This window comes from Pseudomonas sp. S60 (genome assembly GCF_016647865.1).
GTDB classification, from domain to species: Bacteria; Pseudomonadota; Gammaproteobacteria; order Pseudomonadales; family Pseudomonadaceae; genus Aquipseudomonas; species Aquipseudomonas parafulva.
In genome coordinates, this window is sequence record NZ_JACVVH010000012.1 from 57,672 (window position 1) to 115,342 (window position 57,671).

General features: G+C 61.9%; 39 protein-coding genes and 2 pseudogenes (1 of these 41 only partly in view). 19 read left to right on the forward strand and 22 right to left on the reverse strand.

From position 1 onward, the window contains the following. Nucleotides 1-321: 321 nt before the first annotated feature. Nucleotides 322-1,578: an integrase domain-containing protein gene (locus IAE33_RS08270; RefSeq protein ID WP_201163113.1), complete on the reverse strand. Its 1,257-nt coding sequence runs from the start codon at nucleotides 1,576-1,578 to the stop codon at nucleotides 322-324. A 318-nt stretch (nucleotides 1,579-1,896) separates the two neighbouring features. Here IAE33_RS08270 and IAE33_RS08275 point away from each other — a divergent pair, with 318 nt between their 5' ends. Both IAE33_RS08275 and IAE33_RS08280 read left to right on the forward strand, forming a co-directional pair. Beyond that, nucleotides 1,897-2,700, forward strand: coding sequence for an HNH endonuclease (locus IAE33_RS08275; protein WP_201163114.1), 804 nt, complete (start codon nucleotides 1,897-1,899; stop codon nucleotides 2,698-2,700). Nucleotides 2,701-2,753: 53 nt separating this feature from the next. Beyond that, nucleotides 2,754-3,311, forward strand: coding sequence for a GNAT family N-acetyltransferase (locus IAE33_RS08280; protein ID WP_328804831.1), 558 nt, complete (start codon nucleotides 2,754-2,756; stop codon nucleotides 3,309-3,311). 78 nt (nucleotides 3,312-3,389) lie between these two features. Here the strand turns inward: IAE33_RS08280 and IAE33_RS08285 are convergent, their stop codons facing one another. From IAE33_RS08285 to IAE33_RS24535, 5 genes are all read right to left on the reverse strand, one after another. Further along, a complete protein-coding gene (locus tag IAE33_RS08285) occupies nucleotides 3,390-3,653 on the reverse strand; it encodes a DUF3077 domain-containing protein (protein ID WP_060483090.1) in 264 nt (87 codons plus the stop codon). An 81-nt stretch (nucleotides 3,654-3,734) separates the two neighbouring features. Next, a complete protein-coding gene (locus tag IAE33_RS08290) occupies nucleotides 3,735-3,977 on the reverse strand; it encodes a hypothetical protein (protein ID WP_201163115.1) in 243 nt (80 codons plus the stop codon). 378 nt (nucleotides 3,978-4,355) lie between these two features. Continuing rightward, complete coding sequence (locus IAE33_RS08295; protein ID WP_201163116.1) at nucleotides 4,356-4,880, reverse strand: hypothetical protein; 525 nt, start codon at nucleotides 4,878-4,880, stop codon at nucleotides 4,356-4,358. Between the two features lie 279 nt (nucleotides 4,881-5,159). Next, entirely contained in the window at nucleotides 5,160-5,423 is a 264-nt protein-coding gene (locus IAE33_RS08300) for a DUF3077 domain-containing protein (protein WP_060483097.1), read from the reverse strand. A gap of 82 nt (nucleotides 5,424-5,505) precedes the next feature. Next, nucleotides 5,506-5,748, reverse strand: a complete 243-nt coding sequence (locus IAE33_RS24535) for a hypothetical protein (RefSeq protein ID WP_060483098.1) — start codon at nucleotides 5,746-5,748, stop codon at nucleotides 5,506-5,508. A 406-nt stretch (nucleotides 5,749-6,154) separates the two neighbouring features. Between IAE33_RS24535 and IAE33_RS08305 the strand changes: the two genes are divergently transcribed. After that, nucleotides 6,155-6,352, forward strand: coding sequence for a DUF1737 domain-containing protein (locus IAE33_RS08305; RefSeq protein WP_201163117.1), 198 nt, complete (start codon nucleotides 6,155-6,157; stop codon nucleotides 6,350-6,352). A gap of 179 nt (nucleotides 6,353-6,531) precedes the next feature. Here IAE33_RS08305 and IAE33_RS08310 read toward each other — a convergent pair whose 3' ends face one another. From IAE33_RS08310 to IAE33_RS08330, 5 genes are all read right to left on the reverse strand, one after another. Continuing rightward, a complete protein-coding gene (locus IAE33_RS08310; RefSeq protein ID WP_201163118.1) occupies nucleotides 6,532-7,866 on the reverse strand; it encodes a M20 metallopeptidase family protein in 1,335 nt (444 codons plus the stop codon). A 16-nt stretch (nucleotides 7,867-7,882) separates the two neighbouring features. Next, nucleotides 7,883-9,067 carry an acyl-CoA dehydrogenase family protein gene (locus IAE33_RS08315; protein ID WP_201163119.1) on the reverse strand — a complete coding sequence of 395 codons (1,185 nt, stop codon included), beginning with the start codon at nucleotides 9,065-9,067 and terminating at the stop codon, nucleotides 7,883-7,885. 21 nt (nucleotides 9,068-9,088) lie between these two features. Beyond that, the gene (locus IAE33_RS08320) at nucleotides 9,089-10,435 is read right to left on the reverse strand and encodes an MFS transporter (protein WP_236406257.1); all 1,347 of its coding nucleotides are present in this window, start codon (nucleotides 10,433-10,435) and stop codon (nucleotides 9,089-9,091) included. Nucleotides 10,436-10,441: 6 nt separating this feature from the next. Continuing rightward, nucleotides 10,442-12,949: a TonB-dependent receptor plug domain-containing protein gene (locus IAE33_RS08325; protein ID WP_201163120.1), complete on the reverse strand. Its 2,508-nt coding sequence runs from the start codon at nucleotides 12,947-12,949 to the stop codon at nucleotides 10,442-10,444. A gap of 91 nt (nucleotides 12,950-13,040) precedes the next feature. Continuing rightward, nucleotides 13,041-13,742, reverse strand: coding sequence for an enoyl-CoA hydratase/isomerase family protein (locus IAE33_RS08330; protein ID WP_201163121.1), 702 nt, complete (start codon nucleotides 13,740-13,742; stop codon nucleotides 13,041-13,043). A 147-nt stretch (nucleotides 13,743-13,889) separates the two neighbouring features. Between IAE33_RS08330 and IAE33_RS08335 the strand changes: the two genes are divergently transcribed. Continuing rightward, entirely contained in the window at nucleotides 13,890-14,912 is a 1,023-nt protein-coding gene (locus IAE33_RS08335) for an alcohol dehydrogenase catalytic domain-containing protein (RefSeq protein ID WP_201163122.1), read from the forward strand. A gap of 3 nt (nucleotides 14,913-14,915) precedes the next feature. Continuing rightward, nucleotides 14,916-16,406, forward strand: a complete 1,491-nt coding sequence (locus tag IAE33_RS08340) for a class I adenylate-forming enzyme family protein (protein WP_201163123.1) — start codon at nucleotides 14,916-14,918, stop codon at nucleotides 16,404-16,406. 87 nt (nucleotides 16,407-16,493) lie between these two features. Here the strand turns inward: IAE33_RS08340 and IAE33_RS08345 are convergent, their stop codons facing one another. Beyond that, complete coding sequence (locus tag IAE33_RS08345) at nucleotides 16,494-17,270, reverse strand: IclR family transcriptional regulator (protein ID WP_201163124.1); 777 nt, start codon at nucleotides 17,268-17,270, stop codon at nucleotides 16,494-16,496. Nucleotides 17,271-17,654: 384 nt separating this feature from the next. On the opposite strand from IAE33_RS08345, the gene IAE33_RS08350 reads away from it, so the two are divergent. Continuing rightward, a complete protein-coding gene (locus IAE33_RS08350) occupies nucleotides 17,655-18,158 on the forward strand; it encodes a hypothetical protein (protein WP_201163125.1) in 504 nt (167 codons plus the stop codon). 19 nt (nucleotides 18,159-18,177) lie between these two features. Here IAE33_RS08350 and IAE33_RS08355 read toward each other — a convergent pair whose 3' ends face one another. From IAE33_RS08355 to IAE33_RS24540, 7 genes are all read right to left on the reverse strand, one after another. Then, entirely contained in the window at nucleotides 18,178-18,819 is a 642-nt protein-coding gene (locus IAE33_RS08355) for a helix-turn-helix domain-containing protein (protein WP_201163126.1), read from the reverse strand. Nucleotides 18,820-18,822: 3 nt separating this feature from the next. Next, complete coding sequence (locus tag IAE33_RS08360; protein ID WP_201163127.1) at nucleotides 18,823-18,984, reverse strand: hypothetical protein; 162 nt, start codon at nucleotides 18,982-18,984, stop codon at nucleotides 18,823-18,825. 196 nt (nucleotides 18,985-19,180) lie between these two features. Next, the gene (locus IAE33_RS08365; protein WP_201163128.1) at nucleotides 19,181-19,945 is read right to left on the reverse strand and encodes a hypothetical protein; all 765 of its coding nucleotides are present in this window, start codon (nucleotides 19,943-19,945) and stop codon (nucleotides 19,181-19,183) included. 62 nt (nucleotides 19,946-20,007) lie between these two features. After that, complete coding sequence (locus tag IAE33_RS08370) at nucleotides 20,008-21,507, reverse strand: Fic family protein (protein WP_201163129.1); 1,500 nt, start codon at nucleotides 21,505-21,507, stop codon at nucleotides 20,008-20,010. 171 nt (nucleotides 21,508-21,678) lie between these two features. Beyond that, on the reverse strand, nucleotides 21,679-25,773 hold the full coding sequence (locus tag IAE33_RS08375) for a DEAD/DEAH box helicase (protein ID WP_201163130.1): 4,095 nt from the start codon (nucleotides 25,771-25,773) through the stop codon (nucleotides 21,679-21,681). 389 nt (nucleotides 25,774-26,162) lie between these two features. Beyond that, the gene (locus IAE33_RS08380; protein ID WP_201163131.1) at nucleotides 26,163-26,426 is read right to left on the reverse strand and encodes a DUF3077 domain-containing protein; all 264 of its coding nucleotides are present in this window, start codon (nucleotides 26,424-26,426) and stop codon (nucleotides 26,163-26,165) included. An 82-nt stretch (nucleotides 26,427-26,508) separates the two neighbouring features. Beyond that, nucleotides 26,509-26,751 carry a hypothetical protein gene (locus IAE33_RS24540; protein ID WP_201218824.1) on the reverse strand — a complete coding sequence of 81 codons (243 nt, stop codon included), beginning with the start codon at nucleotides 26,749-26,751 and terminating at the stop codon, nucleotides 26,509-26,511. 620 nt (nucleotides 26,752-27,371) lie between these two features. On the opposite strand from IAE33_RS24540, the gene IAE33_RS08385 reads away from it, so the two are divergent. Then, nucleotides 27,372-32,495: a RecQ family ATP-dependent DNA helicase gene (locus IAE33_RS08385; RefSeq protein ID WP_201163132.1), complete on the forward strand. Its 5,124-nt coding sequence runs from the start codon at nucleotides 27,372-27,374 to the stop codon at nucleotides 32,493-32,495. A gap of 26 nt (nucleotides 32,496-32,521) precedes the next feature. On the opposite strand, the gene IAE33_RS08390 is transcribed toward IAE33_RS08385, so the two are convergent. Next, nucleotides 32,522-33,124 (reverse strand): cupin domain-containing protein, encoded by a 603-nt coding sequence (locus IAE33_RS08390; protein ID WP_201163133.1) that lies wholly within the window; start codon nucleotides 33,122-33,124, stop codon nucleotides 32,522-32,524. A 45-nt stretch (nucleotides 33,125-33,169) separates the two neighbouring features. Next, nucleotides 33,170-35,119 (reverse strand): oxidoreductase, encoded by a 1,950-nt coding sequence (locus tag IAE33_RS08395; RefSeq protein WP_201163134.1) that lies wholly within the window; start codon nucleotides 35,117-35,119, stop codon nucleotides 33,170-33,172. Nucleotides 35,120-35,246: 127 nt separating this feature from the next. Here IAE33_RS08395 and IAE33_RS08400 point away from each other — a divergent pair, with 127 nt between their 5' ends. Both IAE33_RS08400 and IAE33_RS08405 read left to right on the forward strand, forming a co-directional pair. Next, nucleotides 35,247-36,290 (forward strand): ABC transporter substrate-binding protein, encoded by a 1,044-nt coding sequence (locus tag IAE33_RS08400; RefSeq protein WP_201163135.1) that lies wholly within the window; start codon nucleotides 35,247-35,249, stop codon nucleotides 36,288-36,290. A 40-nt stretch (nucleotides 36,291-36,330) separates the two neighbouring features. Beyond that, nucleotides 36,331-37,083 (forward strand): class II aldolase/adducin family protein, encoded by a 753-nt coding sequence (locus IAE33_RS08405; protein WP_236406259.1) that lies wholly within the window; start codon nucleotides 36,331-36,333, stop codon nucleotides 37,081-37,083. Between the two features lie 58 nt (nucleotides 37,084-37,141). On the opposite strand, the gene IAE33_RS08410 is transcribed toward IAE33_RS08405, so the two are convergent. Beyond that, the gene (locus IAE33_RS08410) at nucleotides 37,142-40,255 is read right to left on the reverse strand and encodes an autotransporter domain-containing protein (RefSeq protein ID WP_201163137.1); all 3,114 of its coding nucleotides are present in this window, start codon (nucleotides 40,253-40,255) and stop codon (nucleotides 37,142-37,144) included. Between the two features lie 494 nt (nucleotides 40,256-40,749). On the opposite strand from IAE33_RS08410, the gene IAE33_RS08415 reads away from it, so the two are divergent. The 10 genes and pseudogenes from IAE33_RS08415 to IAE33_RS08455 all read left to right on the forward strand — a co-directional run. After that, complete coding sequence (locus IAE33_RS08415; protein WP_201163138.1) at nucleotides 40,750-41,514, forward strand: efflux RND transporter periplasmic adaptor subunit; 765 nt, start codon at nucleotides 40,750-40,752, stop codon at nucleotides 41,512-41,514. Next, nucleotides 41,511-41,742, forward strand: a pseudogene (locus tag IAE33_RS24915) (HlyD family secretion protein); the annotation flags it as partial. The gene IAE33_RS08415 and the pseudogene IAE33_RS24915, both read left to right, overlap by 4 nt. Before the next feature lie 80 nt (nucleotides 41,743-41,822). Then, nucleotides 41,823-42,830, forward strand: a pseudogene (locus IAE33_RS08420) (efflux RND transporter periplasmic adaptor subunit); the annotation flags it as partial. Beyond that, nucleotides 42,827-44,926: an HlyD family efflux transporter periplasmic adaptor subunit gene (locus tag IAE33_RS08425; RefSeq protein ID WP_201163140.1), complete on the forward strand. Its 2,100-nt coding sequence runs from the start codon at nucleotides 42,827-42,829 to the stop codon at nucleotides 44,924-44,926. The pseudogene IAE33_RS08420 and the gene IAE33_RS08425, both read left to right, overlap by 4 nt. A 33-nt stretch (nucleotides 44,927-44,959) precedes the next feature. Continuing rightward, nucleotides 44,960-45,547 (forward strand): GNAT family N-acetyltransferase, encoded by a 588-nt coding sequence (locus tag IAE33_RS08430; RefSeq protein WP_236406261.1) that lies wholly within the window; start codon nucleotides 44,960-44,962, stop codon nucleotides 45,545-45,547. Next, a complete protein-coding gene (locus IAE33_RS08435) occupies nucleotides 45,544-45,876 on the forward strand; it encodes a DUF6916 family protein (protein WP_201163141.1) in 333 nt (110 codons plus the stop codon). The genes IAE33_RS08430 and IAE33_RS08435 overlap by 4 nt, the downstream gene beginning before the upstream one ends. Nucleotides 45,877-45,950: 74 nt before the next feature. Then, nucleotides 45,951-46,505: a phage tail protein gene (locus tag IAE33_RS08440; RefSeq protein WP_201163142.1), complete on the forward strand. Its 555-nt coding sequence runs from the start codon at nucleotides 45,951-45,953 to the stop codon at nucleotides 46,503-46,505. A gap of 72 nt (nucleotides 46,506-46,577) precedes the next feature. After that, nucleotides 46,578-47,129, forward strand: coding sequence for a phage tail protein (locus tag IAE33_RS08445; RefSeq protein WP_201163143.1), 552 nt, complete (start codon nucleotides 46,578-46,580; stop codon nucleotides 47,127-47,129). Nucleotides 47,130-47,186: 57 nt separating this feature from the next. Beyond that, a complete protein-coding gene (locus tag IAE33_RS08450) occupies nucleotides 47,187-47,741 on the forward strand; it encodes a phage tail protein (protein ID WP_201163144.1) in 555 nt (184 codons plus the stop codon). A gap of 138 nt (nucleotides 47,742-47,879) precedes the next feature. After that, the coding region annotated (locus tag IAE33_RS08455) for a DUF4347 domain-containing protein (protein WP_201163145.1) crosses the window boundary (this coding region is incomplete at its 3' end): on the forward strand, nucleotides 47,880-57,671 show 9,792 of its 9,846 nt. 54 nt of the annotated region lie beyond the right edge of the window.

Sequence of the window (57,671 nt, forward strand, 5' to 3'; positions counted from 1 at the left end):
ACCTTAAAGGTTCGGGCCACCTGGGGTGCTGTCAACGACAGCGCTTGCACGGCCAGTTCTACGCCTGTGGATAAACCCGGTCAAGGGTTGGAACTCACTGCTACTTTGGACTTGGAAGGCGGTTTTCCACCGATGGAATTCCATGGTGGAACTCGGACAACGTGGTGGCTTTTTAGCTTTTCAAAGTGAGGTCCTTCCAAACAGGGCGGCTTTGCAGCCCTGTTTGGAAGGACCCGCGCTTACAAGCGGATAAACGAGACTGCTTGCCCTGAATCTTGAGCGCTCAGTTCTTGTCGCTTCCGTTATTGCGCCTGTACAGCGCTAGCGGATCGGTACCACATTCTTGTCCCTGACTTGGCCGTATGCTGAGGCGAGCAGGCTGCCGGTGGCGGCTTTCTGGATGTACTCACTCCACCAGGCCATCATCGGGCGCCGGCGCTCAATGTAGTCGGCTCGGTTGTAGGCGCTGCGCACCTCATCTTTGTCTACGTGAGCTAGTGCGACTTCGATTAGCTCCGGGTCCCACCCATGCTCATTCAAAATGGTGCTCGCCATCGAGCGCATGCCGTGGCTGACCAACCGATCCTGGAATCCCATGCGTTTCAACGCCATGTTGGCGGTCTGGCTATTGGCATGAGTACGAGGGTTTCGGTCTGCCGGGAAGACGTATTCCCAGTGACCACTGTGGGACTTCAGTATTTCCAGCAATGCCATGGCTTGATCGCTTAACGGGATGCTGTGTGGGCGGCGCTTCTTCATCCGCTCCGGTGGTATGGTCCAGACACGCCGCTCAAAATCGATGTCTGCCCAGCGAGTAGTCGCCGCCTCGGCGGGGCGAGTCATCGTGTGCAACTGCCACTCGATCAAGCAGCGGGTAGTGCGTTTGATGCTGGCGTTGGCGATCTCCAGCATGAGCTCGGGGAGCTCTTCTGGTGGAAGCGCAGCCATGTTTACTTTTTTCGGTTTCTTGAACACCGCACGAATTCCATTTAGCGGATTCGCATGTATCAGGCCGGAGTTCACCCCATAGGTCATGATCTCGTTGAGCCGTTGGCTCAATCGCTTCACCGTTTCGAGGCTGCCTTTAGCCTCGATTGGGCGGAGGATTTTGATGACCATTGGGGCGGTGATTTCCGATAGCGGCGTTGTTTTCATGCTCGGGAAAACGTGCAGGGTGAGCGAACGCCAAATGTCCTCGGCGTAGGCCGGGGTGACCGAATCTTTCTTCAGCTCGAACCAGGCGGTGGCCACCTTTTCGAAGGTGTGCTCAGTCTCAGCAAGCTTGGCTTGCCTAACCTCATCACGTTGGACTTTGGGATCAATGCCTAGGGCGAGCTGCTCGCGCGCCTCAACGGCTTTTTTTCGAGCGTTGGCTAGCGAGAGGTCGGGGTATGGACCGAGGGCCATGTTGATACGGCTTCGGGTCAATGGTTCGCGGTAGTTGAAATTCCACATCATTGAGCCGCTGGCTCTGACACGAAGCTGAAGGCCGTCACCGTCGCTGAGGACGAAATCCTTCCCGGTTGGCTTGACCGCTTTGAGCTGGCGGTCGGAGAGGCGGGTTGCTTGAGTAGGCATGGGAGTTACCTCCGGCACCGTTTTGGTATCCTAAAAATAGCACCGGGTAGCCTGGGATACCACCTGGGATACCAAACTGACTGGAACTCAAAAAACCTCTATGGCCCTCTAAAGCGCTGTAACTCATTGATTTTACTGGGTAACAGGCACAAAAAAAGACGTCCGTGGACGTCTTTGTTTGATCATTTGGTGGAGCCGGGGGGATCTGAACCCGCGTCCTCACTAATAGACAGATGCGTAACTCGTCACTACTCCGATCGCACTGTAGGAAACGTCCTCTTCCTTGGTAGGCTATCGCCACCATCGAGAGGAAATCCAATGCCCGTCGTGATCGTAGAAAACGATACGTCTCAGTGGGAAGACGAGACAGGCTCTGTCTATCATTTCCCCAAGCGTTACAAAGCCTGGCTCGTTGAAGGAACGGAGGTGATCTACTACAAAGGACGAATCACGGATCGAGCCTTTGCGTCCAAGCGCCTCAGTGCGTCTCCCCACTACTTTGGCAAAGCACGCGTCGGTAAGGTCTACCCTGACCCGAAAAGTGGAAAGGGGGATCTCTTCGCATTTATTGAGGATTTCGCCGCGTTTGAGAGTGCTGTCCCTGCGAAGCTTGACGGTCAGTATCTTGAGAGCGTCCCATCGAGTCGAGTTACAAATTACTGGCGTGACGGTGTCCGACCGATCGCTAAGACCGATTACGACACCATCTTGAGCCACGCCAAGCTATTGCCTGTGCAACCGCCAGTCTCGGCAACAGTGACGGATGATGAAAACCTGAGCCTCGAGTCATTCGTGGAAGGTAGCAAGACCACCTACTTCAGCACCCGCTATGAGCGTCGGAAAGACCTCCGGATAAAGGCCATCGCGTTCCATGGCCTGGACTGTAAAGCTTGCGGATTTGATTTTGAACAGGCCTACGGTGAACACGGCAAGGGCTTCGTTCACGTCCACCATGTAGTCCCTATTTCAAAATTAGGTGGTGAGCAGGTAGTGAACCCCGAGACAGACCTCGTGACGTTGTGCGCCAACTGCCATGCTATGGTGCATCGAGCCAGAGATGTGACGCTGAGCATTGCCGAGCTCAAAAAGCTGATACGTGGGCGTTGGGTTTCGGAAGCTTGATGGAGAATCGAACAGACGTGACGTCAACGTCGACCCGGTGCCTAGCCCGGTAAGTGAATCAGTCGTTGGCTAAATCAAGACCAAACGGAGTTGCCATTTTGTCAGTTCGCCCTATCACAGCCAACGACTGGCGGTCTTACAAGAATCTGAGGCTACGGGCCCTGCAGGAATCCCCGGATGCCTTCGGGAGTACTTACGCGCATGAGTCCACAAGAGACGATCCTGCTTGGAAAGAGCGCGTTGCTACTGTAACCAATGTCAGCAGCGCTCAAGCTTTCCTCGGTATCTACAATGAGGTGGTTCATGGCCTGATCTGGTGCAAGGCATCGGACGCCGACCACGAACTCGTTGAAATCTTTCAAATGTGGGTCGCGCCTGAGGCGCGTGGTCTTGGCATCGGCAGGGCGTTGCTTGAGACGGCTGTTGCTTGGGCTGAAAGCCGCGGCGCTGTCCGGGTGCGCCTTGATGTGACCATCGCAGGCAGCCCAGCAATGCAGTTGTACAAAACGAGCGGCTTTGAACCAGTTGGCCCCGCTGAGCATCTGCGCCCGGATTCAATCCTTATGTCCCAGACCATGGAGTTAAGGCTGCGAGCCGATCAATTGCGTTGATCGGCCCATGAAAGTGAATAGCCTTCAAAGCCGAACACTGAACCAAGTCTTCAACGCATCCGAAAGCGCCGACCTACTTCACCGCATCATCCCCAATTCAGCATCATCCATCAGCGCCTTGGCCAACGCGCACAGATAGTGCGAAGCCCAGATCAGCTGAGGTTTATCTTCCATCAACCCATCCAACGTCATATCCCGCGCATAGCCCATCAGCTCCGAAGCCTGCTCGCGTGCGCTCTGGCAGGGGATGCCAGGCTCGATGCGGAAAAGGGGGTGGGTCTGGTTCGCGCCTTGGTAGAAAGTGGTTTTACCAACGGTGAATTTGTTTTCTTCTGTGGCCATCTTTGTCGCTCCCCGAAACACGCTAATGCCTGGGCTGGCCTAGCCGCACCACGCACAACCCAGGCGAAACCAATCACAAACTCAATGCCGCAACCTTGGCTCATACGGCATTTGCACTTGAATCAATGCCGATTCAAGCAACGCGCGCAACGTCTCAAGCTCGTGCATGGATGCCATCATCAGGATGGAGGAGGGTGATTTGGGCTGCAGTTGAATCGCCTGCTGAACAACGGTCGATGCGCAGAGCGCGTAGTCAGTGGCCTGTATCAGAGTGTCTTCAAGGGAGAGAAGGGCGGGAGGCGGATCAGGAACAATCTTTAGCATGGTTCAGCTCCAACGTGGGATATGGAGCTGCCTCGAACTTGCTGTCAAACAAGAGGGTGGCAGCTGTACGCGGGTTGACAGACCGAGACGTTGGCACTCGGCGCACCATAGGTGCCCGCACGTACAGCCGCCATAAAGGCGTGCACATGAGGACAACGTGAGCGGTCTGTCAAAACCGGTCGCTGAATTGGCAGCGACTAGGCGAGACTAGAATCCGCATTGCTCATGCGCAACGAAAAACGTGCGCCCGGAGTATCTTTGGGAAACGGCCTACAAGCCAGGGGCTATTTCCGATTTTTTCGCATAAACCACATCACATTTTATTCAGATGAAGCGGGGCTCGCGTGCCGGTCGCCCGACCAGGACTCCCCCGAGGCCCTAGCTCCTGGAGACCACACGTACGTACGTGGGCTTTCTGCTGGCGGATTTTTCGCGGCGGGCCTGACGGTCGCTGGTCCGGCGTCGGCCTTGAGGGTATTTCCGTATCGCCCTTCGAAAGCCCGGGCCGACTTTGGCTGCATACTTCAGCAGGGTGCTGACATAGTCTTGGTGAAAAAGCCACCACGCCTCCAGCAGCAGGGTTGGAACCATGAGCGTGATCATAATGGCCAATTTTACTGCGAGGCTTTTGTCAGATGAGGCGGAGAGGTAGAACCCCACCGCAAGCAGAAATGACAAGACGAAGCATGCGAAAAGCGTCGACTCTTTTATAATCTCCCTTTGAATTGCAAAGACATCCACTCTGGCGCGTTTAATCTTCCTGAGCTGACGGGTGATCTGCCATCTGGCGAGGTGCAGGGCTAAAAAGAATGTTCCAGTCCTGGCCTTGGACAGCAGCCAGAGCACAAAGGCGCCGCCTACCGTGAGCCCTAGATCCTGGAAAGAGAAAGTGAAATTGTTCATTACCGATCCTTGGTCTTGTCGAAGGGGCATAACGCTACTCGCTAGGCGCGTTTCTGGAAAGCGAGACGTGTAAAAAAAGGTTATGGATCGCCATTGAAGACGCATCCAGCATCCATTGTTAATCAGGTGACGCAGGCTTTTAGCCATCGCCACCCGATCAGAAGTGCTAATCTCTGGTCGCCGGCATAACGAATTCGCGCACTAAGCACGCCGTGGAAATTCGCATCAGCGCCCCTATCTGGATGATGGGCCTCGATACGACGGGGCCGTCAGCGCGAATCAACGCATCATGCCCAGCTCAGCATCATCCATCAGCGCTTTGGCCAGCGCACACAGGTAGTGGGATGCCCAGATCAACTGGGGCTTATCTTCCATCAAACCATCCAGCGTCATGTCCCGCGCATAGCCCATCAGTTCCGAGGCCTGCTCACGTGCACTTTGGCAAGGGATGCCAGGTTCGATGCGGAAGAGAGGATGGGTTTGATTGGCACCTTGGTAGAAGGTGGTTTTACCGACGGTGAATTTGTTTTCTTCTGTGGGCACGGTGGTAGCTCCCTGAAAGACTTCGTGGCCTGGGCTGGGATTCCTGTTGGCTATAGCAGCCCAGGCGTTACACAACCAGGCTTTAGTGCCAGGCCCTCGGTTCTGAGGGCATCTGCACCTGGATCAATGCCGACTCAAGCAGCGCTCGCAGCGTTTCCAATTCGTGCATGGACGCCATGATGAGCACCGACGCGGGCGATTTGGGCTGTAGTGCCATTGCCTGCTGCACTACGGTTGCCGCGCACAGGGCGTAATCCGTGGCCTGGATTAGTGTGTCTTCCAAGGAAAGAATGTGACGGGGTGGGTCTGGGACTATTTTGAGCATAAACCCTCTCAGTGCCTTAAGGGCTGCCGCAGATCCGCTGTCAAACGAAAGGGTGGCAGCTGTTTGCGGGTTGACAGACCGGGGGCACTGAGAATCCCGGCGCACACGACGGTGCCCCACGCACAGCCGCCATAAATGGCATTGCGCATGCTCTCAGTGAACCACGGCCTGTCAAAACCGTGCCGCCATCGGGGCGGCAGGTCGAGACTATGATTCGGTATGGGCATGCGCAACGAAAAACAGGCTCACGGAGTATCTTTGGGAAACGGCCTACAAGAAAGGGTTAAATTCTGATTGTTTACCAGGAACACCACCGCGTTTTACATAGACTGCCCTGCGTTGAGGGTTGTAGGCTGTTTCCAAGTGGTATTGAAACTCCACACCTACCGCAACAAGGATCGACCCGATGAACCAGCCACCCGACGGCATGCCCATTTACCGCGTACTGACCGGCCCCGATGACGCTGCCTTTTGCCGCAGGGTCAGTGATGCCCTGCTGATGGGCTATCAGCTTCATGGCGGGCCTGCGCTTACGTTCAATGGCACGCATGTGATTGTGGCTCAGGCGGTGGTATGGCCTGGGGAGCGGGTGGGCGCTGGTTGACTTAAGGGTGGATGGCACCGGCTGGCGCCGGTGTTCGCGGGTGAACCCGCTCCCACTGTGGTTTGCGACAACTTTCAGAATTTGTGCAAAACGGTGGCCTTATAAAGATGAGGGCGCGTGCCAGAGGTCGAGGGTGGCTCGGCAAGGCCAGTTGGGGGCCTGCAACTGAGGCGGGGTGCTCAGCGAGCACCGGCATTCATATAGGCCAGCGTCATCCGGCTGAGGGCACGTATGCCCACCGCAAGGCTCGGGTCATCCACCTGGAAGCCTGGCGAATGGGTCGGCCACACCGGCTTGTCGGCGAGTGCCGGCGGGGTTGCGCCCATGCGCAGGAACACGCCGGGGATCTGGCGGGCGTACTCGGCAAAATCGTCCGCGCCGTACGTGCCGCTGTCTATCTTCACAGGCGTGGTGGATACCTGCTCCAGCACTGGCAACAGGCTGTCCACCAGCGCGGTGTCGTTGTACCCGGCGCGGTAGTTGCCGGGCAGGTAGTCGACCACTGCGCTGGCACCCGAGGCTTTGGCGATGTGCTGCGCTGTACGGCGCATGCGCTGCAGCACGTCTTCGCGCTGTTCGTCGCTGACGGTGCGGATGGAGCCCTCAAGGCGCACTTCGGCGGGGATGATGTTGTGCCGGTCCCCGGCCTGGATTCGGCCCACGGAGATCACCGGCGCCGGCAGCACGCTGAGGTTGGACTGGCGGCTGGGGATGGTCTGCCAGGCAAGGATGACTTGCGCCGCTACCGGCACGGGGTCGATGCCGGTCCAGGGGAATGCTGCGTGTGTTTGCCGGCCCGTGATGCGGGCCTGGAAGGTGTCTGCCGCTGCGGTCGTGCGGTTGCGGCTGAGGGTAAAGGTGCCTGCCGTGCCGGCAGTGACGTGGATGCCGAAGATTACCGCCGGCGCTGGGTTGCTCAATACGCCTTCCTCGATCATCTGCCTGGCGCCGCCGGTTTCGCCCAGGGGCGGGCCTTCTTCAGCGGGCTGGAAGATCAGTTTCAGGGTGCCGGGCAGTTGGTCGCGCCGCGCTGCCAGCACTTCTGCCACGCCCAGGGCCATGGCCATGTGCGCGTCGTGGCCACAGGCGTGCATCACGCCCACTTCCTTGCCACGGGTGCGCAGGTCACCGCCCTTGTCCAGCACGCGAACGGTCGAGGCATAGGGCAGGCCGGTCTGCTCGGTCAGTGGCAGGGCGTCCAGCTCGGCGCGAATGGCCACCACCGGGCCTGGCTTGCCGCCGCGCAAAATGCCCACTACGCCGGTATGGGCGATGCCGGTCTGCACCTCCAGGCCCAGTGCGCGCAAGCGTGTGGCGATGCGTTGGGCGGTTTCTACCTCGCGGTTGCCCAGTTCGGGGTGCTGGTGAATCTGGTGGCGCAGTTCGATCACGCCCGGCAGCGCCTTGGCAATACGGGCGTCCAGGTCGGCCCACTCCGCCGTTTGCGCAGCGCTGGCCGGGGCCGCGAGCGCTCCCAGAAACAGGGCGTAGAGGGGCTTGCGTAACGGTGGCATGGGCGCTCCTTGGGTTTCAGTAAGTGAAGGCGATGGGCGGGGGGGTGCCGTTCACCAGGTAATCACCAATGGCCTTGTACTTGTAGGCCACGGCATCGTGGGTGGTATGGGTGCGGGCGTTGCGCCAATGCCGGTCGAAGTTGTAGCGCGACTGGGTGGTAGCAGCGCCGCCTACCTCGTAGAGGCGTTCGCACACATGCAGGGCGGCGCGGGTCGAGGCGATCTTGGCCTCGGCCACGTCGATGGAGGCGCGGGCCAGCAGGGCGTCCAGTGCTTCGCCGGCCAGGCGGCCCTCCAGCTGGCTGCGGGCGGCCAGGTCCACGGTCAGTGACGCTTTCTCCACCAATGCCTGTGCGCCATGGATGGCGGCGGCCATATCACCCACGGTGTGCAGGATGTACGGGTCGTTGCGGGCCTGGTCCACACCGCTCTCGCGCACTGGCCGTGCACCGGTACGCGACCACTGCACGGCGTCGTCCAGCGCCGCCAGGCCAATCCCGATATCGATGGAGCAGTGGATCAACTGGGCGCTGGCGCCGATGTAGTTGCGGCGCTGGTACCACTGGGCCAGCGGGATCACCTGGTCTTGCGTCACCGGCACGTTGGTCAGCAGCGTGGTGCCGCTGGCGGTAACACGTTGGCCCATGCCGTCCCAGTCGTCGAGCAGCTCGATGCCGGGGGTGTTGGCCGGCAGCATCACGTACACCGCGTTGCCGTCTTCGTCCACCGCCTGCACCTTGAGCAGGTCGGCGAACAGGCAGCCGGTGCTGTAGAACTTGCTGCCGTTGAGCACCAGCTGGGCGCCCTGGCGTTCCAGGCGGGTGTGAATCTCGCCACGGAACTTGCCCCCTCGCTCGGCGATGGCCCCGGAAGACAGCTGCCGCTGGGCGAAGGCGCCCAGGTAACGGCGTTGCTGGTCATCACTGGCAATCAGGCGCAGGTGCTCGACGGTGGCGAAGTGTGGGAACAAGGCCTGCGCCACACTGGGGTCTGCCTTGGCCAAGGTGATGAAGATACGCGCTACGTCCAGTTGGCTGATGTCCCCGCCACCCATGTGCAACGGAACGCGGGCGGCGCCGAGGCCAGATTGGCGGATCAGGTCCAGTTGCTCGAACGGCAGGGCACGCCGTGCATCGCGTTCGGCGGCGCCAGGCTGGATGTGGGTGGCCAGTTCATGGGCCAGTGCCAGGTAGTCGGTCATGTGTCAGTCTCGAAAAAGGAGTCAAGGTGCATCGCGCAAGGCCTGGCGCGGAACGCCGAACAGCAGGGTCAGGGTGCCGCACGCCACCAGGGCGGCGACGATGTACAGCGCCAGGCTGATTTCGCCTGTGTTGGTCTTGAGGGTGCCGATCATGATCGGCGTCAGCAGGCTGCTGACCTGCCCGCAGCAGTTCACCAACGCCAGCCCGGCGGCGCGGGCACGGTCGGACAGGTAGTAGGTGGGAATGGTCCAGAACACCGCCGTGGCCACCAGGTAGCCACTTGTCATCAGGGTCAGCAGGGCGATGGCTGACCAGGGGCCGGCGATCAGGTTGGGCAACAGCACCATTGCCAGGGCCGCCGCAAGGCCGCCCAGTGCGAAATGCCAGCGGCGTTCCTGGTGCAGGTCCGAATGGCGGCATGCCCACAGCATCACTGCCACGCCAGCCAGGTAGGGCAGGGCGGAGAACAGGCCGAGCTGGCCCAGGCTGCTAACCCCGGCATCGCGGATGATCGACGGCGCCCAGATATTGGTGACGTTGCCCGTGCACATGATGGTCAGGCAGTAGGCCAGGGTGATGAACCATACCTTGCGGTCTTTCAGCGCTTCCAGAAAGCGCTGGTGGCCGCCCGGTTTGCGGCTGGCCCGTTCGTGGGCCAAGGCAGCTTCGATGGTGCGCTTCTCGGCGTTGCTGAGCCAGCGGGCATCGGCCGGCTTGTCATCCAGCCAGTACCAGGCAAACAACCCCGCCAGCACTGGCGGGATGCCGGTGAGCACAAACAGCCACTGCCAGCCGCTGAAGCCGGCAGCGCCCGCGAAGTGGCTCATGATCCAGGTGGACAGTGGCCCGCCGACGATGCCGCACACGGCAATGGCCATGATGAAGCGCGAGGTGATGCGCGCCCGGTAGCGGGCTGGGAACCAGTAGGTCAGGTACAGGATTACCCCCGGGAAAAACCCGGCCTCGGCAGCGCCCAGCAATACCCTCAACACGTAGAACTGCGCCGGCGTCTGGGCGAATGCGGTGGCGATGGTTACCAGCCCCCACAGCACCATGATGCGGGTCATGGTCTTCTTCGCACCGAACTTCTCGAGCAGCAGGTTGCTGGGTATCTCGAACAGCAGGTAGCCGATCGAGAACACGCCGACAATGATGCCGAAGGTGGCGTCACTGATGTTCAAGTCGGCCTTGAACTGCAGGTGCGCGAAGCTGATGTTCACCCGGTCCAGCCAGTTCAGCACGAAGCACAGGAACAGGAACGGCATGATGCGCCAGGCCAGCTTGCGGTACAGGCGCTGGTTGAAGCCGGAAGGGTCCGCCGCGTGTGCGGCGGGCGGGTTTGCTGAAAGCGTGCCGGGCGTGTTCATGGCGGGTTACCAGCTCACGTCGACTTTGCCGAAGAAGTACGCACCTTCCAGCCCGTAGGGCGAGTACCAGCTGTAGGTCGGGTCGTCCGTGGGGAAGAAGTAGTAGCGCTTGGCTTCGGCGTTGAGCTGCTGTGGGCGGCGGTCGAAAATGTTCTCGCCGCCGACGGTAATTTTCACCGCATCGCTGAGCCAGTAGCCCAGGCTCAGGTCGGTGATGAACGCCGGGCGGATTTCCTCGTCGCGGCTGGCGGCAATCTGGTTGCGCCCGGTGACCTTCGAGTAGCGGGTGCCCTTGAGCGTCACGTCGAAGTCGCCCAGTTGCCAGGCGGCGGTCAGCGAAGTGACGTTCTTCGGGTAGGCGCTGGTCAGGTTGCCCTGCCGGTCGCGGCCCACGGCGCTGACGCCGGTGCCGGCGAGGGCGTCAGGCTCCTTGATCTTCTCGATGGTCTGCAGGCTCTGGTTGCTCAGCAGGGTCCATTTGGTCTTGCCGTATTCACCGAGGTCGTAGCGGTAGTCGGCCACCAGGTCGATGCCGCGGGTACGGGTGTCGGCCAGGTTGCCGAAGTAGGAGACGATCTGGTTCGGGTCCAGGCCGTTGGCGGCGAGAAGGTTGGACACGGCGGTGCCCTGCAGGTTGCTGGTCTGCAGGATGCGGTCCTTGATGTCGATCTGATACAGGTCGACGGTGACGTTGAGGTTTTCGGTGGGCGTGGCCACGAAACCGAGGCTGTAGTTCAGTGATTTTTCCGGCTTTAGCTGCCGGGCGCCCAGGGCCTGCCCGGCTGCGTCATCCACCGTCACATAACGGGTGGTGGCCTGTTCCAGTACCCCGTTCAGCGGGCTAGTGCGCCACGCCGTAAGCGACGATGAATAGTATTGCTGTTGCAGCGACGGCGCACGGAAGCCATTGCTGACCGTGCCGCGCACGGCAAACGCTGGCGTGAAGGCGTAACGCGTGGAGAGTTTGCCGCTGCCGGTGTCGCCAAAGTCGCTGTAGTGCTCGAAGCGCCCGGCCAGGCTGACGTCCCACTGGTCGGTGAGGCTCTGGCTGAGGTCGATGTAGCCAGCCGTATTGGTGCGCGAATAATTGTGCGCATCCGCTGGGGTGAAACCCACCAGGCCCGGTGCGCCAGGGTTTGGGCGCTGGCCAGCAAGCGGGTGGCCGGCGGGGAACACGTAGCCGCCGTCGGCATAGGAGGCGTACTCGCCTTCCTCGATCTCGAAGCCGTCACGGCGGAACTCTACACCGGTGGACACGTTTAGTGGCTTGGCGAACAGGCCGGTGTCGAAGGCGCGGGTAAGGTCCAGGTTGTTGGTCCACTGGCTGGCGATCAGGTGGCCGCCGTCCATGTTGCGGGGGCTGGTCGGGCCAAGGGAGGGGTTGAGCGACTTCTCGTTGCGGGTGTTGGCGTCGTTGCGGCCGTAGCTGGTGCTGAGGTCGAGCTTCCAGCCGGCGACGTCTTCGTTGCGCAGGCCGATCACAGCCTGGAAGTCGTCTTCTTCCACCACGAAGCGCGGCGAGAAACCGTCTGGGTAGACCGCTACGATATTCTGCGGCGAGTTGGCCGTGCGGTAGGTGCCCCAGCTGGTGGAGTTGCGGTGGCTGAGGGTAGAGAAGGAATACAGGCTCACGGTGTCGGTCAGCGGCAGTTCGGCGTTGTAGCCAAAATTGTAGGTTTGTGAGCGTGGCTGGCCCAACTGCTGGCGGTAGCGGCTTTCGCCGTTCTCACGCGGGTCGGCGCCACCGTTGACCGGGAAATAGATGCGGGTACGGGCCGGCACTGCACCTGCAACGTTGGAGCTTTCCTGGATGCCGATATCGGCGCTCAGGCTGAAAAAACCGTCATTGGGCAGTTCAAAGCCCTGGTTGACCTGGCCCTGGCCACGGGCGCCGAAGTTGCCTTTGCCGCCCACACGGTTTTCGTACTGGCCATACAGTGCGCTGGCGCTACCGCCGGAGCTGTTGTTCTTGAGGATGATGTTGATCACCCCGGCGATGGCGTCCGAACCATACTGGGCAGCGGCGCCGTCGCGCAGCACCTCGACGTGGTCCACGGCACTGACCGGGATCAGGTCGAGGTCGGCCGGCGACTGGCCGCTCGCGGTGGCGGCGGTCTGCACGAAAATCAGCGAGGTGTTGTGCCGGCGCTTGCCGTTTACCAGTATCAGCACGTGGTTACCGCCAAGGCCCCGCAGGGTCGCCGACTTCACCGACAAACCGGTGCCGCCGGTAAAGCCGGCGGCGTTGGTGTAGGAGGGCACGGCGGCGGCCAGGGCGTCGCGCAGGTTCTGCTTGCCGGAGCGGGCCAGGTCCTCGGCGCTTATCACGTCGATCGGTGCCAGGCTGTTGGCCACGGTACGCCCGCTGTCGCGAGCGCCGGTGACCACCACGGTTTGCAGGGCAGCTTCGTTGCCTGGGGTATCGGCGGCCGAGGCTAGTGGGGTGACGCACAACCCGAGGATGCCTGCGGTCAGCAGGTTGAGCCTGGGCTGGAAAATGTTGGGGCGAGACATGGTGAGGCTCCGGTAAGGTGCCGCTTTCCATTCCTGGTGGTGGGAGTTCCTGACAGTACTGGCGAGGCGATGAGGTGTTGGCAGTTTCTGGTTATCGGTAACGCATGACGTCCTGGCGGGCCTGGTCGACCAGGGCCATGTGCGCTGTAAGGTGGCGCTTGCGTTGCGCCAGCAGCAAGGTCTTGGTCCATGCCATGGCCTTGGCTGAATGCCCGGCCAGTTGCGCCGCCAGTTCCACGGCTGCGGCATGCGGGTCTTCGGCGATACGGTTTACCAGGCCTAGGCGCAGCGCTTCTTCTGCATCGAAACTGCGGGCGCTGAGCATGATGTCCAGTGCCGCGGCCTCGCCGACCAGGGTCGGCAGGGTAATGGCACTGAAGCCCGAAAGCATGCCGTGGCGCACTTCCGGGAAGCTGAACCGGGTGTCGCTGCGGGCGATACGGAAATCGCAATGGATCGCCAGGCTGATACCCAGGCCAAGCGTGTGGCCGTGCAACGCCGCCACCACCGGTTTGTTCAGTTCCACACCAACGCCCGGCAGGGCGCGGGCCAGCAGATCGCTGGCAACAGCTTCGCCGGTGGCTTCGATTTCTTTCAGGTCGGAGCCTGCGCAGAACGCCCGCTCGCCGGCGCCGCGCAGAACAATGGCGCGCACCCGTTCATCGCCAGCGGCGCGGGCCCAGGCTACGGCCAGCTCACGCTTCGTCTGGCCGTCCAAGGCGTTGAGGCGATGAGGGCGGTTGAGGGTTATCTGCACAACCCCTTCACCTTGGTGCTGATAGTCGACTGTCATTGCTAGGCATTCGCTCAAAGGAAAGAAAGACGCTTTGCCTCTTGCAGGTTGGCGTCAAAGTGAGGAAAACTTAATTGATGTCCACATAGCAAACAATATGTTTGTTATATGAACATCTTCTTAGCAGATCGAAAATGGTTATAAAAAATGAAAGCGATAGTATTAAAAGCCTTCGGCGGGCCGGAGCAACTGCAGGTGCAGGACGTACCCACGCCGACGGCCGGCCCGGGTGAGGTACTGGTTCGCGTGCATGCCGCAGGCGTCTGCCACCACGACCTGCTGCATCGCGCCGGGCACCTGCCGGGGGCGCATACCGGCGTGGTGCTCGGCCATGAGGTGGCCGGCGAAGTGGTCGAAGTGGGCGCGGGGGTGGCGCAATTGAAGGTGGGCGCACGGGTGGTGGTGTATCAGCGACGCTTCTGTGGCCAGTGCCGCGATTGCCTGCGCGGGCGCCAGGACCTGTGCCGGGCGCTGGGTCTGCCGTCGGTCGACACCGAGGGCGCCTACGCCGAGTACCTGCGGGTCCCGGCGATCTCGGCGGTGGAGTTGCCCGATGGCCTGGACTACAGCCTGGCGGCCCTGGCGTCCTGCCCGATCGCTACCAGCGTGCGTGCCTTGTACGGTGAAGGCGGCCTGCAGCCCGGCGAAACGGTGCTGGTCAACGGCGCCAGTGGCGGCCTCGGTGCCCATCAGATCCAATTGGCGCGTGCCTTAGGCGCGCGGGTGATCGCGGTCACCGGCAGCGCCGACAAGCGTGATTTGCTTCACCAACTGGGGGCCCATGACGTGGTGGTGGCCAGTGCCGGCTACAGCGCCGAGGTGTGGAAACTCACGGGCAAGCGTGGCGTCGATGTGGCCATGGAAAACCTCGGCCATACCCTGGAAGACACCCTGCGCAGCATGGCCCTCGGCGGCCGTGTGGTGGTGCTGGGTAATGTACAGCCTGGCAGCGTGGCGGTGAACCCGGGGCTTTTGATCGGCCGCCGGCTGAAGGTACAGGGCTCGGGCAGTGCGACCCTGGAGCAATTGCGCACGGCCTTGGCGCTGATCCATGGCGGCCAGGTGAGGCCGCTGATCGACCGCGTGCTGCCGTTCCCCCAGGTGAGCGAGGCCCATGCGCTGCTGGAGTCGCGCCAGGTCAGCGGCCGTATCGTCCTGAGCGGGTGGTGAACAATGGATATCAGTACTCTGCTGGACCAGGCCGCCCGCAAATGGCCGGATGCCCCGGCACTCAGCGACCCTGGCCTGGGTCGCCGCTTGACCTTCCTGCAACTGGACCAGGCACTGACCGCCTTCGGCCAGGCGCTGGAGCGGTCGGGCGTGGGTGAAGGCGAACGGGTGGCGCTGCTGGCCGATGCCGGAATCGACTATTTGATCGCCGACTATGGCTGCATGGCCAGCGGCCGCGTGCGGGTGCCACTGGACCCGGCATTGTCACAGGCCGAATTGCTGGCGCAGTTGCGCGATGCCGGCGTGGCATTGTTGCTGTTCTCTGCGCAATACGCCGATGTTGCCGCCGGCCTGGCTGGCGAAGGTATTCGTTGCCGCGCGCTGGAAGCCCTCACTGAAGCACCTGGCACGCAGTTGCCCGCGCGCGTGGCGCAGCCTGCGCAGGCGCTGGCCTCGCTGAACTACACCGGCGGCACCACTGGCGTACCCAAGGCAGTCATGCACCGTCACGACAGCCTCTGCGCGGTGCTGCAGAACATCGTCATGGCCCGCGGCGCGGTGCCGGGCGATGTGCTGCTTAACGTGCGGCCACTGTGGCCGATAGCGGCGGTGGCGGTGCTGGCCCACCTGCTCGGCGGCGGCCAGGTGGTGCTGGGCGGGCGCTTCGACAGTAAGGCCTTCCTGGGGCAACTTGCACAATGGCGTGTCGCCTACAGCTCACTGGTGCCCACCCAGTTGTTGCGCCTGCTGCGCGAGAGTGGCACTGCAGCGGCGCAGCTGCCGTATTTCAAAAGCCTGGATATCGGCGCAGCGGCCCTCACCGGCGAAGTGCTGGAGGGCGCCTTCAGCCTGTTCGACGGGCGCATCGCCGTGCTCTATGGCATGACCGAAGCACCTTGGAGCTGCTACCTGCCAGCGGCACAAATGGCAGCACTGCGGCATGCCGGCGAAAGCGCAGAAGGCGTGGTAGGGCGGCCATTGTTCGCCACCGCAATGCGTATACACAGCCCCGACGCCAATGGCATTGGCGAGATCCTCCTGGCCGGGCCGCACGTCATGGCGGGTTACTGGCAGCAGCCTGGCCTGACCGGTGAGGTGATGGTGAGCGGTTGGCTGCGCAGTGGCGATCTGGGCCGTCTTCGTGCCGATGGCCAGCTTGAGGTACTAGGGCGCTGCAAAGACATCATTCGCAGCGGCGGCAAGTCGGTGCAGCCCGGGGAAGTGGAGCAGGCGCTGCTCAGCCACGGCGCCGTGCGCGAAGCCCATGTATTCGGCCTGGCGGATGTGGAGTGGGGCGAGCAGGTGTGTGCGGTGGTGGTGCTGGAGGCCGGGCAGGTGGCGACGGCAGATGCGCTTGCGCAACATTGCCGCGGGCTGCTGTCGCGCTACAAGGTGCCCCGCAAAGTGTGGTTCATCGATGAGCTGCCCCGCTCGCATTACGGAAAAGTGCAGAAAAAGCGCTTGTTGGAACTGCTCGGGCCAGTGGCTGGCTAAATGGCCGGGCATGCTCTTTACCGTTGAGCGGCCCCGTGCGTACGGGGCTGCAGCCAGGGGCGCTTCAGCGGCCTGGTTCCCTGTGGGCTAGGTGTTCTCCAACTGCGCTGCAATGCCCTCGCATGCCCGCCGTACATGGGCCGCCAGTGGCGAGCCAGGGTCGGTTTCTTCTTCCATACCCAACCCCGCTACCACCACCGCGCCCAGCGCCTGGCCGGTGTCGACGCAGATCGGGAACGCCACCGACGACAACCCCGGCTTGAATTCGCCATGGCCAAACGCAAAACCCTGGTTGCTGCGTATACGTTCCAGTGCTGGCAGTGCATTGGCGTAACGCGCTTCGCCCAGCACTGCCAACGCGGTGGCCTCGCTGTACGTGGCAAGTACCGCCCGGCCGCTGGGGCTGCCTTCGATAGGGAACTGGTCGGCCAGGTCGACGATGACGTTCAGTGGCGTGGTCGGGGTCCACATGCGTTCAATCAGCACCACCTGGTCGCCCACGGGTACTGACAGCGAGACGATCGCCGGCCGCTCGCCAATCACCCGCTGCAATTCGATGGCGTAGGGCAACGCAAGGCGGCGCAGGTTAAGGCGGTTCAGGTAGGCGGCGGAGTAAATCAGGCTTTCAGGCCCGATGTGGTAGGTGGCGCCACGGGACTGGATAAGGCCCCAGTAATGAAGGGTCTTGAGCAGCCGATGGATGGTGGAGCGTTCGATACCGGTCTGCCGCGCCAGGTCCAGTGCGCTGGCGCCATGCTTCAGGCTTGCGAGTGTGCGCAGCAGCACGATAGAGCGGTCAATGACCTGTACGCGCCCGCCGCTGTCCTTGCTGCCATGCACGGCTTGAGTCGAAGAATTGTCCATCGTGTCAGTAGTTTCCAAAAGCGGGTTATCTGTCGGCGCTGGCCGGTGGCCAAGGGTAGCGGTGATCGATGGCGGGGTGAAGCGCCGGTACACAAACCAGGCAGGTGTTTTTTGTGCCGGGCTTAGATCAAATATTCACCTGGGTTATGAGCACAGAATGATTGGTTATATGGATGACGACTGCTCCCTTGCAGTCCAAGAGGCTAAATCTGCCATCACAGCGGTTTTCTTGCTGAAGCGTATGTGCGTGCGGCTAATCCATCCAAACATCTGTTGCGGCGAAATTGTCCGCTGTTGGCCTGTCATCTTGCCGCGGTCCACGCTGGCCCTAGAATCGGCGCATCAACTTCACACCCTATCGTCGAATTGAAGAGGATTTTCACCATGATGAACGCAATGCAGATGCAAATGCCGATGAGCGCCAACATGCCGATGATGCCAATGATGGGCATGCCGATGATGATGGCCACCATGACCTGCCAGATGGCGGACGATGGCATGATGTGCACCATGAAGCCTGCTGCCGGCATGGACATGGCGATGTTCCGCAACACGGCCGAAATGATGCAGATGATGATGAACTGCGGCATGCCGATGATGATGCAGTGCGGCAACCTGTCGATGATGGGCATGTCCCAGCCCGCCATGGGCATGATGATGCCGATGATGGGCGTGATGGGCGGCATGTCGATGATGCCGATGATGAAGTGCATGATGGAATGCACGCTGGTGGGCGATAGCATCACCTGCAAGATGATGCCAATGGCAGGCATGAGCATGGAAATGATGAACAACTGCTGCATGCTGATGATGAAGATGATGAACGATTGCAGCCTGCCGATGATGATGAGCTGCAACGGCATGCCGATGATGTGCTGCACCTGTTGATGTAACTGCGCCCCGGCGATTAGTCGCGGCATTCTGGGTGGATAACCACCAGATAGGCCACCGCCTCACTGTCCACCGGGTTTCGGTAGCAGTGGGGCTGGTCCGCATAGAAGATGATGGAGTCGCCGGTGGAGAGTAGAAACCGCTCTTCGTTCACGCTGACCTCCAGCGCACCTTGCGCCACCACCAGGTTTTCACGCACGCCCGGCCCATGGCCGCCAGACTGTTCTTCCCCCAGCGGGCCGACCCGCAACTCGTAGAATTCTGCCTGAGGGCGGGTGTCGTAGGGGTATAGTGCGCGGCTCACAAACGCACCGCTGGCGCTCACCAGACGCTTGCTTTGCCGCGCTGGTAGCACTGTCACGCCTTCGCATTCGCGCTGCTCAAGAAACGCCGCCACCGAAACCTTCAGGCCGTGGGCAATCTTGCACAAGACGCGGATCGACGGCACGCTGCGGCCCGATTCTATTTGCGCCAGCATCGCCCGGCTCACCCCGCTGGCACGGGCCAGGGCGTCCAGTGACAATTGCCGCTTGGCCCGCAGGCGTTGCAGGTTGTTGGCCACTCGTTGGCCGATGCCGTCATCGTCGGGGCTTGCGATTTCCGCCAGCGCAACCGGGTTTTCAGCTGGGCTCGCCACAAAAGAACTGGGGGTGTACATGGCTCAAGCCTGGCGCGGGGCTTTGGTGTGGATGCTGCTAGCCACAGGCTGGGCGCTGAAGCCGCACTGTTGTGCATACATCGCCCAGAGCAGACGCCCGTGCTGTTGGGCCAGCTTGCGTTTGCGGTGCAGCGTTAGGTCGATAACGGTGGCAGTGGGGCTCATGAGAAATCCTTGGGAGCGGCGTGAAGACAGTGCCAATACTACGGATCTTTCATATAACTCATAATATTAATTATCGATTTATAAATTCCATAATCGAATATTAAGCATTGATGTTGCCTGTTGTATTTGAGTTAACCCGGCGTCTGTGACGCAGGGCCGGCCAGACGGGGATGACCCAATGCAAGCGCGCGCTCGTTCACCTGCGCCGTAACACCGCCGCCAGCCCCACGGTCAGCATCACGGCACACCCCATGGCCAGGCTGACCGCAAGCCCCACGCCCCACGCCTGCAGCACACCCGCCAACACCAGATAAAACGCAATCACCCCCACCGCCCCAATCGCATTCCCACGCACCATCGCGGCCATGCCGGCGCGCCCGTTTTGCACATGTGCGAACACCACCAACGGCCAGGCAATCACCGGTATCGGCGCCAGCATCCCGCTGGTCGCCGGGCCCAGCCAGTTGGCCAGGCTGGTGGTAACCATCAGCAGGGACGTGGCCGACACCATGCGCAGGGGAATCTCCCAATACCGCTGCCGAGACAAGGCCATGACCTCTGGCTTGGGCTCGCGCCCGCTGGCGTTTATCAACACGGCAATCAGCACCAGCGCCACGCCAATCGACAGGTACAAACTGCCCCAATGGGTAAAGGCGTAGGCAGCCACGCCATAGAACAGTATCGCCAGCCCCACGGCAGCCCCCACGCCTAGCCTGCGCGTGGCGAACAGGTAGAAGGCATAGGTTGCCTGCACCGCCGCCAGCCCGCCCAGCGCGCCAGGCACGGCCCCGAGGGCGAATGCTGTGCCTTGTTCCAGGCACAAAAAAGTCATCACCAGTGCCGAGGTGATCGGTAACCCGGACAGCAGCCCGCCCAACAAGCCGCCCCAGCGCCGCGACGCGAGGGAGATGGCCCACATCAGCAGCGGGGTGACGATGAGTTTCAGGTAGAACAGGGTCATCGCAAGGCAATCCGGTTATGCAGAAGTGACGCCCGCCGTCGGCATTGGGTAGGGCAGGCGAGTCATCGAAGCCGTTCGGCATCGTTAGGGTCGCGAGCAAGCACCAGTTGCGCTGTCTGCTCCAGAAAATCGAATACCGCCTCGGGAACCCGGTAAAGGTATTGCTTGCGCCGATTGTTGGATACCACGCCACCATTGCTCAGGCACATCATCACCAAGTTAGCCAAGTCGCTGCCGCGAACATCGAACCGGTCGTCTACCGCCTTGTAGACAGCATCATAGTTTTCCAGGAAGGCTGTTTCATCACGCAGTTCATTTTCCAAGGCGCGCTTGGCCATCAGGCACGTGAACAACACGCCAGGGGTCGCATCCCAGAACCGGTACACGGCATCAGCCCCTGTGAACTCAAAGCTGAACTGCTCGTGGTCAATCCAGCTCACGCGCCAAAACTCCCGCACCGGCCTGGAAAAGGCTTGGAGTGTGGTCAGGTACGTACGTTCTTCTCGTTTCATGGCGACAGACACAGGTAGAAGAAGGCCGTCATCCAGCGCCCCGGACTGGCAGAAAGCCTGGTGAATCAAGAACCGCGACAAGCGACCGTTGCCATCCATGAATGGGTGAAGGAAGACGAAGCCGAAAGAGACGATCCCGGCAACCACCAGCGGGTCAACATGAGTTGGCGCCTTGTTGGCAAACCGCATCAGGCTTTCCATCAGCTCCCGGCACAACTCGGGAGGCGGGGGCACGTATGTAACGCCTGCAGCGCCATGCATCCCATTACTCAGGTGATTCTGCTCATGCCTGAACGCCACTGCCAGGTCCAGCGGGTTCGTCACAGTGGCGTTCTGCAGGTTGACCAGGTAGTCCTCGGTCAACGGTTGGCGTTCGTGAGCCTGGCGCAACAACCGGATGAACCGGCGAGCTTTGTCTTCGGTTGGCGCTTCTTTTTCGATAGCGAACGAGTCTTGGGTTTCATGGAGGTATGCCCAGTTGATAGCTCGGTCCATCATCATCGGTGGCAACGATTCGATGAATGCCTTGGCTCTGCCTAGAATATCGTGTGCCAGAAGCGTAGATATCTCAGGGGTTAGCTCGACAGTGGCGCAGTACGACAGATCTCCCAGCCCGTTGAACTCTACCCGCCATTTGGAGTTTCGTTCACCCGGCTGAGTAATGTATCGCTGTGTATCGAACAACGGGACGAATACCCCGCGCACCGGCGAAGGCTGCATGATCTCTTCACCGGTGAACGCTTCTCTGAGGTAGCAGGCTTTGCGGATGTACACACCGTTTGGGGCCGCCACAAGCGCTGCCACGAAATGCTCGATACCGATCCGAGGCAGGGCTTGGGCGAGAATCGAGAGGTTGATACCCTCGTGCTTGAGTGCAAAAAGCACATGCCCTATGAGGTCGTCTTCCGCAGGCGCCAGCCGCTGCGGCACAGCGAGCGTATTGCCGATTACTTCAATCCGTGTGACCGGTTGAACGCTTGCAGGGCGGTTGAGTGCAACAACGTCCAACCGCAGCCTTTCGTGTAGCAGTGAATAACCGGCTGCTCGCATGTACCTTTCCTTCCGTTCGAGGGCGAGCGTCAATATTTTCTTGACTGGACGCACAAAATCTTGAGATTTAGCGATTATGCCGATTTTTTCTTCACTTTCCAGTTGGAGGGGATGTGCCGGTTAGGTCGCACCGCCCTGATTGCCAGCCGAGCTGGCCCTACGCCCTAACAATCACCCCGGCGACCCCGCAAGCAGCGCCAGCAGGGCATCGGCATCCAGCTTGGCACTCACTTCGCCACCCTCCAGCAGGCTGTCAGCCAGGTCTCGTTTGCGAGCATGCAGGGCGACGATCTGCTCCTCGATGGTGTTCTCGGCTACCAGCCGGTAAACAGTCACCGGCCGCTGCTGGCCGATGCGGTAGGCACGGTCACTGGCCTGGTCCTCCACTGCCGGGTTCCACCACGGGTCGAGGTGGATCACATAGTCGGCGGCGGTGAGGTTCAGGCCGCTACCGCCAGCTTTCAGGCTAATGAGGAAGACTTCACCCGCGCCAGCCTGGAAGGCATTGACGCGGCTTTCCCGTTCCTTGGCGGGCACGCTGCCATCGAGGTAGTGGAAGGCGATGCCTTTTTGCTCAAGCCAGGTACGTACGATACTCAGGTGATCGACGTACTGGCTGAAAATCAAGGCCTTGTGGCCATTGTCCAACAGCTCTTCGATGAGCGCAGTAACAGCCTGAAACTTGCTGCCCGGCAGGGTCGAGCCGGGAGTCACTAGGGCCGGGTGGCAGCAGAACCGTCGCAGGCGGGTGATCTCCGTCAGAATCTGGAATGATCTGCCTGCCCCGGGGGCCAGATCAGAAACGTTGTTCACCGCCTGCTGGCGAAGGGCTTCGTAGAGGTGAGTTTCTTCATCGGAAAGCGGTACTTTGTAGGTGATCTCCGTGCGTGCGGGCAGCTCATCAAGCACCTGGCTTTTCAGACGGCGCAGAATGAAGGGCTGGATGAGGGCTTTCAGAGCGCGTCGGGCTGCTGTGTCGCCCTGCTCGATGGGGGCGGCGAAGCGGCTGTTGAAGTGGTCCTGGCTGCCGAGCAGCCCTGGGTTGATGAAGCGGAACAGGTTCCACAACTCGCCCAAGTGGTTTTCCAGTGGGGTGCCAGTGGCCACCACGCGGAAACCGGCCTGCAAGGCCATCACCGCTTGAGAGCGTTTGGTCTGGGCATTCTTGATGGCCTGGGCCTCGTCCAGCACAACGCTGTGCCAGTGGCAGGCGGCGAACGCTGCGCTGTCCTGTTGCAGCAACCCGTAGCTGGTAATCACCAGGTCACCGGGGCCAAGGCCTGCCAAATGGCGGGTTTGCTGATACAGATGCAGTTTCAGTTGCGGCGCGAAACGCCGGCTCTCAGCCTGCCAGTTGAGGGTGACCGAGGTCGGTGCCACCACCAGTTGCGGGCCACCGGCGGCGCGCTGCAACAGCAGGGCCAGCAGTTGCACCGTCTTGCCCAGGCCCATGTCATCGGCCAGGCAGGCACCGACGCCCCATTGAGCCAGGCGTGCCAACCAGGTGAAGCCCTCATGCTGATAGGCGCGCAGGTCGGCCTGCAGGGTACGGGGGAGCTGGGGCTGATAGCCGCGCATCGTCTGCAGTTTTTCGAGGTGCGCCTGCCAGCTTTTATCGGCCTTGAACTCGCTGACTTCGTCAACAAGCCCGGCCAGCAACGGGGTAGTCAGCGGGCTCAGGCGAAGGCCTCGGTCCGTGACCCGATCAGCCAGATACGCCAGCTCCTCAAGGCGGGTGCGCAAACGCTTGTCGAGTGCCAGCCAGTCCCGTTGGTCGAGCTTCAGGAAGCGCCCGGGGCTGGCCTTGAGCAGGTCCAGAAGCTGGCGCAGTTGCAGCACTTTGCCGTCATCGAGTGCGATCTCGCCTTGCAGGATGAACCAGTCACTCTGTTTGCGCACGCCCAGCTTCAGCGCGTCGAGGTTCAAGCGGCCCTTGATGCGCAGGCGCTCGCCCTCTGGCCACACGCAGTGCAGCAAGTTGCCGTCCAATGCTTGCAGTTCGCCGAGTACCTGCAATGCATCCTGAGGCTGGTCCAGTTGCCACTCCTGGCCATCGCTGTTGGCGTTGGCCAGGCCGGGGCAGGCATGCAGCACCTGTTGCAGTGCCTGGCGTTCGCCCGCCAGGTCGCGGCACACCTGCAAGGGTTTGCCGTCGCGCTCGCCAAGCAGGTTCTGCGCGCCCTGGCCCGGGCGAAACCAGCTGCTCTCGGCCAAAGGGCGTACCAGCAGCTGCAAGCGCAAACCCTCGGCCAGTGGCAGCAAGTGCGCATACAGGCGCGTATCGGCAGGCTCGTGTTCAAGGTTTACCGAGAGCTCGGGCAGGTCCGAATGGATGGGGAGCAGCGGCGCGATGGCGCTGACGGCTTCGAGCAGTTGCGCCTTGCCCGATTGCGGTACACGCAGGCCGTCGCCAAGGATCTTGGCGATCTGGCGCAGATCGCTGTTGACCGAATAAATCTGCAAACGGGTCGGTGTTTGCTGATGGAGGTAGAAGGTGTCGGCAGTAGCGATACCCTGCGGCTCGAGACGCACATGGATCTGCCCGTCCTCGGCTTGAAGGTGCAGGCTGGCTTCGCCTGCCTGAAGATCAATACGTATGTCAGGGGCATGTTGCCAGAACAACGCCGGGTGCCCCACCAGCCTTGGCAGGGCCCTGCCAAGGGGTAATTCGTACTCGACATGGGAATAGTACGGCTGGCTGGCCTGGATAACGCTGATGACCTGGCGGTCTTGCTCGCACAGAAAACCCAGGCTGTCGCCCTCATCCATCAGGCGTTTGAGCGCCACAGGGCGGCCCTTGCTCCATTGCCCCTTGGCACCCAGTTTCTGCTCGCGCGGCTCAAGCTGGTTGCCGTAGCGATCAAGGCTCAACAACCACACCAGGCGGGCAGTCTTCTTGCCAGCCGTGGCCACTGGTGCATTGGCCGGTTTCAGCTGGCTCAGAGCGCTAAGGGCGTGCTGCCAGGCTTCCTGGCGCTGCAGCAGCGCAGCCAGTGGTTTAAAGCCGGCATCACGGTGCAGGTCATGAAGCTGACGGGGCACCCCGAATTGCACAGCGACCAAGGCGTCGATTTCTGCTGCCAGCCAGTTGTAACCCTGTTGATCGAGTACGCCTCGGTAACGTTCCAGCTTCGCGCGCCAATCGGGCCCACGTGCCAGTGGGGCATCCAGCCAGTACAGCGCCAAAGCGAGCATCAGCCCATCCAGGCCATTGAGCGTGGTTGCCCGCAGGTACGACACGTCCGGCGTGTTGCCTTGCAGTTGCTCGAACACCTGATACAGCGCGGAATACGCGCTGCCGTAGTTTTCCTTGGTACCTAAAACCAGTGCCTGTTTGAGCGCAGCAGAGTGCTGGCTGTCGTTTTCAGCGATCAGCGCCAGGCAGTACAGCGCATTGAGTAACGGCGGCAGGTCAATTTTGCGCTTTTTGGTCTGTTTGCGCTGATCGGTCAGCCACGCCCGCAGCAATTGCAGGGTCTCGTTGGGCTGGCCGCGCAGCATCGTCTGCAGGCACTGGGTGGTCATGGGCAGCGCTTGCTGGCCATGGTCTTGCAGCACCACCCAGTCGCCACGCCAAAGCGCCTGTTGGATCAGTTGCAGGCACAATGAGGGGCCAGGCCTGAGCGCCATCTCCTGCTTGGCCAATGCATAACTCTCGGCTGCCGGCCCTAGCAGGTCGTTGTTCAGGCGCAGGTGATCCTCGATCAGCAGCCGGCGTACGGTCTCGTCCAGTTGCCCGATCACTTCCCGCCCGGTGGCATCGTACTGCAGCAGTTGCATAGGGTGCTGCGCATGCCACTCGCTCACGGGGCACAGCCTGTACAGCAGGTACAGCGACTCGGGCAGCCGCTGGCTGTCACCGCTCAGCAGGCGTAGCCAGAGTTCTTGCAGTACGCGGGGTTTGCCAGGCGTTTGCCATTGCCCGAGTTCAGGCAAACTGGCTTGGATCTGATGCAAGCGCAGGGTCCCCTCGGCTGTGCCCAGCAAGCTGAGGAGTACCTTGCTACGGCACTGTGCCGTCACGCAAAAATACGTCCCTTCGTTGCGCTGTTCTACTTCCACCCAGCCCAGGCTTTGCAACCGCTCCAGCAAGGCGGGCAAGTTGCTGGCGTCTAGCAGCCTGCCGTTATCGTCACGGATCTCCATGGCCCGCAGTAGCTTGATCAGCGCGGTCTTGCCCTTGCCAGGGAACGACGTTACCAGCACGTAGAGCACAGCTTTGCAATGATCAGGCAGTGCGTGGAAGGAGAGCGGGAGAAGGGACATCCTGGATCTCTGTAATGCGGTTGTGGCACGGGCGCCGTTGTTCAAGGTACCGGGTGAAGCCTGTTTAGAGGTCGGCCATTGGCAGCAACTAGTGTGCTGATGCGGTACTTGGTTTGGAGTGCTAAGAATCCGGTGAAAGAGGATAGCACTAGGTATCGAGTCAATGCGGGCGTTTGCTGGGTCGTGCGTTTGCGGGAGTGAAATGGCCGGCACCGCTTTGTGGTCTTTCGGCGGTGCAAAGTTGCGCATATGGTTCAAGAAATGTCGACCTTATCAGGAGGCGAAGATCTGACCCTAGAGCGTCGCTTACCTTACGAGGTGTGCAAAACGGTCAGCCTTCAAAACCGGCAATGACGGGTCTTGAAGGCCATAAGCTCGCTGAGTCCAACTCAGCGCATCATCCCCAGCTCGGCATCATCCAGCAGCGCCTTGGCCAACGCGCACAGATAGTGCGACGCCCATATCAGCTGGGGCTTGTTTTCCATCAAGCCATCCAACGTCATGTCCCTCGCGTAGCCCATAAGCTCCGAGGCTTGCTCGCGTGCGCTTTGGCAAGGAATGCCAGGCTCGATACGAAATAGAGGGTGAGTTTGGTTTGAGCCTTGGTAGAAGGTGGTTTTACCAACGGTGAATTTGTTTTCTTCTATGGGCACTGTGGTCGCTCTCCGAAGCACTCCGCGCCTGGTACTGGCTACCCTGGCGGGCGACAAGCCCAGGCGTCAGACAAAGAAATCGTTAATGCCAGGATCTCGGCTCGGATGGCACCTGGACCTGAATCAATGCAGCCTCGAGCAATGCTCGGAGCGTTTCAAGTTCATGCATTGACGCCATCATCAAGATGGAGGCAGGTGACTTGGGTTGCAGCATCATTGCCTGCTGCACAACGGTCGAGGCGCAAAGTGCGAAATCAGTAGCTTGGATCAAAGTATCTTCGAGCGACTGGGGCGTAGTGGGCGGATCAGGGACGATTTTAAGCATCGGACTGTGTTCTCGGTGGGGCCACCGCCAACCCGCTGTCAAACGGAAAGGTGGCAGCTGTGCATGGGTTGACAGACCGGCGAACACAGAAACCGGCGCACGCAAGCGTGCCCCATGCACAACCGCCATGAAAGGGTGTGCGCTGTGTATCGTCGCGGCCTGTCAAAGCCGGTCGTTGATGTGCAACGACGAGCCGAGACTAAAACGGCGAAAAAAGGATCGCAACGAATAACAGGGTAGGGGAGTATCTTTGGGAAATGCCCTACAAGGAAGGGCTAAATTCTGATTTTTCTCGCCGGCTGGATGCTTGCTGCCAACAACCTCATTTCTCGGTGGCTGGGAGGCTTGAACATTGTGTATTCAAACCACCGCCCAAGCCATGGCACACCGACTGTTCGGAGCAAATCCGTGTTGGTATTCCTCACTCTCTCCCTGCTCTGTAATGGGCTCATGCGACTCAGCAGTTTCACGGGGCGAAGGCGTTGGTTTCTGCCAGGTTGGTAGCGCGCCTTTGATTGCTACTGGGATCAAAAATAATGGCATGATTGCCGTGATCAATCATCAAAGCTCTCCGGCTCAGCGATGATCGCCGGAATAATCAAGCAGGGAATGCTCGTTCGATGTCGTCATTATCTCAGCCCAAGGCCCTGTTACTGGACCTTGAGGTGGTTCCGCCCAAAAACCATCAGCCTGCTCGCATAACGATGGTCGGGGCGCTCCGGCCTGACACCGCCGCGGAACTGGAACTGAAGGTTTCCACCAGCCCGGCCGCAGCGCTGCTACAGGTGGACGCGTTGTCCGCAGGGGCTGGTTACGTTCTAGGGCACAATGTCGTTGAACATGATCTACCCCTCTTGCGCGAACTCTCGCCTGGTATGGCCTTGCACAATCTGCCGGTGATAGACACCTTGCGTCTATCGCCGCTGGCGTTCCCGCAAAACCCTTACCACCGGCTTATCAAGGATTACAAGCTGGTCCGCGATAGCCTCAACTCGCCGTTGTCGGACTGCCGCTCCACGCTGGTTCTTTTTCAGGACCAGCGGCAGGCTTTTGCCCAATTGAGCGAGAATAGCAAGGCTGAGCTGCTTTGCTACCAAGCGTTGTTGGCACCCGACGCAACAACCGAACTGGGGGCTTTGTTCGCTTCCTTTACCGGGCAAGCGCCGCTGGGGTTAGCCGAGCTTCGTGTACAGCTTTCACTTGTACTTCACGAAGCGGACCCCTCTCAATCGCGCGATTTGAAGGTATGTCGAGCGCGGCTGGAACAGCTTCTAGAAGACGATCTGCAGCAAGCCCACTTGCACTGGCCACTGGCCTATGCGCTGGCCTGGCTCCGGGTTTCAGGCGGGAATTCAGTGTTAGCGCCTTGGGTTCGCCATCAGTTTCCAGAGGCGGGTCGACTGATCTTCGAACTGAGGGATGTACCGTGTGAGCGGGAAGACTGTCAGTATTGCCAGACGACGCATGATCCGCGTCATGAGCTGAGGCGCTATTTCGGCTTCCCGGATTTTCGGTACGAACGGCCGGGCGAGAGTCTTCAGCACGATATCGTTCTAGCCGGCATGCGTGGGCAGCATGTACTGGCCATTCTGGCCACCGGTGGGGGCAAGTCACTGTGTTACCAATTGCCGGCGTTGAATCGGTTTCATCGTAACGGCAGTCTGACGGTTATCATTTCACCGCTGCAATCCCTGATGAAGGACCAGGTGGACGGGTTAATAGAGCGCAACGTCCAGTGCGCTGCTGCCCTCAACGGCCTGCTCACCCTGCCTGAGCGCGCTGACGTACTTGAGAAGACTCAAATGGGCGATGTCGGCATTCTGCTGGTATCTCCGGAACAGTTTCGCAATAAGGCGTTCCGGCGCGCGATCCGTCAGCGGCAGGTCGGGGCCTGGATTTTTGATGAGGCACACTGCCTGTCGAAGTGGGGGAGCGACTTCCGCCCCGACTATCTCTATGTGTCACGCTTTATACGTGAATACACAGGTGATCAACCCCTCGCGCAGATCGGTTGCTTCACCGCGACGGCAAAGCCTGACGTGCTGGCGGATATCCAAAGCCACTTCCATGAAAGTTTAGGCATCGAGTTCAAGATTTTCCCTGGCGGCCACGAGCGAACGAACCTGCATTTTGACGTACTGCCCTGCACCAAAGCAGAGAAGTGGGCACGCACCGACGGGCTACTGCGCGAACATCTTGATGCGCAAGATGGGGGCGCCGTAGTCTTCGTTTCCAGCCGTAAAAGTGCTGAAGAGCTGTCCGACTTTTTAATCGGCCAAGGCTGGTCGTGCAAGCATTTCCATGCGGGCCTCGAGCCGAATACAAAGACCGATATCCAGGATGATTTCAAGGCAGGGCAACTGAGAATCATCGTTGCCACCAATGCCTTCGGTATGGGCGTGGACAAAGCCGATATCCGCCTTGTCGTGCATGCTGACATCCCCGGCTCGCTGGAAAACTACCTGCAGGAGGCGGGCAGGGCTGGCCGTGACCAAGGGGACGCACGTTGTGTGCTGCTGTACGACCCGCAAGACATTGAAACTCAGTTTGGGATGAGCGAACGCGCCAAGCTCAGCATCCGTGATATACAGCAAATACTGCGCAAGTTGCGCATTGAAAGTAACCGACGCAAGGGCGGCAAGTTGGTCATCACCGCCGGTGAGATCCTGCTGGATGATGAGGTAGAAACGAGTTTTTCTGCCGATGAGCGCGATGCCGAAACCAAGGTCGTGACGGCGGTGGCCTGGCTTGAGCGTGGCGACTATCTCAAGCGTGAAGAAAACCATACGCAGATATTCCCTGCGCGGCTGGATGTCAGTGAAGACGAGGCCGAGAAACGTTTGCTGAAGGCGAACTTGCCTCTGAGGCGGCTGGAGGAGTTCAGGGCGATCCTGCGTTTCCTGTACTCCGCTGATGCCGACGAGCGAGTGAATACTGATCAGTTGATGAAATTGACCAGCCTGGAGTCTGAAGAAGTCGCCACCGCCCTCAAGCAGCTCGAGGAAATGGGGCTGCTGGTCAACGATTCTCAAATAACACTGTATGTGCGCCATGGCATAGCAGGTGCATCAAGTCAGCGCCTGCGAAACACGCTCGAATTGGAGAGGGCGCTGCTGCAGTGTTTGCCAGAGATGGCGCCAGACGCCGAGCAAGGTGGCTGGCAGGACCTGAATTTGCCGGCACTCACCGCTGAACTCAAGGCGACAACTGCGCTGGAAGACCTGCTGCCGCTGCATGTGTTACGGCTGTTGCGCAGCCTTGCCCAGGACCACGATGCGGATGATCAGCAGCGCAGCAGCTTCGAGCTCCGCCAACTCAATCGCGATTACCTCAAGCTGCGCATCAAAGGCGGTCACCCATGGGCGAGGATCGTAGGGTTTGGGGACGTGAGGCGTACATTGGCCAGCAAGTTTCTAAACCTGTTGGTAGGCAAGTTGCCCCCCGGCATGCGTGGCGCAGATCTGCTCGTCGAGACAAGTTTTGGCGAGCTGCTTCAGGTGATCGAAAACGATCTGGAGCTGCCACATCTTATCCCGGCCGCCAGGCGCCGTAAGGTCATTGAGCACGTTCTACTTTATCTGCACCGCCAGGATATCTTGACCCTCAACCATGGCATGACGGTCATGCGTCGGGCTATGACCATCGACGTCGAAAAGGATGACAAGCGTAAAACGTTTCTCAAGGAAGACTACCTGCGTCTCGATGAGCATTACCGAGAGAAGCGCATCCAAGTCCATGTGATGCGCGAGTATGCGGAAGTGGCTTTAACGGAAATGGCCGATGCGTTACGTCTGGTGCTCGATTATTTCACCGACAGTAAGCAGGCCTTTATCAAGCGGCACTTCAACGGCCGCGAGGACGTGCTGAAACTGGCGACCAGTGAGCAATCATGGAAATCAATCATCGAGTCGCTGAGCACTACCCAAAAGCTGATAGTGGCAGACGATGATGATGTTAACAGGCTGGTGCTGGCAGGGCCGGGCTCTGGTAAAACACGTGTCATCGTGCACCGTATCGCCTATCTGCTTCGGGTGCGGCGAGTACCGGCGGCGAGCATTGTGGCGCTCACCTTTAACCGCCATGCGGCGAACGAGATTCGTAATCGGCTGCTGGCACTGGTCGGCCGTGATGCTTACGGCGTCAGCGTGTTGACCTATCACAGCATGGCCATGCGGTTGACCGGGACACGTTTTGATCGCGGCGAAACAGTACCGGAGCACGCGCTGAAGCAAGTGCTGAGCGATGCAGTAGAGCTGTTGGAAGGTAAACGCAACATCGAGGGTGAGGATGACTTGCGCGAGCAACTGCTGCGTGGTTATCGCTACATTCTGGTGGACGAGTACCAAGACATTGATGACCTCCAATATCGGCTGGTAAGCGCCCTGGCCGGGCGACATGCCGAGGAGGATGGCCGTTTGTGCATAATCGCTGTGGGTGACGATGACCAGAACATCTACGCCTGGCGTGCTACCAATAACCGATACATCGAAAAGTTCCGTGAGGACTATGAAGCAACCACCAGCTTTTTGGTCGATAACTACCGTTCTTCCCTGCGAATCATCGAGGCTGCCAACGGGCTCATAGCCCAGAACCCGGCGCGGCTGAAGGGGGCCAATCCCATACAGATAAACCGTTCTCGGCAGGATATGCCTGCTGGCGGGGTGTGGGAACAGCTGGATGAACAGCGTCAAGGGCGGGTGTTGCGCCTGCTGATCCAGCCTGGCGACCGCGAGCACGGTAACCTGCAGGCGCAGGCGGTGATGGCCGAGTTGGAGCGATTACGAGAGCTAGAGCAGGGCGCTTGGAGCGGTTGCGCTGTTTTAGCACGCACGCATCGGTACCTTTGGCCAATTCAGGCCTGGTGCGAACAGCACAAAGTTCCTTATTTCCTGGCAGCCGACAAAGATACAACGCTTCCTCTCACGCGCCAGCGCGGCTTTATCGTTGTGATGGACTATTTGCGGGGCTTGGAGGGGGATTGTTGTGCAGCTGATGCGTGGTCACGCCTGGCGCGCACCGAGCAGCTGGCAACGGGCGATTGGATGGACTTTTTCCGCGTCGCCTTCGAGCAGATGCAAGGTGAACTGGGCGAATGCCAACTTGGCAGTGCTGCCATGGTCGATTGGCTTTACGATTACGCCCGCGAGCTGCGCCAGCAACCCAAGGGCGGCCTCTATCTGGGTACTGTCCATTCGGCCAAAGGCCTCGAGTTCAGACATGTCGTTTTGCTCGATGGCGGCTGGAGCGCCCAAGTCGATACGTTGGCTGATGAGCGACGGTTGTACTATGTCGGCATGACGCGCGCTGAACAAACCCTGACGTTAAGTGAGTTTGCCAATGGCAATCCATTCAGTTGCAGCCTGGCGGGTGACGTTCAGCAACGGACATTCCATGGGGTACCCCTCGCGGAACTGGAGCTGCGTTATCAGCAACTGTCGCTGAAACAGATCGACCTTGGCTTTGCGGGTCGCCAACTGCCCAATGCCGCAATCCATGATGCGATCAAGGGCATTCGTGAAGGGGATCCCCTAACGCTCAAGGAGGACGCGGGCTGCTATAAACTGCTCGATAGGCAAGGCAACGTGGTGGGGCGAACGGCCAAGTCATTCAAGCCTGAAAATGGTTTCGACCGCTGTGAGGTTGCGGCTGTGATGGTGCGATTCATCGAGGATAGCGACGAGCAGTACAGGGCGTATCACAAATGTGAGCGCTGGGAGGTCGTAGTGCCCAGAGGGCGATGGTAGCCCATGCCCCATCGTCGGCAAGGCCGTTAGAAGGTCGGCGGTGTAATCACCCAAATCACAATAGCGTCAGCTTCACCAGGGTTGCCATAGCGGTGCGGCTGCTGGCTGGAGAAGCTGAAACTGTCGCCTTCTTCCAGCACAAAATGCCGCTCGCCCACCCACAACTCGAACTGGCCGCTGAGCAGGTAACCGGCTTCTTCGCCTTCATGGCTGTAGCTGGTCTGGCTGTAGGTGCCCGGCGGGAAGCGTGAGTGCAGCATCTCCAGCTCGCGGTTGGGCTGGGGGGTGAGCAACTGGTCGACGATGCCGTCTTCGTAATACACGCTCAGCCGGCTGTTCTTGCGCACCACGTAGCCTTCATCCTCGGGCGCAGTGACGGCTTCGCTTGCGAAAAACCACTGGATGGTCACGCCCAGGCTGCGGGCGATGTTGAACAGCGCCGGGATGGACGGGTACGACAGGTTGCGCTCCAGCTGGCTGATGTAGCCAGCAGTGAGCTCGCTTTGTGCGGCCAGCTCGGCCAGGGTCATGCCGCGGCGCTTGCGCAGGCCGCGGATGCGCGTACCCAGAAACTGCGGCGCGCTGGCGCCGTCCTCGGCCTGTGGCGCTTTGCTGATGTGGCGACTCATGGCGATGTCCGATCGACCCTGCAAAGCCTCGGAGTATAAACAGGCTCACAAGGCGGCGGCGACTTTCAAACCTTCATGGATCGCCTCTTCAGCCGTGCGCGGGGCCAGGCAGTCGCCGATGCGGTAGACAGGCGCTAGGTCGCGAATCTGCTCGGCCAGGGTATCGACCGGCTGGTGGCCCATGCACAGCACCAGGGTGTCGATGTGTTCGAACAGCATCGCTTCGCCGCTGGCGGTGTGCTGCAGGTAGACGGTGTTGTCGTCGCAGCCGTACAGCCGGGCATAGGGAGTGATGGGGATTGCCAGCTTGTGCAGCTCGCCGGCCAGCTGGTCACGCACGTACAGGGGCAGGCTCTCGCCGCAGTGGGTGCCGTTTACCGCCAGTTGCACCTGATGGCCGGCACGCACCAGCCGTTCGGCGATGCCTGGGCCAATCCAGTCACAACGCCAGTCCATCACCAGTGCCGAGCGGCCGGGCTTCACCTGGTCACGCAACAGCTGCCAGGCGTCCACCACTTGCAGTTCGCCGGCGCGCTCGAAGTGCGGCCAGTAGGGCTCGGCACCGGTGGCGACAACCACGGCGTCCGGGCGTACACGTTCGACCAGTGCCCGGTCTACCCGGGTGTTGCGCACCACCTCGACACCGGCCAGTTGCATCTCCCGCTGCAGGTTGGTGCTGGCACCGCCAAATTCTGCGCGGCGCGGCAGCAACTGGGCCAGCAGTACCTGGCCGCCCAGCTGGGCACTGGCCTCGTACAGCGTTACCTGGTGCCCCCGCGCCGCAGCCACGGCAGCGGCTTTCATGCCGGCCGGGCCGCCGCCCACCACCATGACGCGTTTGCGCGTGGCGGCTTGGGGCAACTGGCCGTATTGCTGTTCGCGCCCGGTTTCCGGGTGCTGGATGCAGGAAATTGGCAGGCCGCGGTGAAAGTGCCCGATGCATGCCTGGTTGCAGGCGATGCAGGCGCGCACGTCTTCAGCCCGGCCGCTGTCGGCCTTGTTTGGCATCAGCGGGTCGCAGATCAGCGCGCGGGTCATGCCGCACACGTCGGCCTGGCCGCGCGCCAGAATCAATTCGGCTTCCTGGGGCTGGTTGATGCGGCCGGTCACGAACAGCGGAATGTTCAGGCGCGACTTGAAGGTTTCTGCCTCGCGGGCCAGGTAGGCTGCCTCGATGGCCATCGGCGGCACAATATGAACGGCGCCGCCGAGCGACGCCGAGGTGCCCGCCACGATGTGCACGTAGTCGAGGCTGCCTTGCAGGGCCCCCACGGCCGTGAGCGATTCATCCTCCGTAAGGCCTTCGGCATCGCGTTCATCGGCGCTGATGCGCAGGCCGATGATGAACTGCTCGTCGGTGGCGGCGCGCACGGCCGCCAGCACTTCGCGCAAAAAGCGCAGGCGCTGCTCCAGCGTACCGTTGTAGCCGTCGCTGCGGCGGTTCACCCGCGGGTTGAGGAACTGCGCCGGCAGGTAGCCGTGGCTGGCCACCACCTCGACGCCATCGATACCGGCCTGGTGCAGGCGGCGTGCGGCGGCGGCGTAACCGGCGACGATCTCGTCGATCATGGCCTGGTCCAGCGCCCGTGGCATCACCCGGAAGCGCTCGTTGGGCACGGCGGAGGCCGAGTAAGCAACGGCGAGCAGGCCGTCGGCGGACTCCATGATCTCGCGCCCGGGGTGGAACACCTGCGACAGCACCACGGTGCCCTCGGCATGGCACACCTCGGCCAGCCGGCGGTAGCCCTCGATGCAGCTGTCATCGGTGGCCATCAGCACATGGGAGGTGTAGCGCGCGCTGTCGTGCACGCCGGCCACCTGCAGCACGATCAGCCCGACGCCACCCTCGGCGCGAGCCTTGTGGTAGGCGACAAGGCGGTCGTTCACCAGGTTGTCGGTGGGCATCGAAGTGTCGTGGCCGCTGGACATGATGCGGTTTTTAAGGCGCTTGCCACGGATCTGCAGCGGCTGGAACAGGTGCGGGAAGGTCGCCATGGTGTTGAGCTCCGGCTTTGTTTTTATTCTTCAATGAAAATGTACCCATAGTAAAAAATCAACTTGTTTTTTTACTATTGCGGGACTAGTTTTCAATCACCCACAAAAACAAAAAGAGGGTTCACCGATGAAAGCGTTTGCACAAAAGCCCGGCCTTGGCGCGTTGCTGCTGTGCCTTGGCATGGCCACTGCCCAGGCTGCACCGGACATGGTGGTGGTCGGTTACGGTGGCGCCGGCCAGAAAGCCCAGGATGTGGCGGTGTTCCAGCCGTTCAGTGCGCAGGACAACAGCAAGCTGATCCAGAGTGAGTACAACGGGGAAATGGCCCGCATCAAGGTAATGGTCGACACCGGCCATGTGGATTGGGACGTGGTGCAGATCGAGGGCCCCGACCTGATGCGCGGCTGCGATGAAGGCATGTACGAACAGCTGGACTGGGCCAAGCTCGGCCACGCCGACCAGTTGATCCCCGAGGCCGCGCAGGCCTGTGGCTCGGCGGCGCTGGTGTGGAGCGTGGCCATTGCCTACGACCGCAACAAGCTGGCCAAGGCGCCCACCTCGTGGGCAGACTTCTGGGACGTGAAGACGTACCCGGGCAAGCGCGGCCTGCGTAAGCGTGCGGTGTACAACCTGGAGTTCGCACTGATGGCCGACGGGGTCAAGGTGGAGGACGTCTACAAGGTGCTGGCGACCCCGCAGGGGGTAGACCGGGCCTTCGCCAAGCTCAGCGAACTGAAGCCTTATATCCAGTGGTGGGAGGCGGGCGCCCAGCCGGCGCAGTGGCTCACCGCAGGGGACGTGGTAATGACCTCGACCTACAGCGGGCGCATTGCCGCCGCAGCGCAGGCCGGGGCGCCGTTGGCGGTGGTCTGGCCGGGCAGCCTGTACGGCATGGACTATTGGGCGATCATCAAGGGCTCCAAGCATGTGGCCCAGGCCAAGCGGCTGATTGCCTACGCCAACCAGCCCGAGGTGCAGGTGCGTTACGTGCAGCAGATCCCCTATGGGCCTACCAACACCCAGGCTGCCGCTGCACTCGACCCGGGCCTGGCCCAGTGGGTGCCCACCTCCAGGCAGAACCTGCAGGGCGCGCTGTCGATGGACGTGGCGTTCTGGGTAGACCATGGTTACGAGCTGGAAGAGCGGTTCAACGCCTGGGCCAGCAAGTAACCGCTGCCCCCACTTCAATGGCCTGGGAGGCTGCAAGAACATGAAGCATGAACGTGAGCTGCGCGAAGAACTGGCTGCCTGCTACCGGTTGATCGCGCACCTGGGCATGACCGACCTGATCTTCAACCATATCTCGGTGCGGGTGCCGGGGCCGGAGCACCACTTCCTGATCAACCCGTACGGGTTGCTGTACGAGGAAATCACCGCGTCGAGCCTGGTGAAGATCGACCTGCAGGGTAATGCCGTCGAGCCTTCGCAATACCCGGTCAACCCGGCCGGTTTCGTGATCCATAGCGCCATCCATGGGGCACGGGAAGACGCCCAGTGCGTGTTGCACACCCACACCCGCGCCGGGTGCGCAGTGGCGGCGCTGGAATGCGGTTTGCTGCCGGTGAACCAGATGTCGATGGAGTTCTATGGGAAGGTGGCCTACCACGATTACGAAGGGGTGGCACTGAACCTGGATGAACAGCAGCGCCTGGTGGCCGACCTGGGTCAGCAGCCGGTGATGATTATGCGTAACCATGGCCTGCTGACGGTTGGGCGCACGGTGGGGGAGGCGTTCATGCGCATGTATTACCTGGAGAAGGCCTGCGAGATCCAGGTAACCGCCATGGCCAGTGGCAAGCTGGTGTTGCCGGCCCATGAGGTGTGCGTGCACACCGAACGGCAGTTCAATGACCCTGGGCGGCCGGTGATGGAGGGGCAGTTGACCGACCACGATGCCGGGGCGTTGGCGTGGAAGGCAATGGTAAGGATGCTGGACCGGGTAGCGCCGGGGTACCGGGACTGAGCTTGTATTGATGATCGGGGGCCGCCAAGCGGCCCCCGAATACCAAGGCTCACCGGCCTCAGAAACGAACCGTAACCCCCGCATTCACCGAATGGAACCGCGTGTCCGACCCAAACTGCCCCTGATACGACAGCCCAACCTCGGTCTGCCGGTTCAGCTGCACCTTGGCCCCCACTTCGGTCAGTGCCACGTTGCGCGTTTGCGCAATGCCTTGCACAGCGAAGTCAGGGCCACCGGCAAACGCCTGTTCGTTGCGTGGGTCCAGGTCACCATAGGCCCGGCGCCAGCCCAGCGAGCCGAACAGCTGGGTATCGTGGTTGGCCACGCGGGTGTGGGTAGAGGCACGCATGCCCACGGTCGAGAACCAGGTGTCCTGTTTCTCGCTGGACACCTTCAGGGCCGCGGCACCGCCTTTTTCGCGGAAGCTGTCAGCATCGTACTTCACGTACGACACGCCCACGAACGGCTCCAGCGCCACTGCGCCCAGGCCGATGCGGTAGGCCGCCTCGCCACTGGCTTGCAGGGTGTTGGCGTCGCGCTTGCCCTTCAAGTGGTCGTTGAAGCCGGCAAAGGCCACGTTGCGCGTGCTGTCCAGCTTGTGCCAGGTGTAGCCCACGTCTGCGCTCAGGCGCAGGGCATCGAACTGGGCGCCGGTGTACAGGCCCAGGTGGTAGTTGTCGCTGTGGCCCTTGGCGTCGCGGTCGTCGGCATCGAACTTGGAGCGGCTGTAGCCGCCGTACACGCCGGCGCGCCAGTCCTGGGTGATGCTGCCGTCTGCGCCAACCAGCACACCGCCGGTTCTCTGGTGCAGGCCGCTGGAGCCGTTGTTGCCGTCCAGCTTCGACCAGTTACCGAAGGTTTGCGCCCATGCACCACCCTGTGCTTCCGGGGTAGTGGGCATCAGGTTCGACGCCCCCAACGGCATGCGCACGGTGTTGCTGTCCAGCAGGCCGCGCAGGCGGGTGCCCAGCACGCCGGAGACCACTTGGCTGTTAGCGATCAGCGCGGTACCGGTGCTGCTGTGGTAGTCGCCAGACAACTGGTCGATGGCGTTGCGGGCGCTGGCGGCGTCCAGCACCAGCAGGTTGTTGTACAGGCGCAGCGGTTCGCCGCTTTGTTCCAGCACGCTCAGCGCGCCTGCGGTGTTCCACTGGTTCTGGGTGAGTGCCACGGTCTGGAAGATGCCAGGGGTGCCGGCTTCTGGCGGCTGGACCGGGGGCTGCACAGGTGGCTGGACTGGTGGTTCGACCGGCGGCTGAACCGGTGGCTCGACAGGAGGCTGCACGGGTGGCTGCACCGGCGGTTCTACCGGGGGTTGAACAGGCGGCTGTACCGGCGGCTCAACGGGTGGCTCTACCGGGGGTTGCACAGGCGGCTCCACGGGTGGCTGTACAGGCGGCTCGACAGGTGGCTCAACCGGCGGCTCCACGGGCGGTTCAACCGGTGGCGTGGTGGTTTTCTGCGCAATGGTCAGGTTCAGCTCGTTGGCGGTGCGCTGCAGGCTTACGTTCAGGAACGCCGAGTTGGTAAAAGCCTGGGCATAAGCAGTGCCAGCCGCTGCGCCATCTTTCACGCCGCCTTGGGCCGCCAGCAGGGTGTAGGTTTGCCCGGTCTGGTAGCTTTGCGCCTCGTTCAGCGTGGTGACATCGACGCGGGTGCCACGCAGGGTGGCGGCGCCGCTGACGTTCACGCGGTCGGAGCCGCCGTTGCCGGCGATGTCGGCGGCGTAGCGCGAGCCGGCAGCCATGTCCAGGTCACCCTTGATCGACAAGGTGCCCAGCGCGCCTTCGCCCGGCGACAGGGTGCCGCCCGAGGCTACCTGGGTAGCGCCCACCTGGCCGGTACCCGCCAGTACACCACCGTCCAGCACCTGGGCGCGGTTGCTGTAATTGCCTGCGGTGTCGGTGTGGCCCACGGTGCCGTTCACCACCAGGGTGCCGTTGCCCACACTCAGCAGCGAGGTACCCCGCGGGTTGGTCTGGTCCACGTCGCCGGCCAGCACCAGGCGCCCGCCGCGCACCACGGTGCTGCCCGACAACCCGGTCAGGTCGCCGCTCAGGGTGGTGTCGCCGCTGAACGCATACACCCGGCCAGCGCCGCTGATGCTGTTGGCGAACTGCAGGTTGTTGTCGGTGTGGTTGAACGCCAGTGAACCACTGCCAGCGCCAAAGCGTATGGCGGTTTGCGGATCCACACGACCGGCTGCCTTGGCGGGGCCAGCGGTGATCGCATCGATGTCGGTGCGGCTGTCGTCACGCACCACGGCACCGCCGATGGCGAGGGTGCCGCGTGCGGCACTGTTGATACTCGTCAATTCACTGATGTCAATACCGTCAGTGCTGCTTAACTCCGCCCCGTCGGCCAACACCAAAATGGTGCTCGACGTGGTGGTGCCCAAGGTCATGGCGCGGGTGGCCAGGCGTGTGCCTTCACCCGCTACGCTGACCACGGTGTTGCGGCTGGTGTTGGCCGAGCCCAGGGTCATCGAATCGCTGGTCAGCACGGCGCCGCTGCTCAAGCTCAGGTCGTTGCGGTTGCGGAAGGTGCCGGTGTTGTCCCAGCGGGTTCCAGCGCCCGACAAATCGCTGATGGAGTTGATGGCTACGCGTTCGCTGGCCAGTTGCCCGCCCTCTTTGAGGGTGATGCGCGAGTCGTACAGGAACACCCCCCCAGAACTGACTTGTACCGTATCCACCTTCGAGCCTTGACCGCTCACCACCAGGTTTGCCCGGGAAAAGCCATTGCCCGCATTGCCGTTGTCGCTGAGCTGAAGGTCACGCACAGACACCTGCCCGCCATCCAGCACGTTCAGCGTGCCTTGGCCTGCGCCGCCAACGACGATGGTGTTGCCCAATACGGCATTGGTGCGTGGGACCGTCCAGCGGGTGCCCGGCCCTTGCACTGTGACCGTCGCCATGGCTGTGCTGGCTTGGTCGTTAGTGAAAGTGCCACCGATGCGGCCGCCTTTGCTGGTGAGTTCGGCGCCATTGTTGATGGTGAGGCTGGCAGGCACACCGTCGCCGGGCCGCAGCGAGACGGTGCCGTCATAGGCGCGGTCACTGCTGAAGGTGTCCTGCCCACTGTTGAGGATATAGTCCGCGGCGTGTGCGTCCGGCAACACGGCGAGGGTGATCGCCAAGGTGAGCGGGGATAGTCTGAATAGGGGGTTCATAGCGACTCCAGATACTCCATTAGATGCCACTGGCGTGGCCGCCGGCCCTGAAGGCGCTGGCGTTCCTGTGTGCAACAGTTAACAGAGGGAGTATCGAGAGGGGGGGAAGGGGTGGAAATAGTACGCATGTACTAGTTGCGTCGGAACGTGACGCAGCGCACGAAATGCAACTGCGTCTTGGGTATTAGGCGCCGCGCAATTTGCGGCGGCCATGCAACTTGAAAAAGGGCTTTACGCTGCCCTTCGAAAAAGTTCAAAAAATCGATCATCGGCCCACTTCCGGCCTACCAAAAACACTGATAGCATCGCGCCACTTTCAGCGTGATCGTTACCCCGAAGTCTCTGTGATTACTGCACTGGCTGTTGCCCGTATTGCCCCTGGCGGTGCGCGTGATTTGCGACCCTGGCTGCCGACCAACGGCCGCTAAGGTGCTTGCCCAGGCGGCCGATATACCTATTCGAACAATCAAGCTTTTTTACAGGGATGTGGCGCAATGAAGCACGCAGTGTGGTGGGCGGCGTTGGCGTTGGTCAGTGGCATGGCGCAGGCCGCCACTGAAAGCGACCCCTTGCTCGATGGCGCCGCAGCCAGCAGTGGCAGCGAGGTGCGCGGTGTGCTGCGGGCACGGTCCCAGGCGGTGCTGGCCAGCGAGCTGCCAGGCCGGGTAACGGACATCCCCTTTGCCGAGGGCCAGTCGTTCAAGAAGGGCGACGTGCTGGTGCGTTTCGACTGCAGTGCTTTCCAGGCCCAGGCCAACGCATCGGCAGCTTCGGTGCGTGCCGCCCGCGAAGAACTGCGCAACAAGCAGCAACTGGCGGCGCTCAATTCCGTCGGCCGTTTCGAGGTGTCCTTGGCCGAGGCGCGTCAGGCCCAGGCCCAGGCTGAAGCCCAGGTGTACCAGGTGCAGGTGCAACGCTGCCAGGTGAAGGCGCCCTACGATGGGCAGGTGGTGCAGCGCCGTGTGCAGGCCCACGAAAGCGTGGCCAGTGGTGCGCCACTGCTGGAAATCGTCGACAATCGTTCGCTGGAAATCCACCTGCTGGTGCCATCGCGCTGGCTGGGCAAGCTCAAACCCGACCAAACCTTTACCTTCGTGCCCGATGAGACCGGCAAGCCGATCGACGCCGTGGTCAAGCGCCTTGGCGCGCGCATCGACGAAGGCAGCCAGACCCTGCTGCTGATTGGCAACCTGCCGGCCAATACCCCCGGCCTGCTGGCAGGCATGAGCGGTACCGCACGTTTCGCGGAGCCGCAATGAACGCGCCCGTGCCCGGCCCGCTGGAACAGCTGCTGGCGCACTACCTGAAGCTGGAGCGCCAGGCCCGGGCCGCGGTGTCCACCGAGGTGCTGGCCTTCAGCATGGTCAACGACAGCCAGCCACTGTTCGGCTACCGCCACGGCGCGCTGTTGATTGCGGGCAAGGTGCGTGCGCTTACCGGCATCAGCGTGGTCGAGCCGAATGCGCCCTTCGTGGTGTTCATCGAACGTATGGCTGGGCGCCTGGCTGGCGGGGACCGCTTCGCGCTGCCGGGCGTGGTGGCGCTGGACAGCGCCGACAGTGCCAGCCAGGAAGACTGGCTGGCACTGTCGGCGCCCCATGCCTTCTGGCTGCCGCTCAAGGGCCGCGATGGCCAGGTATTTGGTGGCCTGTGGCTGGCCCGCGACAACCCCTGGAGCGAGGCCGAGCAGGTGCTGCTTGCACAACTGGGTGACTGCTATAGCCATGCCTGGCGCGCGCTGCAACCGGGCAAACCCTGGCGCCTGCGTTGGCCGGCCCGTACCCGCTGGGCAGTGGCGGTAGCACTGCTGCTGGTGCTGTTGATTCCGGTACGCCAGTCGGTACTGGCCCCGGCAGAGGTTGTGCCGCGCAATGGCCAGGTGGTTGCTGCACCGTTGGATGGGGTGGTCGCAGAGTTTCTGGTCAAGCCCAACCAGCCGGTTAAAACCGGTGACGTGCTGGTGCGCTTCGATGCCACCAGCCTCAAGGCCCAGGCCGATGTGGCGCAGCGCACCCTGGGTGTGGCCGAGGCGGAACTCAAGGCCAATACCCAGCGCGCATTCTCCGATGCCGACTCCAGCGCCCGTATCGACTTGTTGGCCGCACGGGTCGAGCAAAAACGCGCTGAGCGTGACTACGCCCGCGACCTGCTGGCCCGCAGCCAGGTACGCGCCGAGCGCGACGGCATCGCAGTGTTTGCCGATGCCCAGCGCTGGGTCGGCAAACCCATGCGTACCGGTGAACGGCTGATGGAGATCGCCAACCCGGCCCAGGCCGAGCTGCGTATCGAACTGCCGGTGGCGGATGCCATCGGCCTGGAGAAGGGCGCTGAAGTGGCGTTGTTTCTCGACAGTGACCCACTGAACCGGCACCGCGCCGTGCTGGAACGTGCCGCCTATCAGGCGCAAACCACCCCAGCCGGGCAGTTGGCCTATCGGCTGGATGCAGGCTTCGAGCAAGCACCACCGCGCATAGGCTTGCGCGGCACCGCCAAGGTATTCGGTGCCCGTGCCCCGCTGGCCCTTTACGTGCTGCGCCGGCCACTGGCAGCCCTGCGCCAGGCGGTGGGCCTGTGAACCTGCCGGCGCTGCGGCCAGACCTGCAACTGTCGCCAGGCGCCCCGGGCCTTGACGGTGCCCCGCAATGGACCCTGGCCGACCCCCTGCGTGGCCGCTATTTCAAGCTGGGTGCCCCGGCCATGCGCCTGTTGCGCCACTGGGCACTGGGCGACCCACAGCGCGTGTTGAGCGCGGCCAATGCCGAACCAGGCGCCCCATTGACCGGGCAGGCCATGGAAGAGCTGCTGCGTTTTTTGCGCGGGCACGACCTGGTCAGCGCCGTGGATGCCGAGCAACGGGCCAGCTATGCGGCCAAGGCAGCGGCGCAGCGCCAGGGTATCTGGGCGCAGGTCCTGCACAAATACCTGTTTTTCCGCATACCGCTGTGGCGCCCGGATGCCTTCCTTAACCGCACCTGGCCGTGGCTGGAGCGTCATGGGCCGTACCTGCTGCGTTACGCCCTGCCCGCCGTGCTGCTGCTCGGGCTGTTTCTGGTGATGCGTGACTGGGAGCGTTTTCTGGCTACCTTTCCGCACCTGCTCAGCCTTGGCGGTATGGTCGCGTTTGGTGTCGCCCTGGGTTTTGCCAAGCTGTGCCACGAATTCGGCCACGCCTACATGGCCAAGCGCGCCGGTTGCCGGGTACCGAGCATGGGCGTGGCGTTCATGGTGCTGCTGCCCATGCTGTACACCGATGTCAGCGATGCCTGGCGTGTGCAAGACCGCCGCACGCGCCTGTTGATCGGTGCCGGCGGCGTGCTGGCCGAGCTGGTGCTGGCCTGCATCGCACTGCTGGCCTGGTCGTTGTTACCGGACGGGGCAGGGCGCACCGCAGCCTTCATGCTGGCCAGCGCCACCTGGCTGACCACACTGGCGATAAACATCAACCCGTTGATGCGCTTCGACGGGTATTTCCTGCTCAGTGACCTGTGGGGCGTCGACAACCTGCAGGGCCGTGCGTTCGCCCTGGGGCGCTGGCAATTGCGGGAAAAGCTGTTTGGCTATGGCGAGCCGATGCCCGAACGCTGGTCGCCAGCCCTGCGCCGTCGCCTGCTGTGCTGGAGCTACGCGTCGTGGCTGTGGCGCGCCGTTCTGTTCTTCGGCATTGCCCTGGCGGTGTATCACCTGTTCTTCAAGGTGCTCGGCATTTTCCTGATGATGGTCGAGCTGGTGTGGTTCATCGGGTTGCCGGTATGGAACGAGTGCAAGCACTGGTGGCAGCACCGGGCCAAGGCCCAGCCGCGCAAGGTGCTGATGCTCGGCAGCAGCCTGGTGCTGCTGCTGGCGCTGCTGCTGGTGCCGTGGCGCAGTGGGGTCGAGGTGCCGGCGATGCTCCAAGCCTCGCGTGTGAGCGCCTTGCATGCGCCCACTGCGGCGCAGGTGCACGAGGTGTTGGTAAAGGATGGGCAGGCGGTACAGGCCGATCAGGTTCTGGTGGCCTTGGTGTCGCCTGATCTGGAGGCCCGCATGGCCATTGGCCGGCGCGAGATCGAGATACTTCAGTTGCAGCTGCGGCGCCAGTCCGGTCGCAGCCAAACCGCGGCCGACACTGGCATCCTCGAACAGCGCCTGGCTGAGGCCGTGGCCGAGTACCGAGGCCTGGCCGCTCAACGCCAGCGCTTGATGATCCGTGCGCCCTACACCGGTACGGTGCGCGACATGGCCGACAACCTTGCGCCGGGGCGCTGGGTTGGCAGTGAGCTACCGCTGGCACAGGTGATCGAGGCAGGCCAGCGCGTGCGTGGGTATGTAGCCGAGGCGGACCTCTGGCGGGTGACGACGGGCATGGCGGGGCAGTTCATTGCCGACGACATCCTGCGCACTTCGCTACCCGTCACCCTGGACGCGGTAGACACCAACGGCGTGGCCTATATTGATGAGCAAGCCCTGATCTCAGACCACCAAGGGCGCATCGCAACACGCCAGGACGAAGAGAAGAGGGCGCAGCCATTGCAGGCGCAATATGGCGCCCAATTCATGCTGGGCAAGCCTGCATCCGAGCAGTTTGCACACCCGTTGCGTGGCGTTGTGGTGCTGCAGGGCAGGGCGGAGTCGCTGATCGTGGCAGCGTGGCGAAAGATCGCTGCAATCGGCGTGAGGGAAAGTGGATTTTGATAGCTGGATTGTAAGACAATCTGCTATACGATAATGGCATATAGCCACACTGTTGACGGTGACCGTGTTCACGCCAGCCGTCGATTTACGCAGTTACCCATGACAGGGAAGTTTGCTTTGATGTCCAAGTGCGCTGTGGCTCTGCGTGCCCTGGAAACGGGCGACATGCAATTCATCGAACATCTTTACGCCACCAGCCGCGCGGGTGAAATGTCCCATAGCGGCTGGCCTGCAGAGCAGATCGAGCGGTTTCTGCACATGCAGTTCAACGCGCAGCACACCTATTACCAACAGCACTTTACCGATGCTGAGTTTTATATCGTCGAACGGGCTGGCGAGCCTGTCGGCCGCCTTTACATGCGCTTCGGCGTCACCTGCGCCGTACTGATCGATATTGCCCTGCTGCCAGCCTACCAGCGGCGCGGGATCGGTACCGCCCTGCTCGAAAACATGTTGCACCGCGCCGACAACCTGCAACTGCCCGTCGAGTTGTCTGTGGAACCCTACAACCCGGCGCAGCAGCTTTATCAGCGCTTCGGATTCGAAGTCATCAACCAAGCTGGGGTTTACCTGCGCATGCGGCGCGAAGCCCCGGCTCACCCAAGCAGGATGCCCTCATGAGCGATGTGATCGATTACAAGATGCCCAGCTACGCCGAGCTGGAGGGCGCACCCGCCGAGGGTTTCGCCCTCCAGGTAGCGCCTGGGCAGTATGTGCAGGTCGAGCGTGTGGCCTTGCGCGTGGGCGTCGCGATGAACGCAGACTACGAATGCTATGCGGCCATCTTCGCGCTGCCGCAGGGCGTGGTCTTGCCTCAAGCAGTGTTCCGCCTTCGCGGCCCTGCCGTCCAGGCGCAGGAATGGGTGCTGCTGATGACGCCGACCCAGCCCGAACCTGATGGCCGCCACGCGCTTGAAGCGGTGATTCATCGCCTGCGCCACGCTGCCTGACGGGCCATCCAGCGCCAAGCACCTCAAGCGTTGATCGAGAGATTCCCAACCCCAGCAACAAAGGACTTGTTCGAATGAGTGATGCATACATTGGTGAGATTCGGATGTTTGCGGGCAATTATGCGCCGGTTGGCTGGATGATGTGCCAGGGCCAGCTGCTGCCTATCTCGCAGTACACAGCGCTGTTTTCAATTCTCGGCGTCACCTACGGTGGTAATGGGGTCAGCGATTTCGCGCTGCCGCACTTTGGCGGGCGCATGCCGGTTGGCCTGGGGAAGGCGCCCACAGTGACAACCTCCTACGTGCTGGGCCAGGTTGACGGGGCCGAGACCGTCACCGTGCTCGCCAGCAACATGCCCGCGCACACCCACACGCTGGGTGCAACCAGCCAGCAGGGCGTCACCAACGTACCGGGGCCATCGACCTATTTGGCTGCGGTCACGGATGCGGCGGGCTCGCCCGTCAATATTTATGGCGACACAGGCAATGCCAGCACGCCACTGAATACCACCCTGGCGCCGCAATCGCTGTCGGTGACCGGCGGCAGTGCGCCGCTCGACATTCGCAACCCGTACCTGGCCCTGTCGTTCATCATTTGCGTCTCAGGGGAATACCCACCTCACCCCTAAAAGCCGGCACTACGGGCCCATAGAGGCCGTTACTGCATCTGTTCAACTACGCGCAAACAAAGGAAGTGTTCGATGAGTGACCCTTTCATCGGCGAGATCAAGATGTTCGCCGGCAACTATGCACCCTACGGTTACGCCCAGTGTATGGGCCAGGTCATGGCGGTCAGCCAGAACCAGGCGTTGGCCGCTATCGTGGGCCCTACCTACGGTGGTGATGGGCGTACCACCTTTGGCCTGCCGAACCTCGGTGGTGTCACGCCGATAGGTCAGGGCCAGGCCCCCGGCTGCGATGCGTACAGCTGGGCTGAGTCGGGTGGCAAGGAAACGGTGCAACTGATGAGCACTAACATGCCGGCCCACACCCACCCCGTGCAGGGGACGCAGGCGGTGGGTGTAACCAACATTCCGTCGCCTACCGCTTTTCTGGCAGCAGCCGAAGATGCGGCCGGCACGCCGGCGAACATCTATGGCAGCGCCAACGACCCCAAGACGCCGATCAATACCTCCCTGTACCCGCAGGCGGTGAGTGTGGTTGGGGGTAGCTCGCCGATTTCGCTGCGCAACCCCTACATGACCATCAGCTTCATTATCGCGCTGACAGGTGAATTTCCGATCAAGCCGTGACCCTGCCGTGATGCAGGCTTGAGGCTTCTCCCCATTACGCAGCAAAGGACGTGTTCGATGAGTGAGCCATTTATTGCGGAAATCAAAATGTTTGCCGGTAACTACGTGCCCAGGGGTTATGCCCTCTGCCAGGGCCAGTTACTGCCGTTACAGCAGAACCAGGCCCTGGCGGCAGTGATCGGCAACCTGTACGGCGGTACGCTCCCCCAGACTATAGGTTTGCCGCACTTCGGTGGCGTATCGCCAATTGGGCAGGGCCAGGCGCCGGGTATAGCCGCTGCTTTCTCAGCCGGGCAGGGAGGCGGTGCGCAAACTGTGACCTTGACCAACAACAACCTGCCTCTTCACACCCACCAGCTGGGCGCGAGCAATCAGGAGGCCGTTGGCAACGCCCCGAGTTCCACGGCGATTCTGGCAGCGGCCACCGACAGTGCGGGCACCCCGCTGAACATCTATGGGCAGGCCGGTAATGCGGCCACGCCAATGGACACGCAGTTGGCCACGCAGGCAATTGGGCAAAGTGGTGCTTCGGCGCCTCTTTCTGTACGCAACCCGTGCCTGGCTGTCTCGTTCATCATCGCGTTGACGGGCATCTACCCTTCGCGTAATTGACCGGCATCAACCCGCTGACCGGCATGTGCCTCCAGGCCTGCCGAAGTCCGCAAGTACCGGCAGTACCCCATGGGGTACTGCCACTTTTAACGGTCACGGCGCAGCGGTTGCGACGTGGTGGGCACCAGGAGGTGCAACATGAAGTTCATCGAACGTTTCTCGCGTAAACCCGTCTCGCAGCCGCCCATGGCCGAAGCTGCTGCCGCGCCACTGTTGATGGCGCTTGAGCCGCGGATCATGTTCGATGCTTCGGTGGGCGTGGTCGCCCAGGACGCCACCGCGCAGACGGCTGCCGAGGCAGTCAAGGACAGCACCCCTACGGGCAACGCCGGTGCTGCGCCGTCGACGCCCAGCGCGGCCCCCGGCAGCCAGCGCCAGGAAGTGGTGTTCATCGACGGTAACGTCAGCAATATCGAACAGTTGCTTACCGGGTTGTCCGGCAAGCCTGAGGTGGTCATTCTCGACCCGGAGAAAGACGGCCTGCTGCAGATGGCCGACTACCTCAAGGGCCGTGAAGGGCTGGACGCCATTCACCTGTTGTCTCACGGGGCCGAGGGTGCCGTGCAGATGGGCAACGTCTGGCTCAACAGTGGCAACCTTGCGGGGCACGCGAGCGAACTGCAGAGCATCGGTGCCGCGCTGAAGGCAGACGGCGACCTGCTGCTGTACGGCTGCAAGGTCGGTGAAGATGGCAAGGGCGAAGCCTTTGTCGAAAACCTGGCTGCCATCACAGGTGCCGACGTCGCGGCCTCCACCGACGACACGGGGGCCGCCTCCCTGGGCGGCAACTGGAGCCTGGAGCGCGCCAGCGGGGCGATCGAAACGGTGGCCCTGGGTAGCGAGCTGGGGGGCTACGAGAGCCTGCTCGCTGTCAGTTATACCTCCGGTTCCGGCCCGACCCTGCCGACCAATGCACTGGCCCGCTATGTGGTAGGCGACTTCAACAACGACGGCATCAGCGACATTCTGTTCCAGCCCGGCACCAACGGCACCACTTGGCAGATCGCGTTGGGCAGCAGCAGTGGTGCATTCAGCTACTACGCCGCCAGCGATGCGACCAACTCGCCCTTTTCCAACGTCACGCTGATTGACGCATCAGGCAACGGCAGCAACTACTACGCCGCCGACTTCGACAAGGATGGTGATACCGACCTGCTCGCGGTCACCACCAACAACGGCCCGGCCTACCTGTACCGCTATGACGGTGCCAGTGGCAAGTACACACGCGAAGTGGCCGGCGGCCTGACGGATGCCACACTTGGCGTACGGTTGGTGGTAGGCGATTTCAATGGCGATGGTGCAGCCGACATTCTCTACACACCCGCATCCGCCAACGTCTGGCGTTACGCGCAGAACAACGGCGATGGCACGTTCACGACGATGGACCAGAGCGCCAGCCCGTTTGCAGGTGTAAGCCTGGTCGCCATCACTACGTACAATTACCGTGCTGTGGACTTCGACGGGGATGGCGATATCGACGTCCTCGCGTTCACCAACACCACCACCGGTTTCCTTTATCGCAACAATGGCACGTCATTCTCCCAAGCCTCCACCGCCGGGTTGCCAACAGTGCCTCTGGCCGCCCGAACCGTTGTTGGCGACTTCGATGGCGATGGCGATGCCGACATTCTGTATCAAGTCGGCGACAACGGTGCCTGGAAGTATTCCAGCCAGAACGCTGATGGCACCTTCACTACGGTCGACCTGATCAATTCCCCTTTCGGGGTGTCCAGCCTGCCCAACATGGGTTTCCAGAACGTACGCATCGGCGACTTCGATGGTGACGGCGACATCGACGTGATCGGCAGCGTGGGCGCCAGCAGCGCCATGGTCTATTTCCAGGGCGGAAGCCTGCCCAGGTTGGTGAGTGCAACCCCGGCCGACAACAGCCTGAACGTGCAGCCAGGTGCCAACATTACGCTTACCTTCAGCCAGAGCGTAACCCCAGGAAGCGGCACCATTTCCATCATCCGCCTGAGCGATGGTGCCGTGGTGCAGACCATCCAGGCCGGCAGCGCTTCGGTCACCGGCTCAGGCACCACATGGACCATCGACCCGCCGAGTGACCTGGACCAGGGCACCGCCTACGCGATCCGCATCGACAGTAAAGCGTTCGTCAATGCCGACGGTAAGACATTCAAGGGAATCACCAACAATTCGGCATTGAACTTCACCACTGCCTCTGTACAGCCGCCGGTAATCGGCAACCTCAATGGCGACGCCGTCACCTACATCGAGGACAGCCCCTACGTGCTGCTCGACGCCGGCGGCAACGCGACGGTGAGCGATGCCGATTCGTCCAACTTCAACGGTGGCAAGCTGACTGTGCAGGTCACCACCGGCCGAGTCGATGGCCAGGACGTGTTGTTCATTCGCGACCAGGTGGCCGGTGCCAACCAGGTCGTCTTGTCCGGTGCGTCGATCATGTACAACGGCCTGGTCATTGGCACCTTCACCGGCGGTAGCAACGGCAACCCCTTGGTGGTCACCTTCACCAGCAATGCCAATGCCACGACCGTGGCTGCGCTGGTGCAGAACCTGGCCTATCGCAACTCCAATGGCTCAGACCCATCGACCACCCAGCGCACCGTGTCGATCAGCATGGATGACGGCGCAGGCGGAAGCAGCAGTGTGTCCACGGTGGTAGTCGATGTGGTTGCGGTCAATGATGCACCGTTGGTCAACGTCACGGGCACCAACCCGACCTACACCGAGAATACCCCTGCGGTGCAACTGTTCAGCGGCGCGACCATCAACACGGTCGAGCCTGGCCAGAAAGTGGCCCAGATGACCTTTACCGTCAGCAACGTGGCCAATGGCGCGGCCGAGAAACTGGTGATCGACGGCAGTGACGTGACCCTGGTCAACGGCACCTCCGTGGTCACCAACAACAACGGCCTAGTGGTTACGGTATCTGTCATCAGTGGCACCGCCAGCGTCACCCTCAGCTCCAGCGCAGGCCTGGACACTGCCACGGCCCAGACCATCCTCAACACCATGGCGTACCGCAACGACAGCGAAAGCCCGAACACCGCTAACCGCGTGGTTACCCTGAGCACCGTGAGCGACGACGGCGGGTCGGCCAACGGCGGCGTCCCCACCGCCGCCGTGGGTGTCTTCAGCACGGTCACGGTGGTTGGCGTGAACGATGCGCCGGTTCTTGTTGGCGGGCCCTACAGCCTACCGGCCATCAACGAAGACACCGTCAGCAACGGCCTGCGGGTATCGAGCCTGTTGGCCAACTACACCCTGATCGACCCGGACGTCGGCGCCCTGAGGGGCATCGCCGTGTATGCCACCGCTGGCAACGGCACCTGGCAGTTCTCCACCGACAACGCCACCTGGACCAACTTTGGTACGGTTGCCAGTTCCAGCGCGTTGCTGCTGGCGTCCACCACCTACGTGCGCTACGTGCCGGATGGCGCCAATGGCGAGACGGCCAGCTTCGGCTTCCGTGGCTGGGACCAGACCACCGGGGCTGCATCGGTCAATGGTGCGCGCGGCACCGCCGATACCACCAGCAATGGCGGTACCACAGCCTTCTCTACAGGCACTGGCGTGGCCAACCAGCCCGTCAGCTCGCTGAACGACGCACCGGTGATGACGCCGGTTTCGCCAACCCTGGGTGGGCTGACCGATACCTCGGTCGACAACGGCGGCAGCACCGTGCTCGCGCTGCTGGGCGGCGTGACTGACGTCGATGCCGCGCCAGCCCAAGGTATGGCGATCACCGACCTGACTGCCACCTATGGCAAGTGGCAGTACAGCCTCGATGCTGGCAGCACCTGGAGCGACGTAGGTGCCGTGACTACCAGCTCAGCCCTGATTCTCACCGCCCAGAACCGGGTACGCTTTGTGCCGGACGGCATCCACGGTGAAACGGCCACCATCACCTACAAGGCCTGGGACCAGACCAGCGATGCGGGTTTGCAAGGCACCAAGGTCAATGTCAGTGTGTCTGGTGGCGCGTCGGCCTATTCCACAGGCACCGATGTCGCCAGCGTAGTCGTCACTGCGGTCAACGATGCACCGGTACTGACCGTAACCGGCACCCCCGCGGCCTGGACTGAGGGCAACAACGTTCCTTCCACCCCCATCGTCGTGGACGGGGCTCTGACCGTGTCCGACGCGGATGGCCCCAACCCGAACCAGGCCACGGCGCGCCTGCTTACCTACTACAGCGCACAGGACACGTTGAGCTTCGTCAATGACGGGGTTTCGATGGGCAACATCGTCGGCAGCTGGAGCGTTGGTACCGGCATACTCACCCTGACGTCAGCCGGCAACCAGGCCACCACTGCTCAGTTCCAGGCAGCATTGCGAGCGGTCACCTACAGCAATGCATCGGAAACCCCGAATACAACCACCCGCACGGTGGAGTTCATCCTCACCGATGGCGGCAATGTTTCGTCAGCCGCCGTTACCCGCGATATCACCATTACCGCCGTAGACGATGCCCCGGTCATCAGCGCCGCAGCATCCCAGCAGATCAGCGAAGACACACCCACTGCACTCAGCCAGATCAGCTTCAGCGATGTGGATTCGACCCTGGGCATCGTCACCCTGTCGGTTGCCAGCGGAGGCCTCAGTGCGGCCGATGCCGACGGCGTGACCGTAGGGGGAACGGCGACGGCAATGACCCTGAGCGGCTCATTGGCCAACATCAACCAGTTCATTGCCAACAATCGCCTGGTATTCACCCCGGCGGCCAACGCCAGCGGCGATGTCACCCTCACCATCAACGTCAACACCAACAGCGTTGCGGATGCGACCACCAGCATGACCTTGCAGGTGGTTGCGGTGAACGATGCACCGGTGGTCACCGTGCCGGCCAGCATCACGGTGACCGAGGACGTACCGGGTTACGTCACCGGCATCAGTTTCAGCGATGTGGACGCTGGTAATGGCAACGTCACTGCCACGTTCTCGGTGGTTCGCGGCACCCTGACAGCGGCTGCAACCAGTGGTGTTATGGTCGGTGGCGCAGGTACCGGTGTGCTGACCCTGACCGGCACCCTGGCGGACCTCAACGCACTGCTCGCCAGCAACAACCTCAGCTACCGCACCGCCCAGGACGACACCCAGTCCGTGACCCTGACGGTAACGCTCAACGACAACGGCAATACAGGTGGCCCGGCCCTGAGTGACAGCAAGGCCCTCACCATCAATGTGGATGCCGTAAACGATGCACCGGTCAACAGCATCCCCTCGCTGCAGACTGCACAGCAAGGTGTACCGCTGGCGTTCAATACGGCCAACGGCAATGCCATCTCGATCAGTGATGTGGATGCTGGCAGCGACCCTATGCTGGTGACCTTGTCCGCGGTCAACGGTACGATCTCGCTGTCTTCTCTCAACGGTGTGACCTTGTTGAACGGCACGGGTGTCAATGACACATGGGTGCGCCTGCTTGGCAATCAGACCAACCTCAACGCCGCGCTGCAGAGCCTTACGTTCAAGGCAAACGACGGTTACCTGGGTGCAGCCAGCCTGATCATCCAGACCAATGACCTGGGGAAATCGGGCGCCGGTAGTGCGCTGACGGATACTGACACGGTGCAGATCAACGTGATCCCGGTTAACCCGAAGGTCACCAGCGTTTCAGCCTCTGGTTTTGACAGAACGGTGAAAGCCGGCGACGAGGTGCTCATCGAGGTCGCGTTCGATCAGGTGGTCAACGCCGATACCAGCGGCGGTGTCCCGAGCCTGCTGCTGGAAACCGGCCTGATCGATCGTGAAGCGGTTTACATCAGTGGGTCGGGCAGCAGCATTCTGGTGTTCAAGTACACCGTGCAGGCCGGCGACACCAGCGCCGACCTGGACTTCCACAGTACGGCTGCCCTGCAGCTCAACGGCGCGGTGCTGGCCAACGCCAGCAACGACCTGGCAGTGCTTACACTGCCTAGCGTGGGCAGCGCCGATTCGCTGGGTGGGCGCAGCAATATCGTGGTCGACGGTGTGGTGCCAGTGGTGGCCAGCGTACAGGCGCCTTTCGACGGTACGTATATCCTGGGCCAGAACCTGGACTTCACCGTCAACTTCAGCGAGAACGTGACCGTTGACAGCACCACGGGCGTGCCGCGCATCGCGATTACACTGGACACCGGCGGCACCGCGTACGCCGAATACGTCTCCGGCTCCGGCGGCAGCGCCCTGGTGTTCCGCCTGACCGTCACCAGCGGCCAGCTCGACAGCACCGGCGTGACCCTGGGCAGCACCGTGCAGCTTAATGGCGGCAGTATCCGCGATGTCGCCGGCAATGACACCGTGGTAACCCTGAACAGCGTGGCCAGCACGGCCAATGTCAACGTCGACGGGATTGTGCCTACGGTGGTCAGCGTTGCACCGCCGCTGGCCGGCAGCTATAAGGCCGGCGATGTGCTTAGCTTTACCATCAATGCCAGCGAAGCAGTGCAGACCGGTGCACTGGCACCACGCCTGGTACTGGATGTGGGCGGGGTCACCCGTTATGCCACGTACGTGTCCGGCAGTGGCAGTGCGGCACTGGTGTTCCACTACACCGTGCAGGCCGGCGATACTGCGGCCAACGGCATCACCCTTGCCACCCTCGACCTGCGCGGTGAGCCGCTCACCGACCTGGCCGGCAACGACCTCAACCTGGCGCTCAATGGCGTGGGTGATACGGCGGGGGTGTTGATCGACACCACTGCGCCAACGGTTGGCAGCATCGTGCGTGTGGATGCCAGCCCGAGCAATAGCAGCTCGGTGAGCTATACCGTCACCTTCGACGAGAATGTCAGCGGCGTTGACCTCAGTGATTTTGTCCTGGTGTCCAGTGGCACTGCCAGCGGCAGTATCAGCAGCGTCACGGCGGTGGATGGGCGTACCTATACCGTATTGGTAAACGGCCTGAATGGCATCGGCGGCCTGCGCCTGGACCTGAAAAACAGCGGCACCGGCATCGTCGATGGTGCCGGCAACGCCGTGGTCGGCGGTTTGAGTGGGGACACCTACATCATCGACCGTGTCGCACCGAGCGTGGTCAGCGTCGCGGTGCCGGGCAACGGTACCTATGTGGCGGGGCAGAGCCTGGACTTCACCGTGCAGCTGGACGAAGCGGCACTGCTGGACACCAGCGGCGGTACGCCACGCATTGCCGTTACGCTGGACGATGGCACGGTGGCCTACGCTACTTACCTGTCCGGTGCCGGCACCAGCGCCCTGGTGTTCCGCATGACCGTTGCCAATGGTCAGCTGGACACCAACGGCGTGACCCTGGGCGGCAGCATCCAGCTCAATGGCGCTACCCTGCGCGACGCGGTTGGCAATGACGTCAACCTTGCGTTGAACAACGTCGCCAGCACCACGGGGGTGTTGGTGGATGCCGTGGCCCCCGTGATCGAATCGGTAACCGTGCCAGGCGCCGGCAGCTACAAGGTGGGCGACGTGCTGGCCTTCACCGTCAATGCCAGCGAAGCGCTGCTGCTCGGCCCGATGGCCCCGCGCCTGGCGTTGGATGTGGGGGGCATTACGCGTTACGCCACGTATGTATCCGGCAACGGTAGCGCGGCGCTGGTGTTCGAGTACGTTGTGCAAGCCGGCGACACCGACGCTGACGGTATCGCCATCAATGCCCTCGACCTGCGTGGTGAAACGCTCACCGACTTCGCTGGCAACGACCTGAACATGGTCCTCAATGGCGTGGGCAGCACGGCCGGCGTCCTGATCGACACCACCGTGCCTACCGCCACCAACATCTCGCGTGTGGATACCAGCCCAAGCAACAGTGGCTCGGTCAGCTTCACCGTGGCCTTTAGTGAGCGCGTCGGCAACGTCGATGCCAGCGATTTCGAGCTGGTGTTCAGCGGTAGCGCCTTCGGCAGCATCGGCAGCGTTACCACCGTCGATGGCCTGACCTACACCGTGAACGTCAGCGGCCTGGTGGGCACTGGCAGCGTGCGCCTGGACCTGAAACCGGGCACCGATATCGCCGATGCCGCAGGCAACCGGGTGGCCGCTGGCCTGGCCGGCGAGGGCTACAGTATCGACCGTGATGTCCCGAGCGTGACCGGTGTCAGCGTGCCAGCCAACGGCCGCTATACGGCCGGGCAGCACCTGGACTTCACTGTAAGCCTGAGTGAAGCGGTGCAGGTTGACACCGGCAACGGCACTGCCCGCATCGCTGTGACACTGGACGATGGTACGGTGGCCTACGCCTCTTACCTGTCCGGTGCTGGCACTGACGCATTGGTGTTCCGCCTGACCGTTGCCAATGGGCAGCTGGACACCAACGGCGTGACACTGGGCGGCAGCATCCAGCTCAATGGCGCTACCCTGCGCGACGCGGTTGGCAATGACGTCAACCTTGCGTTGAACAACGTCGGCAGCACCACGGGGGTGTTGGTGGATGCCGTGGCGCCCGTGATCGAATCGGTAACCGTGCCAGGCGCCGGCAGCTACAAGGTGGGCGACGTGCTGGCCTTCACCGTCAATGCCAGCGAAGCGCTGCTGCTCGGCCCGATGGCCCCGCGCCTGGCGCTGGATGTGGGGGGCATTACGCGTTACGCCACGTATGTGTCCGGCAACGGTAGCGCGGCGCTGGTGTTCGAGTACGTCGTGCAAGCCGGCGACACCGACGCCAACGGTATTGAGCTTGCCGGCCTCGATCTGCGCGGTGAAACCCTGACTGACCTGGCAGGTAACGCCCTGGACCTCGCCCTCAACGGTGCGGGCAGTACGGCAGGCGTCGTGATCGACACGACCGCGCCAAGCGTTGGCAGCATCGTGCGTATCGATGCCAACCCGAACAACAGTGGTTCGGTCAGCTACACCGTGAGCTTCGACGAGGATGTCAAAGGCGTTGATGTCAGCGATTTCAGCCTGTTCCTCACGGGCTCTGCTGCGGGCAGCATCAGCAGCGTCACGGCTGTAGACGGGCGTACCTACACCGTTGTGGTAACTGGCCTGAGCGGTAGCGGCAGCCTGCGGCTGGACCTGAACAGCAGTGGTACGGGTATTGCTGACGCGGCAGGCAATGCGGTGGTCGGCGGGTTGAGTGGCGCCACCTACACCATCGACCGCGTCGCCCCCAGTGTGGCCAGCGTGCAAGTGCCGGGCAACGGCACTTATGTGGCCGGGCAGAATCTGGACTTCACTGTGCAGCTTGATGAAGCGGCGCAGCTGGATACCAGCAATGGCACCCCGCGCATCGCCGTGACGCTGGACGACGGCACGGTGGCCTACGCCACCTACCTGTCCGGTGCTGGCACTAACGCATTGGTGTTCCGCATGATCGTCGCCAACGGCCAACTGGACACTAACGGCGTGGCGTTGGGCAACAGCATCCAGCTCAACGGCGCGACCTTGCGCGATGCTGCCGGCAACGACGTCAACCTCACGTTGAACAACGTAGCCAGCACCGCTGGCGTGCAGGTGGATGCGGTCGTGCCGGTGGTGGAGTCAGTCGCGGTACCGGCAGGCGGTAGCTACAAAGCCGGTGACGTGCTCGGCTTTACCGTCAACACCAGCGAAGGGGTAGTGGTGGATACCAGTACCGGTACGCCACGGCTGGCCCTGACTGTGGGCGGGGTCACGCGCTATGCCACCTATGTGGCCGGTGCAGCCAACGGCGCGTTGGTGTTCCAGTACACCGTGCAGGCCGGTGACACAGCCAGTGGCGGTATTGCCGTCAGCGGCAGCCTCGACCTCAATGGCGGTTCCATCAAGGATGCCGCGGGCAATGCCCTGAACCTCGATCTGGGCGCTGTGGGCAATACCAGTAACGTGCTGATCGACACCAGCGCACCTACCGCCACCAACATCACTCGCGTCGATGCCAGCCCGAACAACAGTGGTTCGGTCCGCTTTACCGTGACCTTCAGCGAGAACGTCGGCAACGTCGATGCGAGCGATTTCAGCTTGGCCTTCGGTGGCAGTGCCAGTGGCAGCATCGAAAGCGTCACCACCACG

Excerpts from the sequence above, each read along its gene's own strand:
- IAE33_RS08365 (WP_201163128.1), bottom strand. The coding sequence starts at position 19,945 with ATGACCCTGTTCTACCTGAAACTCATCGTCACCCCGCTGCTGATGTGG.
- IAE33_RS08315 (WP_201163119.1), bottom strand. The coding sequence starts at position 9,067 with ATGACCGACTACCTGGCACTGGCCCATGAACTGGCCACCCACATCCAG.
- IAE33_RS08305 (WP_201163117.1), top strand. The coding sequence starts at position 6,155 with ATGAACCAGCCACCCGACGGCATGCCCATTTACCGCGTACTGACCGGC.
- IAE33_RS08310 (WP_201163118.1), bottom strand. The coding sequence starts at position 7,866 with ATGCCACCGTTACGCAAGCCCCTCTACGCCCTGTTTCTGGGAGCGCTC.
- IAE33_RS08295 (WP_201163116.1), bottom strand. The coding sequence starts at position 4,880 with ATGAACAATTTCACTTTCTCTTTCCAGGATCTAGGGCTCACGGTAGGC.
- IAE33_RS08400 (WP_201163135.1), top strand. The coding sequence starts at position 35,247 with ATGAAAGCGTTTGCACAAAAGCCCGGCCTTGGCGCGTTGCTGCTGTGC.
- IAE33_RS08410 (WP_201163137.1), bottom strand. The coding sequence starts at position 40,255 with ATGAACCCCCTATTCAGACTATCCCCGCTCACCTTGGCGATCACCCTC.
- IAE33_RS08370 (WP_201163129.1), bottom strand. The coding sequence starts at position 21,507 with ATGCGAGCAGCCGGTTATTCACTGCTACACGAAAGGCTGCGGTTGGAC.
- IAE33_RS08440 (WP_201163142.1), top strand. The coding sequence starts at position 45,951 with ATGAGTGATGCATACATTGGTGAGATTCGGATGTTTGCGGGCAATTAT.
- IAE33_RS08430 (WP_236406261.1), top strand. The coding sequence starts at position 44,960 with ATGGCATATAGCCACACTGTTGACGGTGACCGTGTTCACGCCAGCCGT.
- IAE33_RS08385 (WP_201163132.1), top strand. The coding sequence starts at position 27,372 with ATGTCGTCATTATCTCAGCCCAAGGCCCTGTTACTGGACCTTGAGGTG.
- IAE33_RS08395 (WP_201163134.1), bottom strand. The coding sequence starts at position 35,119 with ATGGCGACCTTCCCGCACCTGTTCCAGCCGCTGCAGATCCGTGGCAAG.
- IAE33_RS08325 (WP_201163120.1), bottom strand. The coding sequence starts at position 12,949 with ATGTCTCGCCCCAACATTTTCCAGCCCAGGCTCAACCTGCTGACCGCA.
- IAE33_RS08275 (WP_201163114.1), top strand. The coding sequence starts at position 1,897 with ATGCCCGTCGTGATCGTAGAAAACGATACGTCTCAGTGGGAAGACGAG.
- IAE33_RS08345 (WP_201163124.1), bottom strand. The coding sequence starts at position 17,270 with ATGGACAATTCTTCGACTCAAGCCGTGCATGGCAGCAAGGACAGCGGC.
- IAE33_RS08285 (WP_060483090.1), bottom strand. The coding sequence starts at position 3,653 with ATGGCCACAGAAGAAAACAAATTCACCGTTGGTAAAACCACTTTCTAC.
- IAE33_RS08390 (WP_201163133.1), bottom strand. The coding sequence starts at position 33,124 with ATGAGTCGCCACATCAGCAAAGCGCCACAGGCCGAGGACGGCGCCAGC.
- IAE33_RS08335 (WP_201163122.1), top strand. The coding sequence starts at position 13,890 with ATGAAAGCGATAGTATTAAAAGCCTTCGGCGGGCCGGAGCAACTGCAG.
- IAE33_RS08330 (WP_201163121.1), bottom strand. The coding sequence starts at position 13,742 with ATGACAGTCGACTATCAGCACCAAGGTGAAGGGGTTGTGCAGATAACC.
- IAE33_RS08375 (WP_201163130.1), bottom strand. The coding sequence starts at position 25,773 with ATGTCCCTTCTCCCGCTCTCCTTCCACGCACTGCCTGATCATTGCAAA.
- IAE33_RS08450 (WP_201163144.1), top strand. The coding sequence starts at position 47,187 with ATGAGTGAGCCATTTATTGCGGAAATCAAAATGTTTGCCGGTAACTAC.
- IAE33_RS24540 (WP_201218824.1), bottom strand. The coding sequence starts at position 26,751 with ATGCTTAAAATCGTCCCTGATCCGCCCACTACGCCCCAGTCGCTCGAA.
- IAE33_RS08445 (WP_201163143.1), top strand. The coding sequence starts at position 46,578 with ATGAGTGACCCTTTCATCGGCGAGATCAAGATGTTCGCCGGCAACTAT.
- IAE33_RS08435 (WP_201163141.1), top strand. The coding sequence starts at position 45,544 with ATGAGCGATGTGATCGATTACAAGATGCCCAGCTACGCCGAGCTGGAG.
- IAE33_RS08320 (WP_236406257.1), bottom strand. The coding sequence starts at position 10,435 with ATGAACACGCCCGGCACGCTTTCAGCAAACCCGCCCGCCGCACACGCG.
- IAE33_RS08340 (WP_201163123.1), top strand. The coding sequence starts at position 14,916 with ATGGATATCAGTACTCTGCTGGACCAGGCCGCCCGCAAATGGCCGGAT.
- IAE33_RS08360 (WP_201163127.1), bottom strand. The coding sequence starts at position 18,984 with ATGAGCCCCACTGCCACCGTTATCGACCTAACGCTGCACCGCAAACGC.
- IAE33_RS08415 (WP_201163138.1), top strand. The coding sequence starts at position 40,750 with ATGAAGCACGCAGTGTGGTGGGCGGCGTTGGCGTTGGTCAGTGGCATG.
- IAE33_RS08350 (WP_201163125.1), top strand. The coding sequence starts at position 17,655 with ATGATGAACGCAATGCAGATGCAAATGCCGATGAGCGCCAACATGCCG.
- IAE33_RS08355 (WP_201163126.1), bottom strand. The coding sequence starts at position 18,819 with ATGTACACCCCCAGTTCTTTTGTGGCGAGCCCAGCTGAAAACCCGGTT.
- IAE33_RS08290 (WP_201163115.1), bottom strand. The coding sequence starts at position 3,977 with ATGCTAAAGATTGTTCCTGATCCGCCTCCCGCCCTTCTCTCCCTTGAA.
- IAE33_RS08405 (WP_236406259.1), top strand. The coding sequence starts at position 36,331 with ATGAAGCATGAACGTGAGCTGCGCGAAGAACTGGCTGCCTGCTACCGG.
- IAE33_RS24535 (WP_060483098.1), bottom strand. The coding sequence starts at position 5,748 with ATGCTCAAAATAGTCCCAGACCCACCCCGTCACATTCTTTCCTTGGAA.
- IAE33_RS08270 (WP_201163113.1), bottom strand. The coding sequence starts at position 1,578 with ATGCCTACTCAAGCAACCCGCCTCTCCGACCGCCAGCTCAAAGCGGTC.